54 protein-coding genes (2 of these 54 cut by a window edge) are annotated in these 56040 nt (G+C 71.7%); 24 read left to right on the forward strand and 30 right to left on the reverse strand.

Features of this window, described 5'->3' with window-relative positions; genetic code table 11:
- A protein-coding gene (gene afsK, locus AQJ67_RS29730; protein WP_062722379.1) for a protein serine/threonine kinase AfsK crosses the window boundary here: on the reverse strand, nt 1-399 show its start. The gene continues 1977 nt to the left of window position 1, outside the view; only the first 399 of its 2376 coding nucleotides appear in the window; the start codon lies at nt 397-399; its stop codon lies beyond the left edge, outside the window.
- 225 nt (nt 400-624) lie between these two features.
- Complete coding sequence (gene kbpA, locus AQJ67_RS29735) at nt 625-1362, reverse strand: AfsK-binding protein KbpA (RefSeq protein ID WP_062722380.1); 738 nt, start codon at nt 1360-1362, stop codon at nt 625-627.
- A gap of 122 nt (nt 1363-1484) precedes the next feature.
- On the opposite strand from kbpA, the gene AQJ67_RS29740 reads away from it, so the two are divergent.
- Nucleotides 1485-2132, forward strand: coding sequence for a TetR family transcriptional regulator (locus AQJ67_RS29740; protein ID WP_062722381.1), 648 nt, complete (start codon nt 1485-1487; stop codon nt 2130-2132).
- A 61-nt stretch (nt 2133-2193) separates the two neighbouring features.
- Here AQJ67_RS29740 and AQJ67_RS29745 read toward each other — a convergent pair whose 3' ends face one another.
- Nucleotides 2194-2646, reverse strand: coding sequence for an Lrp/AsnC family transcriptional regulator (locus tag AQJ67_RS29745; RefSeq protein ID WP_062722382.1), 453 nt, complete (start codon nt 2644-2646; stop codon nt 2194-2196).
- Between the two features lie 82 nt (nt 2647-2728).
- On the opposite strand from AQJ67_RS29745, the gene AQJ67_RS29750 reads away from it, so the two are divergent.
- Nucleotides 2729-3352: a LysE family translocator gene (locus AQJ67_RS29750; protein WP_062722383.1), complete on the forward strand. Its 624-nt coding sequence runs from the start codon at nt 2729-2731 to the stop codon at nt 3350-3352.
- Between the two features lie 34 nt (nt 3353-3386).
- Here the strand turns inward: AQJ67_RS29750 and AQJ67_RS29755 are convergent, their stop codons facing one another.
- Nucleotides 3387-3860, reverse strand: a complete 474-nt coding sequence (locus AQJ67_RS29755) for a nitroreductase family deazaflavin-dependent oxidoreductase (RefSeq protein WP_062722384.1) — start codon at nt 3858-3860, stop codon at nt 3387-3389.
- Nucleotides 3857-5140 carry an acyl-CoA dehydrogenase family protein gene (locus tag AQJ67_RS29760; protein WP_062722385.1) on the reverse strand — a complete coding sequence of 428 codons (1284 nt, stop codon included), beginning with the start codon at nt 5138-5140 and terminating at the stop codon, nt 3857-3859. The genes AQJ67_RS29755 and AQJ67_RS29760 overlap by 4 nt, the downstream gene beginning before the upstream one ends.
- 108 nt (nt 5141-5248) lie before the next feature.
- Between AQJ67_RS29760 and AQJ67_RS29765 the strand changes: the two genes are divergently transcribed.
- Both AQJ67_RS29765 and AQJ67_RS29770 read left to right on the forward strand, forming a co-directional pair.
- Nucleotides 5249-6424, forward strand: coding sequence for a thiolase C-terminal domain-containing protein (locus tag AQJ67_RS29765; RefSeq protein WP_062722386.1), 1176 nt, complete (start codon nt 5249-5251; stop codon nt 6422-6424).
- 37 nt (nt 6425-6461) lie between these two features.
- Nucleotides 6462-7157, forward strand: coding sequence for a pyridoxine/pyridoxamine 5'-phosphate oxidase (locus AQJ67_RS29770; protein ID WP_062722387.1), 696 nt, complete (start codon nt 6462-6464; stop codon nt 7155-7157).
- Here AQJ67_RS29770 and AQJ67_RS29775 read toward each other — a convergent pair.
- The 4 genes from AQJ67_RS29775 to AQJ67_RS29790 form a co-directional block, all read right to left on the reverse strand.
- Nucleotides 7154-8713, reverse strand: a complete 1560-nt coding sequence (locus AQJ67_RS29775; protein ID WP_062722388.1) for a serine/threonine-protein kinase — start codon at nt 8711-8713, stop codon at nt 7154-7156. The genes AQJ67_RS29770 and AQJ67_RS29775 overlap by 4 nt on opposite strands.
- A gap of 134 nt (nt 8714-8847) precedes the next feature.
- Complete coding sequence (locus tag AQJ67_RS29780) at nt 8848-9732, reverse strand: GNAT family N-acetyltransferase (RefSeq protein ID WP_062722389.1); 885 nt, start codon at nt 9730-9732, stop codon at nt 8848-8850.
- Nucleotides 9733-9912: 180 nt separating this feature from the next.
- Nucleotides 9913-10320 (reverse strand): Zn-ribbon domain-containing OB-fold protein, encoded by a 408-nt coding sequence (locus AQJ67_RS29785; RefSeq protein WP_062722390.1) that lies wholly within the window; start codon nt 10318-10320, stop codon nt 9913-9915.
- Nucleotides 10317-10766 (reverse strand): DoxX family membrane protein, encoded by a 450-nt coding sequence (locus tag AQJ67_RS29790; RefSeq protein WP_062722391.1) that lies wholly within the window; start codon nt 10764-10766, stop codon nt 10317-10319. The genes AQJ67_RS29785 and AQJ67_RS29790 overlap by 4 nt, the downstream gene beginning before the upstream one ends.
- Nucleotides 10767-11129: 363 nt before the next feature.
- On the opposite strand from AQJ67_RS29790, the gene AQJ67_RS49630 reads away from it, so the two are divergent.
- Nucleotides 11130-11441 (forward strand): hypothetical protein, encoded by a 312-nt coding sequence (locus tag AQJ67_RS49630; RefSeq protein ID WP_062722392.1) that lies wholly within the window; start codon nt 11130-11132, stop codon nt 11439-11441.
- 22 nt (nt 11442-11463) lie between these two features.
- Nucleotides 11464-11967 carry an alpha/beta hydrolase family protein gene (locus AQJ67_RS49635; RefSeq protein ID WP_244190629.1) on the forward strand — a complete coding sequence of 168 codons (504 nt, stop codon included), beginning with the start codon at nt 11464-11466 and terminating at the stop codon, nt 11965-11967.
- A 244-nt stretch (nt 11968-12211) separates the two neighbouring features.
- Here the strand turns inward: AQJ67_RS49635 and AQJ67_RS29800 are convergent, their stop codons facing one another.
- The gene (locus AQJ67_RS29800) at nt 12212-12625 is read right to left on the reverse strand and encodes a hypothetical protein (protein WP_062722393.1); all 414 of its coding nucleotides are present in this window, start codon (nt 12623-12625) and stop codon (nt 12212-12214) included.
- Nucleotides 12626-12829: 204 nt separating this feature from the next.
- Between AQJ67_RS29800 and AQJ67_RS29805 the strand changes: the two genes are divergently transcribed.
- Both AQJ67_RS29805 and AQJ67_RS29810 read left to right on the forward strand, forming a co-directional pair.
- Entirely contained in the window at nt 12830-13150 is a 321-nt protein-coding gene (locus AQJ67_RS29805) for a GYD domain-containing protein (RefSeq protein ID WP_062722394.1), read from the forward strand.
- Between the two features lie 291 nt (nt 13151-13441).
- Nucleotides 13442-14137, forward strand: a complete 696-nt coding sequence (locus AQJ67_RS29810; protein ID WP_062722395.1) for a DUF4232 domain-containing protein — start codon at nt 13442-13444, stop codon at nt 14135-14137.
- A gap of 48 nt (nt 14138-14185) precedes the next feature.
- Here AQJ67_RS29810 and AQJ67_RS47850 read toward each other — a convergent pair whose 3' ends face one another.
- Nucleotides 14186-14356: a hypothetical protein gene (locus tag AQJ67_RS47850; RefSeq protein WP_159058852.1), complete on the reverse strand. Its 171-nt coding sequence runs from the start codon at nt 14354-14356 to the stop codon at nt 14186-14188.
- Between the two features lie 396 nt (nt 14357-14752).
- On the opposite strand from AQJ67_RS47850, the gene AQJ67_RS29815 reads away from it, so the two are divergent.
- From AQJ67_RS29815 to AQJ67_RS29835, 5 genes are all read left to right on the forward strand, one after another.
- Nucleotides 14753-15940, forward strand: coding sequence for a flavin-containing monooxygenase (locus AQJ67_RS29815; RefSeq protein WP_062722396.1), 1188 nt, complete (start codon nt 14753-14755; stop codon nt 15938-15940).
- Nucleotides 15941-16141: 201 nt separating this feature from the next.
- Nucleotides 16142-17680 (forward strand): flavin monoamine oxidase family protein, encoded by a 1539-nt coding sequence (locus AQJ67_RS29820; RefSeq protein ID WP_062722397.1) that lies wholly within the window; start codon nt 16142-16144, stop codon nt 17678-17680.
- A gap of 123 nt (nt 17681-17803) precedes the next feature.
- Nucleotides 17804-20029: an acetate--CoA ligase family protein gene (locus tag AQJ67_RS29825; RefSeq protein ID WP_062722398.1), complete on the forward strand. Its 2226-nt coding sequence runs from the start codon at nt 17804-17806 to the stop codon at nt 20027-20029.
- 25 nt (nt 20030-20054) lie between these two features.
- Complete coding sequence (locus AQJ67_RS29830; protein ID WP_062722474.1) at nt 20055-21035, forward strand: enoyl-CoA hydratase/isomerase family protein; 981 nt, start codon at nt 20055-20057, stop codon at nt 21033-21035.
- Nucleotides 21036-21087: 52 nt separating this feature from the next.
- Nucleotides 21088-21738 carry a flavin reductase family protein gene (locus AQJ67_RS29835; protein ID WP_244190631.1) on the forward strand — a complete coding sequence of 217 codons (651 nt, stop codon included), beginning with the start codon at nt 21088-21090 and terminating at the stop codon, nt 21736-21738.
- A 48-nt stretch (nt 21739-21786) separates the two neighbouring features.
- Here AQJ67_RS29835 and AQJ67_RS29840 read toward each other — a convergent pair whose 3' ends face one another.
- A complete protein-coding gene (locus AQJ67_RS29840; protein WP_062722400.1) occupies nt 21787-23100 on the reverse strand; it encodes an MFS transporter in 1314 nt (437 codons plus the stop codon).
- Nucleotides 23101-23171: 71 nt separating this feature from the next.
- Between AQJ67_RS29840 and AQJ67_RS29845 the strand changes: the two genes are divergently transcribed.
- Complete coding sequence (locus tag AQJ67_RS29845; protein WP_062722401.1) at nt 23172-24212, forward strand: GlxA family transcriptional regulator; 1041 nt, start codon at nt 23172-23174, stop codon at nt 24210-24212.
- Here the strand turns inward: AQJ67_RS29845 and AQJ67_RS29850 are convergent.
- The 4 genes from AQJ67_RS29850 to AQJ67_RS29865 form a co-directional block, all read right to left on the reverse strand.
- The gene (locus AQJ67_RS29850) at nt 24120-25373 is read right to left on the reverse strand and encodes an MFS transporter (protein WP_062722402.1); all 1254 of its coding nucleotides are present in this window, start codon (nt 25371-25373) and stop codon (nt 24120-24122) included. The two genes, AQJ67_RS29845 and AQJ67_RS29850, sit on opposite strands and share 93 nt — an antisense overlap.
- 218 nt (nt 25374-25591) lie before the next feature.
- Nucleotides 25592-26641 (reverse strand): Zn-dependent alcohol dehydrogenase, encoded by a 1050-nt coding sequence (locus AQJ67_RS29855; protein ID WP_062722403.1) that lies wholly within the window; start codon nt 26639-26641, stop codon nt 25592-25594.
- Nucleotides 26641-27786 carry an acyl-CoA dehydrogenase family protein gene (locus tag AQJ67_RS29860; RefSeq protein ID WP_062722404.1) on the reverse strand — a complete coding sequence of 382 codons (1146 nt, stop codon included), beginning with the start codon at nt 27784-27786 and terminating at the stop codon, nt 26641-26643. Before AQJ67_RS29860 ends, AQJ67_RS29855 begins: the two co-directional genes overlap by 1 nt.
- 111 nt (nt 27787-27897) lie before the next feature.
- The gene (locus AQJ67_RS29865) at nt 27898-28809 is read right to left on the reverse strand and encodes an SDR family NAD(P)-dependent oxidoreductase (protein WP_062722405.1); all 912 of its coding nucleotides are present in this window, start codon (nt 28807-28809) and stop codon (nt 27898-27900) included.
- Between the two features lie 96 nt (nt 28810-28905).
- On the opposite strand from AQJ67_RS29865, the gene AQJ67_RS29870 reads away from it, so the two are divergent.
- Entirely contained in the window at nt 28906-29832 is a 927-nt protein-coding gene (locus AQJ67_RS29870; RefSeq protein WP_062722406.1) for a cyclase family protein, read from the forward strand.
- A 484-nt stretch (nt 29833-30316) separates the two neighbouring features.
- Here the strand turns inward: AQJ67_RS29870 and AQJ67_RS29875 are convergent, their stop codons facing one another.
- From AQJ67_RS29875 to AQJ67_RS29885, 3 genes are all read right to left on the reverse strand, one after another.
- Entirely contained in the window at nt 30317-30793 is a 477-nt protein-coding gene (locus AQJ67_RS29875; RefSeq protein ID WP_107123012.1) for an ATP-binding protein, read from the reverse strand.
- A 493-nt stretch (nt 30794-31286) separates the two neighbouring features.
- Nucleotides 31287-32168, reverse strand: coding sequence for an acyl-CoA dehydrogenase family protein (locus AQJ67_RS29880; protein WP_062722408.1), 882 nt, complete (start codon nt 32166-32168; stop codon nt 31287-31289).
- Nucleotides 32169-32171: 3 nt separating this feature from the next.
- The gene (locus tag AQJ67_RS29885) at nt 32172-33305 is read right to left on the reverse strand and encodes an acyl-CoA dehydrogenase family protein (RefSeq protein WP_062722409.1); all 1134 of its coding nucleotides are present in this window, start codon (nt 33303-33305) and stop codon (nt 32172-32174) included.
- Between the two features lie 124 nt (nt 33306-33429).
- On the opposite strand from AQJ67_RS29885, the gene AQJ67_RS29890 reads away from it, so the two are divergent.
- Nucleotides 33430-34971 (forward strand): class I adenylate-forming enzyme family protein, encoded by a 1542-nt coding sequence (locus AQJ67_RS29890; RefSeq protein ID WP_062722410.1) that lies wholly within the window; start codon nt 33430-33432, stop codon nt 34969-34971.
- A gap of 12 nt (nt 34972-34983) precedes the next feature.
- Here AQJ67_RS29890 and AQJ67_RS29895 read toward each other — a convergent pair whose 3' ends face one another.
- Both AQJ67_RS29895 and AQJ67_RS29900 read right to left on the reverse strand, forming a co-directional pair.
- A complete protein-coding gene (locus AQJ67_RS29895; RefSeq protein WP_062722411.1) occupies nt 34984-35496 on the reverse strand; it encodes an EF-hand domain-containing protein in 513 nt (170 codons plus the stop codon).
- Between the two features lie 162 nt (nt 35497-35658).
- A complete protein-coding gene (locus AQJ67_RS29900) occupies nt 35659-36039 on the reverse strand; it encodes an STAS domain-containing protein (protein ID WP_062722412.1) in 381 nt (126 codons plus the stop codon).
- Between the two features lie 368 nt (nt 36040-36407).
- Here AQJ67_RS29900 and AQJ67_RS29905 point away from each other — a divergent pair, with 368 nt between their 5' ends.
- Nucleotides 36408-36995 (forward strand): sigma-70 family RNA polymerase sigma factor, encoded by a 588-nt coding sequence (locus tag AQJ67_RS29905; RefSeq protein ID WP_062722413.1) that lies wholly within the window; start codon nt 36408-36410, stop codon nt 36993-36995.
- A gap of 149 nt (nt 36996-37144) precedes the next feature.
- A complete protein-coding gene (locus tag AQJ67_RS29910; RefSeq protein WP_062722475.1) occupies nt 37145-38452 on the forward strand; it encodes a zf-HC2 domain-containing protein in 1308 nt (435 codons plus the stop codon).
- Nucleotides 38453-38856: 404 nt separating this feature from the next.
- On the opposite strand, the gene purU is transcribed toward AQJ67_RS29910, so the two are convergent.
- Together purU and AQJ67_RS29920 are read right to left on the reverse strand one after the other, a co-directional pair.
- Nucleotides 38857-39738: a formyltetrahydrofolate deformylase gene (purU, locus tag AQJ67_RS29915; RefSeq protein WP_062722414.1), complete on the reverse strand. Its 882-nt coding sequence runs from the start codon at nt 39736-39738 to the stop codon at nt 38857-38859.
- Nucleotides 39739-39837: 99 nt separating this feature from the next.
- Entirely contained in the window at nt 39838-40338 is a 501-nt protein-coding gene (locus tag AQJ67_RS29920) for an SCO4402 family protein (RefSeq protein WP_079056255.1), read from the reverse strand.
- Between the two features lie 117 nt (nt 40339-40455).
- Here AQJ67_RS29920 and AQJ67_RS29925 point away from each other — a divergent pair, with 117 nt between their 5' ends.
- A complete protein-coding gene (locus AQJ67_RS29925; protein WP_062722416.1) occupies nt 40456-41766 on the forward strand; it encodes an ABC transporter substrate-binding protein in 1311 nt (436 codons plus the stop codon).
- A 38-nt stretch (nt 41767-41804) separates the two neighbouring features.
- Here AQJ67_RS29925 and AQJ67_RS29930 read toward each other — a convergent pair whose 3' ends face one another.
- Nucleotides 41805-43619 carry a hypothetical protein gene (locus tag AQJ67_RS29930; protein WP_062722417.1) on the reverse strand — a complete coding sequence of 605 codons (1815 nt, stop codon included), beginning with the start codon at nt 43617-43619 and terminating at the stop codon, nt 41805-41807.
- A 202-nt stretch (nt 43620-43821) separates the two neighbouring features.
- The gene (locus AQJ67_RS29935) at nt 43822-45207 is read right to left on the reverse strand and encodes an NsdA family TPR-like regulatory protein (RefSeq protein WP_062722418.1); all 1386 of its coding nucleotides are present in this window, start codon (nt 45205-45207) and stop codon (nt 43822-43824) included.
- Nucleotides 45208-45525: 318 nt separating this feature from the next.
- Here AQJ67_RS29935 and AQJ67_RS29940 point away from each other — a divergent pair, with 318 nt between their 5' ends.
- The 3 genes from AQJ67_RS29940 to AQJ67_RS29950 all read left to right on the forward strand — a co-directional run bounded on the left by AQJ67_RS29940 (nt 45526) and on the right by AQJ67_RS29950 (nt 48622).
- Nucleotides 45526-46188 carry a bifunctional DNA primase/polymerase gene (locus tag AQJ67_RS29940; protein ID WP_107123013.1) on the forward strand — a complete coding sequence of 221 codons (663 nt, stop codon included), beginning with the start codon at nt 45526-45528 and terminating at the stop codon, nt 46186-46188.
- A 65-nt stretch (nt 46189-46253) separates the two neighbouring features.
- Nucleotides 46254-47024, forward strand: coding sequence for an ABC transporter ATP-binding protein (locus AQJ67_RS29945; RefSeq protein ID WP_062722419.1), 771 nt, complete (start codon nt 46254-46256; stop codon nt 47022-47024).
- Entirely contained in the window at nt 47021-48622 is a 1602-nt protein-coding gene (locus AQJ67_RS29950; RefSeq protein ID WP_062722420.1) for a hypothetical protein, read from the forward strand. The genes AQJ67_RS29945 and AQJ67_RS29950 overlap by 4 nt, the downstream gene beginning before the upstream one ends.
- 105 nt (nt 48623-48727) lie before the next feature.
- Here AQJ67_RS29950 and AQJ67_RS29955 read toward each other — a convergent pair whose 3' ends face one another.
- Together AQJ67_RS29955 and AQJ67_RS29960 are read right to left on the reverse strand one after the other, a co-directional pair.
- Nucleotides 48728-49615: an alpha/beta fold hydrolase gene (locus AQJ67_RS29955; RefSeq protein WP_062722421.1), complete on the reverse strand. Its 888-nt coding sequence runs from the start codon at nt 49613-49615 to the stop codon at nt 48728-48730.
- Between the two features lie 608 nt (nt 49616-50223).
- Entirely contained in the window at nt 50224-50916 is a 693-nt protein-coding gene (locus AQJ67_RS29960; protein ID WP_004000347.1) for an iron-dependent transcriptional repressor DtxR, read from the reverse strand.
- 292 nt (nt 50917-51208) lie between these two features.
- On the opposite strand from AQJ67_RS29960, the gene AQJ67_RS29965 reads away from it, so the two are divergent.
- Complete coding sequence (locus AQJ67_RS29965; RefSeq protein ID WP_062722422.1) at nt 51209-51964, forward strand: SIS domain-containing protein; 756 nt, start codon at nt 51209-51211, stop codon at nt 51962-51964.
- Here the strand turns inward: AQJ67_RS29965 and AQJ67_RS29970 are convergent.
- The 3 genes from AQJ67_RS29970 to pdxH form a co-directional block, all read right to left on the reverse strand.
- Nucleotides 51952-53397 carry a PAS domain-containing protein gene (locus AQJ67_RS29970; RefSeq protein ID WP_062722423.1) on the reverse strand — a complete coding sequence of 482 codons (1446 nt, stop codon included), beginning with the start codon at nt 53395-53397 and terminating at the stop codon, nt 51952-51954. The genes AQJ67_RS29965 and AQJ67_RS29970 overlap by 13 nt on opposite strands.
- A 175-nt stretch (nt 53398-53572) precedes the next feature.
- On the reverse strand, nt 53573-54037 hold the full coding sequence (locus AQJ67_RS29975) for a GNAT family N-acetyltransferase (protein WP_062722424.1): 465 nt from the start codon (nt 54035-54037) through the stop codon (nt 53573-53575).
- 308 nt (nt 54038-54345) lie between these two features.
- Nucleotides 54346-55032 carry a pyridoxamine 5'-phosphate oxidase gene (gene pdxH, locus AQJ67_RS29980; protein WP_425264189.1) on the reverse strand — a complete coding sequence of 229 codons (687 nt, stop codon included), beginning with the start codon at nt 55030-55032 and terminating at the stop codon, nt 54346-54348.
- Between the two features lie 308 nt (nt 55033-55340).
- On the opposite strand from pdxH, the gene AQJ67_RS29985 reads away from it, so the two are divergent.
- Nucleotides 55341-56040: the 5' portion of a citrate synthase 2 gene (locus AQJ67_RS29985; protein ID WP_062722425.1), read on the forward strand. The gene runs 401 nt beyond the window's last position; the window shows 700 of its 1101 coding nt (coding positions 1-700); its start codon is at nt 55341-55343; the stop codon falls past the right edge of the window.

Here is a 56040-nt window from a genome sequence, read left to right on the forward strand (position 1 = left end):
ACCGGCGCCGTGGATCGACTGGAGGGCCTCGGCCACACCCGCCGCGAGCCAGCGCACCGCCTGGGCCGGGAGCGGCCCGCACTCGTTCACTATTTCCTCTAGCGAGGGCGCGGGGACGTACGCGGTGGCCAGCCACGGCACGGCGGCGCGCGGGTCGGCGTCGACGACCGCGGCCGTGTAGAAGCCGGAGACCGCCCGGGCCGCCTCCACCTCACGGGTGAAGCGGACGCGGAACAGCTGGTCCTCGGCGAGCTCCGTACGCACGGTCTTGATCGCCACGCGCCGGCCCGAAGCCGAGCGCGCGAGATAGACCAGCCCCATGCCGCCGGCACCCAGCCGTCCGAGCACCTCGAACGGCCCGATCCTGCGCGGATCGTGCTGCGTCAGCTGATCCACCACTCTGCCTGCCACCTCCCCGTACGGGCCCCGTCACCCAGATATGTACGCGACCCCGTGCAGCGTCTCACCACCGCACCGCCTCGGCGGCACGCACCCTGATTCTTCCTGTCTCGGGGCGTGGTTGCGAACCCGAGGGCGGAACGGGGTGTCTTGGGACAAAACCACAGCCACCCCCAGGGCGGAAGCGCCGGTTCGCATAGTGGGACGCCGAAGGTAAGAGTGCGGTCAGCGTTCCAGGACCGCGAACGACGCCCCCTGGTCGTCGGTGACCACGGCGACCGTGCCGTACGACGTTTCGAAGGGCGGCACCTGTACGCGCCCGCCGAGCCGGTTCACCGTGCCGAGGGTCTCCGCGCAGGACTCCACCCGGAAGTGGACGACGAAGTGCGGCGGCATCATCGCCGGGAAGACCTCGGAGACGGCCGCACGGCCGAAGTCGGGCCTGGCGTCCGGCCCGAACAGGGCGTCGGCGAAGAGCTCGCCGTAGAACGCGTTGGCCGCCTCGGTCTCCCGGGCGTACAGCTGCACCCAGGCGAAGGTGCCGGGCTCGTGCCGTCGGCCGAAGCCCTGGTGGCCGTCCGCCTGCCAGAGCGCGAAGACGGCGCCCTCGGAGTCGGTGACCAGCGCGGCGGCACCGAGTCCGTCCCCCATGCGCACGGGCGGGATGACCACCTGCCCGCCCGCCGCACGGATCCGCTCGCCCAGCGCCCGGGCGTCCGGTGTGGCGAAGTACACCGTCCACACGGTGGGCAGGCGCCCGTCCGGCTTGCGGGCGAGCGCGGCGACGCGGTCACCGTCGAGGAGCGCCCACACGGTGGAGTCGTACGCCTCCTCGAAGTCCCACCCGAAGAGCTCACCGTAGAACCGCTTGCCCGCCGCCACATCGGGGAGCTGTGCTTCGACCCAGCACGGAACACCCTCCGGGTATCCCGTTCCGTTCGTGGATGCCCTGTTTTCGGCCATGCGGCAAAAGTAACGGCGTCTTGTGCGGCGCGCAGACCAGGCACACCAGCCTCCGCATACTCAGGCACCCCATTTGCAGTCGGCCGAATCGCGCCCCGATCACGCCTCGGTAAGCTGACGACATGACAGGACAAGTGCGTACCGTCGACGGCCGCGTGGCCGGCCGGCGTGGGCAGGCGACCCGGCAGAAGCTGCTCGACTGCCTCAGCGAGATGCTCAGCTCCTCCCCCTACCGGGACGTCAAAGTCATCGATGTCGCCCGGAAGGCGGGGACTTCGCCCGCGACCTTCTACCAGTACTTCCCGGACGTCGAGGGCGCCGTCCTGGAGATCGCCGAGCAAATGGCCACCGAGGGAGCCGGGTTGACCGAGCTCGTCGAGGGCCGCAGCTGGGTCGGCAAGGCGGGCTGGCAGACCGCGCAGGAACTCGTGGACGGATTCCTGGAGTTCTGGCGCAAGAACGACGCGATCCTGCGGGTCGTCGACCTCGGCGCGTCCGAGGGCGACAAACGCTTCTACAAGATCCGTATGAAGATCCTGAACTCGGTGAACAACTCCCTGACCGAGGCGGTCACTCAGTTGCAGGCCAAGGGCAAGGTCGACAAGGACGTCAACCCGGCCGCGATGGCGGGTTCGATCGTCGCCATGCTCGCGGCGGTGGCCTCGCACCAGAAGGGCTTCCAGACCTGGGGCGTCAAACAGGCCGAACTGAAGCCGAACCTGGCCCTGTTGGTCCACCTGGGCGTGACCGGCAAGAAGCCGACGAAGTAGAGCAACCTGGGTCCTGTCTGGCAGGCGGTGGTTCACGCTGGGTGAGCCGCCGCCTGTTTCGCTACGCCGGCAGCGGCCGGTCCCGCACCACGTGCTTCATCACCAGCGTCGAGGTGAGGCGCTGCACCCCCGGCAGGGTCGCGAGCCGCTCGTCGTACAGCCCCTGGAAGGCGGCGAGGTCGGCGGTGGCCACCCGCAGCAGATAGTCGGGCTCGCCGAACAGCCGCTGTGCGTCCAGCACATGGGGGATGTCCGCGAGCGCCCGCTCGAACTCGGCGACCGTGTCCCGGTCCTCCTGGCGCATGGAGACGAAGACCAGCGCCTCGAAGTTCAGCCCGACGGCGGCCGGCTCCACGACGGCCCGGTAACCGCTGATGGCACCGGCCCGCTCCAGCTCCCGCAGCCGCCGGTGACACGGCGAGACGCTCAGCCGCACCCGCGCGGCCAGCTCGGTCACGGTCAGCCGCCCGTCCTGCTGGAGCTCGGCAAGAATCTTTCTGTCCACGTCGTCCATGAGGCAGATCTTCCCTCACAAGCGCCGGTCACGGGCAAACTTCGACAACACTTTCGGGCCATTCCCACCTAATGTCGCCACCATGGACTCCGGACTGCTCCTCTCCTTCCTCGCCATCGACCTGCTCCTCGTCTGCGTGCCGGGCGCCGACTGGGCGTACGCGATCTCCGCCGGGCTGCGCGACCGCTCCCCGGTGACGGCGGTGGCAGGCCTGGTCACCGGATACGCGCTGCACACGGTCCTCGCGGCGGCCGGGCTGGCCGTGCTGGTCGCGAGCGAGCCGGGACTGCTCACCGCACTGACGGCCGCGGGCGCCGCGTATCTGGTGTGGCTGGGGTGGGGCGTACTGCGCCGGCCGGGCACACCGGGGGCGGCCGAGGAGACCGTGGCAGCGAGCCCCGCCCGCGCCTTCCTGCGCGGTGCCACGATCAGCGGCCTGAACCCCAAGGGCCTGCTGCTCTACCTGTCCGTGCTGCCGCAGTTCCTGGTGACGAAGGGCGGCCATCTGCCGGTCCCCGCCCAGACCGCCGTGTTCGGCCTGCTCCACATGGCGTGCTGCGCCGCCGTCTATCTCACGGTGGGCCTCGCGGCCCGCGCGGTCCTAGGCGCCCGCCCGGCAGCCGCCCGCGCGGTCGCCCGCACGTCCGGGGCGGCGATGCTGGGAATCGGCGCGTTCCTCCTGGTCCAGCGCCTGGCGACGCTGTGACCTGCGGGGCGCCCTAGGGCTTGTCAGACAGGCCCTACGGCCGGCGGACGATCCTGAAGAGCCGTATCTCCCGCTCCACCCGTGCCTGGTACGTCGCGTACGGCGGCCAGAACGCCAGCGCCGCCTTCCACGCCGCCGCCCGCTCCTCCCCCTCCAGCAGCCGGGCCGTGACCGGGATGTCGTGGCCCTTCCAGCTGACCTCGGCGTCGGGATGGGCGAGGAGGTTGTGGGTCCAGGCGGGGTGGCCGGGGCGGCCGAAGTTGGAGCCGATGAGGATCCAGCTGCGGCCGTTCTCCTCGGGCATGCAGGCCAGCGGAGTACGACGGGGCTGTCCGCTGCGGGCGCCGGTGGAGGTCAGGATCACGCCGGGCAGCATCTGGGCGCTGAGCAGCGCCCTTCCGCGTGTGAGCCGGTGGACGGCACGGTCGAGCACCGGGATGACGTGCGGGGCGACCTTGGCGAAGGCCCGCGTCGAGGACACCTTCTGCACGACCCGTACGCCGATCACACCGTCACCTCCCGCTCCGCGGATGTCTCGAAGAGTCGGGCCGCGTCGGCGGCGTGTGCGCGCAGCCGGTGCACCGGGCCGAAGAGGAGTTCGTCGCCGGCGGCCCGCTTGAAGTACAGGTGAGCCTCGTGTTCCCAGGTGAAACCGATGCCGCCGTGGAACTGGATGCCTTCGGCGGAGGCGGTGCGGAGCGCTTCCAGCGACTGGGCCAGGGCGAGGGGCGCCTCTGGTAGTGCCGCTGTATGCCGTCTGGCGTCTGCGGGCTCGTTGTGGCTGGTCGCGCCCACGCGGCGGAGCCGCATATCGACACCGCCCGCGCCCCTTGGGGGCGTTGCGGACCAGGCTGCGTAATACGCTGCCGATCTTGCTGCCTGGACCTCCACGTATACGTCCGCCAGCCTGTGCTTCACCGCCTGGAAGGAACCGATCGGGCGCCCGAACTGCTCCCGCTGCTTCACGTACTGCACCGTGCGGTCCAGTGCGCGGTCGGCGGCGCCTACCGCCTCGCAGGCCAGTACGGCGGCGGTCAGTTGGCCCACGGCTGCCAGTGCGGGCAGTGCGTCCGCGCTTTCGTCTCCCAGCAACTCGGCCTCCACGTCGCGGAGTTGGATGCGCCCCTGCGGCCGGGTGGCGTCCAGGGTGGTCTGACGTGTGCGTACGACGCCCGCCGCGTCCCCCGGTACCAGGAACAGCAGCGTCCTAGACCGGGCGAAGCCTCCGGCGTGTGCGGCGACCAGGAGCAGGGCCGCGCTGTGGCCGTCCAGTACCTGGTCGACCTGCCCGTACAGCCGCCAGCCGCCATCCGCTCGCCGGGCCTGGACGCCGCCGGCGCGGCCGCCGCCGGCCCAGTCGCCGGTGTTGTCGCCGGTCAGGGCGAGGGCGGTGGCGAGGGACGGGCCGGGGACGGCGAGGGTGGCGGTGAGGGCGCCGGAGGCGAGGCGGGGCAGGAGGGCGGTGCGCTGGGGGTCGGCGCCGAGGGCGGTGATCAGGGGTGCGGTGAGGACGGCGGTGGCGAGGAGCGGGGAGGGGGCCAGGGAACGTCCCGTCTCCTCGCAGGCGAGGGCGAGTTCGGTCGCCGAGCAGCCGACGCCGCCGTAGGCCTCGGGGAGGGCGAGTCCGGGCAGGCCGAGCTGTTCGGCGAGGGCGGTCCACAGGGCCGGGTCGTGCCCGGCGGGGGTGTCGACGGCCGCGCGCAGCTCGCGGGGGCCGCAACGGCTGTGGAGCAGTTCGCGGAGGGTGCGGCGGATCTCGTCCTGCTCGGGGGTGAGGCTGGCGTCCATGGGCTCTTCCTCCGGCTCTTCCCTCCAGAGGCCCTTCCTCCAGATCTGACGGGCCGTCATATTAGGAGGGTCGCCACGAGATGCCCAGAGGTTGGAGGCCGCCCTCTCATGACTCCCGCGAGCCGGAAAGTCGCCGTGGTCGGCGTCGCCCTCGCCGACTGCGGCCGGGTGGACGACGCCACCCCGTACGCCCTGCACGCCCAGGCGGCCCGCCGCGCCCTCGCCGACGCCGGGCTCGGTCGGGGCGTGGTCGACGGATTCGCCTCCGCCGGACTCGGCACCCTCGCCCCCGTCGAGGTCGCCGAGTACCTGGGCCTGCGCCCCACCTGGGTCGACTCCACCTCCGTCGGCGGCGCCACCTGGGAGGTCATGGCGGCCCACGCGGCGGACGCGATAGCGCGGGGGCACGCGAACGCCGTACTCCTCGTCTACGGCTCCACCGCCCGCGCCGACATCAGGGCGGGCCGGCGGACGGGCAACCTGTCCTTCGGCGCCCGGGGACCCCTGCAGTTCGAGGTCCCCTACGGCCACACGCTCATCGCCAAGTACGCCATGGCCGCCCGCCGCCACACGATCGAACACGGCACGACCATCGAGCAGTTGGCGCAGGTCGCGGTGCAGGCCCGGGCCAACGCGGCCCTCAATCCCGAGGCGATGTTCCGCGACCCGATCACCGTCGACGACGTCCTCGCCGGGCCGATGATCGCCGACCCCTTCACCAAGCTGCACTGCTGCATCCGCTCCGACGGCGGCGCGGCGGTGCTGCTGGCCGCCGAGGAGGTCGTACAGGACTGCCGTACGGCCCCGGTGTGGGTGCTCGGCACCGGGGAGCACGTCTCGCACGCCGCGATGTCCGAGTGGCCGGACTTCACCACGGGCCCGGCGGCGGTCAGCGGACGGCTCGCCTTCGAGCGGGCCGGGGTGCGGCCCGAGGAGATCGACTTCGCCGAGATCTACGACGCCTTCACCTATATGACCCTGGTGACGCTGGAGGACCTCGGCTTCTGCGGGAAGGGCGAGGGCGGGGCGTTCGTGGAGAAGGGGCGGCTGCTGGTGCGGGGCGGGGAACTGCCGGTCAACACGGACGGGGGCGGGCTGTCGGCCCAGCATCCCGGGATGCGGGGGCTGTTCCTGCTCGTGGAGGCGGTGCGGCAGCTGCGGGGCGAGGGCGGGGAGCGGCAGGTGCGGGGGCGGCGGGACGGGGGGCTGCCCCGGTTGGGGGTGGCGTCGGCGACCGGGGGGTGGTTCTGCTCGTCGGGGACGGTGGTGCTGGCCAGGGACTGAGCGTGGGCCGGGCGCGTGCGCACGTGACAATCGAGGCATGGAAAGAGATCTCCACGAGCCGGATCATCAGGAAGCCGATCTTCATGAACTGCTGAGGTCACTGCGGGTGTGGGACCCGGCGGTCACCGAGCTGCCGGACTTCGACGCGGCCGCAGCGCCCGCCGGCCCGCTCGCCCTGTTCACCGCCTGGTTCGCGCAGGCGGTCGCGGCCGGGCAGGTGGAACCGCACACCATGTCCCTCGCCACGGCCGACGCCGAGGGGCTGCCGGACGTACGGACCGTGATGCTGCACGGCGCCGACGCGTCCGGCTGGTCCTTCGCGACGCACCTCGACAGCCGCAAGGGCCGCCAGCTCAAGGCCCGTCCGTACGCGGCCCTCGGCTTCTACTGGCCTGCCCAGGGCCGACAGGTGCGCGTGCGGGGCCCTGTGACGGCGGCCCCGGCCCGGGAGGGACAGGCCGATCTGCACGCCCGCTCGACCGGCGCGCTGGCGGCCGCGCTGACCGGGCGGCAGAGCCAGGTCCTCGGCTCCCTGGAGGAGTTGGCACGGACCTCCGAGTCGGCCTGGGAACGCGCCCAGCGCGAGCCCGACGCCCCCGTGCCGACCTGGACGCTGTACCACCTGCGCCCCGACGAAGTGGAGTTCTTCCAGGGGGACGCCCGGCGACGGCACGTACGGCTCACCTACCGGCGTACGGCGGAGGGTTGGGCGAAGGAGCTGCTCTGGCCCTAGTCGCGCAGGTGGATCCCGTTGACGGCGGTGTCGAAGATCGGCCGGTGCTCGTTCCAGGTCGCGTTCGGCGCGGACAGGTAGATGACGTACTGGGTGCTGTCGGCACCGCTGAAGGCCAGCTCGACCCCGCGGTACTCCCGCGCCCTGCCCTGGAAGGTGAACTCCCAGTACCCGGCGGGCCGGCCCCGGAACTCCGTACGGCTCATCCTGATCCGCTCGTAACCCGGGTTGTCGCGGCGCGTCTGCTCCTCCTCGGTGTCCCGCCAGTGCTGGAGCGGGTCGGACCCCGCGAACTCGACCACCTCGACCCGCAGGCCCACCAGGCCGGACGGGTCGATGTAGGCGACCTCGCCGCTGGGCATGTCCTTGGCCGTCCAGCCGTCCGGCACGGGCACGGAGAAGCCCTGGCCGGCCTTCACCAGGTGGTAGCCGGCCGGAACGGGCGACGGGGAGGCGTCCGGCGCCGGGGAGCCGCCGGAGGATCCGGAGGTACCGGAGGATCCGGAGGCACCGGACGCGGACGGGGACACGGACGGCGACCGGGGCGTACCGCCGCCCCGCGAGGCGTCGTCGCCCCCGGGCCGCAGCAGTACGCCGCCCGTCACGGCGCCGGCGACGACCAGCACCGCGGCGGTCCACATCGCGGCGCGGCGACCACGCCTTCGCCGCGGCGCCGCGGCCACGGCGGAACCCGACCGCTCCTGTCGTGTGGGCGGGTCGAGGGGCACGGTCGCCTCGTCGGCCGCACGGCTCAGGAGGTGCTCGGCCTGGTGCGCGCTCATGCGCCGCTCGGGGTCCTTCTCCAGCAGACCCTCGATCACCGGGGCCAGGTCCCCGGCACGGCTCGGGGCGTCGTGCGGGTCGGCGGCGATGGCGTACGCCGTCTCGATCGCCGTGTCCCGGCGGAACGCGGGCCGTCCCTCGACCGCCTCGTACAGCGTCGCCCCGAGCGACCACAGGTCGCAGGCGGGGCCGGGCTCGGCGATCCCGGGGCGCAGGCGTTCCGGGGCGAGGTACTGGATCGAGCCGACCAGTTCCCCGGTCCTGGTCAGGGACGGTGTGCCGGACTCCACCGCGATCCCGAAGTCGGTGAGGACGATCCGGCCGTCGTCCCCGAGCAGCACGTTGGCGGGCTTGACGTCCCGGTGCAGCACACCGGCGTCGTGCGCGGCGCGCAGCGCGGCGGCCATGGCCCGGCCGATCCGGGCCGCCTCACCCGGCGGCAGCGCACCCCGCCGCTGCACGAGGTCGCCGAGCGTGACGGAGGGGATGTACTCCATGACGATGCACGGCAGGCCCTCGTCGTCGACGACGTCGTGCACGACGATCACATGGGGGTGGGTGATCCGGGCCGCGCTGCGGGCCTCGCGACGAGTGCGCTCGTAAAGCCGCTGCACCTCGTCGTCGTGCAGATGGGGCGGTACGTGCAGCTTCTTGAGGGCGACGTGCCGGTTGAGCAGTTCGTCCTCGGCCCGCCACACGGTGCCCATACCGCCACGGCCCACGCGCTCCACCAGCCGGTACCGGTTGGCGATGGTCCTCCCCAGATCGGACACCCTGAGACCTACTTCTCCCCGTACCCGCGAGCACTCTTCGAACAGATTGCAGATGCACAATAGCGCGTACGGATCACACCGCCCCGGCGGCCGATTCCAGGTGCCGGCGGCCTAGGGCCTGTCCTAGCGCTTCGTCAGGTTCTGCCCGGGAAGCCGCGGGTCCCGCGGAAGTCGTACGCCGTGAAGTCGGCCACCGGCCGGTACCCGATGCGCTGGTAGAGGCTGTTGCTGGTCGGGTTGGCGAGGTCCGTGAAGAGCAGCACCTCGCGCACCCCGGAGCTGAGCACGGCCCGGCTGACCTGGGCGGTGGCGGCGCCCGCGTAACCGCGGCCACGCAGCGGGGCCGGGGTGTAGACGGGGGCCACCCGGACCTGGCCGGCGACCACCGGGGTCACGCCGGCCATGGCCAGCGGGGTGCCGTCCTCGCCCTCCCAGAAGGTGACGCCTCCGTAGGAGATCCGCGAGTCGGCCCACGCGGCGGCGTCACGGGCGGCGTGGTCGCCGACGGCCTCGATGAACTCGCCGTACCAGCGCGTCAGTTGCTCCCGGTCCTCCTTGCCCGCGACCCGCGCCCGACCTCGCGGGAGAGGCTGCGGCACGGTCAGGTTGCCGAGCCGGTACAGGCGCTGGCGCTGGCTGACCACGGCCCTGCCGCCCGCGAGTCGGCGCCAGGCGGCGGAGAAGGCCTCGGCGGTCTCCCGGGCCGCTATGACGCCGGGCACCGAGTGGCCGTGGGCGACCAGGTGGGCGGCGAGGGACTCGGCCTCGGCGGGGGTGAGCGGTGTGACGTTCAGCCGGTAGGGCGGGGTGCGGAAGTAGGCCGCGCGCACCTGCCCGCCCACCTCCAGCGCGCCGAAGACCGGCGCCTCGTCGCCGTACGCACGCAGCCCGCCGGTGCGCAGCGTCTCGGTCACCGTCAGGGCGACGGTGTGCAGATCGGGGCGTGAGCGCAGGAAGCCACCGGCGTGGGAGAGGAAGCCGCTGAGATCCTGGGTGCAGTACCAGTCGTCCGGGCGCATACCTCATGATCCCGCGCCCCGGGGGCGGCTGTGCACCCTTTTCCGCTGTGGACACCAAGCCGACACAAGACCCCACTCTCAGGCGGGTGTTGGGGGTATAGGAGTTCACGGCGGCGCGGGCCCACAGGTTGACGTCCGGGTCGGCGACCCGGGTCACCCGGTCACGGCAACCCGCCTCGGTCACCCACCCGGTCCGAGCACCCGGAACACCGGAATCCCGCCCCGGAAGACGACCTCCAGCTCCGCCCCGGCCCGCAACCACCCGGCATCCCCGCACTCCACCACCTCGGTCATCATCCGCGACCCCTCGGCGAGGTCGACGACCGCGGCGACGTAGGGCGTCCGCTCGCCGAAGGGCGGCAGGTCGTTGCGGTGCACGACGGACCAGGTGTAGAGGGTGGCCCGGCCGGTCGCGGGCTCCCAGTCGACGTCCTCGCTCCAGCAGTTCGGGCAGAACTCGCGGGGGTAGTGGTGGGCCCGCCCGCAGGTCCGGCAGCGGCGCACCAGCAGCCGCCCTTCGGCCGCCGCGTCCCAGTACGTACGCGTGAAGGCGTCGGCCTCCGGAAGGTCGAAGCGCGGGCCGCTCACCCGAACAACCCCAGCGCGCTGTCCACCGACCACGACTGCCAGGACATCCCGAACAGCGCGACCAGCGAGATCAGCGCCATCATCGAGTTCTGCCCCTGCTCGCCCCAGTCGTGGATCATGAGGGTGAAGTAAAGGACGTTGAGCAGCAGCCCGCCGACGAGGGCGATCGGCGTCAGGAACCCGAGGACGAGCCCGAGCCCGACGGCGAGTTCCGCGTACAGGACGACGTACGCCATCGTCCGCGGCCGCGGCGCCACGAGGGCCTCGAAGCCGGAGCGTACGGAGTTCCAGCGGTGCTTGGCCGCCACGTCCGCCGCCCACGAGATCCCCGCGCCCTCGAACCAGCTCTTCTTGTCCTTGTGCCGCCAGCTCTCAAGCCACCACAGCCCGAGGCCTGTCCGGAGCACGGCCAGCCATTCCGCACCTGTGAGCCAGATCGCGTCCATGGATCTGACGGTACGTCAGATATGAGGAGCCTGACAATCGTCTGTGCGTCCGTGATGAGTCTCGCTGGATTCAACAGAATTGTTGGCAATCTTGTCCGCACTCCCGTTAGGTTCACACCCGGAAGCCGAGACCACCGAGGAGCCGGTCGTGAAGCACAGGGCAATCAAGCGCAGGAGCGTTGTCATGGGGATCGGGGCCACCGCTGGGGTGGCCGCGGTCGGGGGTATCGCCTGACCGCGCAGGCGTCGAGCGACACGAGGAGCGGCACGCAGGGCTCGTCGTCGGATGCTCTCGTTTTCGACACGGACGCCTACTCGACCCTGACGACCACCATCACGGACACCGACGGCACCGAGCACGAGGTGGAATACCGCTTCTACAAGGCGATCACCTACGTCCGCAAGCCGGTCGACGAGACGTACCAGAGCCTCAACGTCAGCGTGCCGGTCAAGATCGACGGTACGGCCGTGGACGCCACGAACGCCCCGATCCTGTTCGCCAACGCGGTCGGCGGTTACATGCCGTCGTCCGTTGCGGAAGCGACGGGTGTGGGGGGGCGGGATGACCGGGATGCCGGGGGGTGGGGCCGGGGGCGGGGCGCCGAGCGGGTCCGCGTCGCCGAGTGCCTCGGCGTCCAGCGGGCCGGCTGGCGGTTCGGCGGGCGGCTCGGGTGAGGTCGCCTCCGGCAGCAACGGCATGGTGACCGCCCAGGGCGAGATGGTCAGCCTCCCGAAGCTGGCACTCGCGGCCGGTTACGTCGTCGTCGAGCCCGGCGCCCGCGGCCGTACCCTCAAGAACTCCGCCGGCGAGTACTACGGCGTCGCCCCCGCCGCGATCGTCGACCTCAAGGCCGCCGTCCGCTACGTACGGTCCAACAAGGGCCGCATACCGGGCGGCGTCGACCGCATCGTCTCCTCCGGCACCAGCGCGGGCGGCGCCCTGTCCTCCCTGCTCGGCGCGTCCGGCGACAGCCCGCTCTACGACAAGTACCTCAAGGAGATCGGCGCGGCCGCCCTTCCTCGTCGAGCAGGCCAACCCGCACCGCGCCAAGCACTGGTGGATCCGCCTCGGCACCAACGACTCCGACACGTCCCACACGGTGTCCGCGAACCTCGCCGCCGCGGCCGACGGGCTGGGCGACGACGTCAGCCACCTCTACTACTGGGACGAGGGCCACGGGGCCAACTCGGACCCGGGTGACTTCATCGCGTGGATCGCCAGGATCAGCGGTTACCAGGGCAAGGGGGCGGGCCGACGGGCGTCGCGGTAAGCCCGACAGCCGTCTTCCTCTCTCCCTCAGGGACACGGTGCCGGTTTCCCGTCATGACTCCGGCCGCCGCCCCTACGACGCCGGGCCCGGCGCACGTCAGGAGTCGGGGCCCGGCGTCGTGCTGTGTGTGCACGTCAGGAGTCCGGGCCCGGCGTCGTGCTGTGTGTGCCGGGCTCAGCCCGGTCGGCCGTTTCGCGGGGCGACGACGGCGCCGACCACGGCGGAGAGGCCGGCGGTCACGGCGAGGCTCCCCACCATGACCATCACCACCCCGACCATGAACAGACCGCTGGCGTCGTCCGACCAGTCGTAGAAGGCCGCGACGGTCAGCCCACCCGTGGTGCCGAGCACGGCCCCCGCGACATGCCGCCGGGCCGCCGCCCAGCACACCGGCACCAGCAGCGTCAGCACCAGCCCGATCACCTGCCACGCCTCGTACGGCCCGGTCGTCGAGCCGTCCGGATGCACGTCACGCTGCTGATCCCAGCCCAGCCAGACGGCCCACCCGGCGAGCGACAGTACGGTCGGCACGAGGATCGTCAGCAGGAGGGACACGGGGCTTCGCGGTTCTTGCGGTCGTCGGCGCATGGCCCAAGCGTCTTCGGTCCACCGGGTAGCCGCCCAGAGCGCAAGTACTCAGAGCGACCCGAGTACATGCGCCATGGGGGGCGCGGGGGCCGGCCCGGGGCCCGGCTTCCAACGGGTGAATCCTGCCGTTCCACACGCAGCGGACGACGCGTCGGCGGGAAGGCCATGCTCCGTACCGGAACGACGAGGTCAGGAAGCCCCGCCATGCCCAAGTTCCTCATCCAGGCCACCTACACGCCCGACGGCACCAAGGGTCTGCTCACGGAAGGCGCGAGCGGCCGTCGCGCCGCGGTCGACCAGGTCGTCACCGGCCTCGGCGGCAAGGTCGAGGCCATGTACTTCGCCTTCGGGGAGCACGACATCGTGCTCATCGTCGACTTCCCCGACCCCGTCTCCATGGCAGCCGTCAGCCTCACCGTCAAGGCCAGCGGCGCCCTCCACACCCGCGCGACCCCTCTGCTCACCCTCGACGAGATCGACGAGGCCGCCCGCAGACAGGTCGCCTTCCGGGCCCCTGGCGCCTGATGGTCAGTGCAGGGGAGACGAACGGCGATGAGACCCACATCTCCCGCATCGGCCTCTCCACTGAACTCCCCATGCACGCTGACTAGTTACGGCCGGCCGCCCCCTCCTGCCCCCCTCCCTCCCGCCAGCGGCCGTGATCATGTCACCAGCCGGTGACAACGCTGTCCTGGAACGAAGACGCCGGGATCCCCTCGGCCCTCAGCCCTCTCATAATGATCAAGCAAGCGGAGAAGCCGACCGCTTCGACCACGACCACGACCACGACCACTGATAACCGACCAGGGGGATCTCATGCCCGGCACCCGTCGCAAGGCCATACTCGTCTCCGCAGCCCTCGTGGGCGGCGCCATGCTGATGACGGCATGCCAAGGCACGGACAAGGCCACGGACGCCGACGCCGCATCGCAGTCTTCCCCGTCCGCCACGTCGTCCGGCACGTCGACCGGCTCGTCGAACGGCTCGTCGACCGCGGGCACCGGCAAGGACTCCGCCGGAACGGGCAAGGGAGCCGAGGACACGTCGGCTTCCGGCTCCGGCTCCGACTCCGGCTCCGGCGCGGACACCGGCAACGGCAAGCGCGAGCCCGTCGAGCAGGTCTGCGGCGCCAACGACATCTCCTGGAGCGCCAAGTCCGAGACCCAGGGGGGCGGCTACATCCTGATCTCCGCGAAGGCGAAGTCGGGCATCACCTGCTACCTGCCCGCCGCCCTGCCGACCGTCGCCTTCGGCTCCGACGGCACCGAGGCCGGTCCGGCCGAACAGTCCGTCGGCGAGCAGATCAAGCTCAGCGGAAACACCACCGCCTACGCCGGCGTCAACCCGAAGACCACCAACACCGACGGCGGCAAGGAACTCGACAGCATCATCGTCGCCGTCGGCGACGACGACCCCAACCCCGAGTCCCTCCCGGTCGACACCATCACCGTCGACAAGCCGATCGTCACCAACTGGCACACGGCCCCGGCCGAGGCGGTCCCCTTCAGCTGACACCGGCCTCGGCCCCCTCATCGGCAACGACGTCGAGGGGGCCGACGTTCAGCGGGTGGCCTTGGCGACCTCGACGATGACGGCGGCTACCGCGTCGGGCCGCGAGATGGACGCCGCGTGGGACGCCGCCACGCGTACGACGCTCGCCCCGGCGCGCTCGGCCATGAACTCCTGGGCCGGGCGGGGATGGCGTTGTCCTGGGTCGCGATCAGCGCCCACGAGGGCAGGGTGCGCCAGGCCAGCGGGCCGGGCAGCTCGCCTTCAGCGCCTGCCGGTGTTCCCTGACCAGGGAGCCTGAACCGGCAGGCACCTCCCCTGGCTACTTCAGAGCGACACAGCTGGCGGCTCTCAACATCCCGCCAGCACACGAAGGTTGGCTCGCCGACTTCCCCGGCACACCCCCCCGCCCGGCGTCACAACCACTGCCCCAACCCCAGCTCCGCGGCCGCCATCCCTGCCCCCCCCGCCACCACACCGCCCCCTCCACCCCACCCCCACAACCACGAGACCTACGCCACAGACCCCACCCACCTCTCCTACAGCCGTGATCGATCCGCAACCAATTCCGGGCTTGACCGAGACCCATCAACCGGCTGCGTGATTACGCTCCCGAACATGGCCGACTCCACAGCGTCCCCGACCCCCATCGACCGCCCCGTCTACGTCATCGGCGGCGGTCCGGGCGGGCTCTCCGTCGCGCACGCGCTGCGGGCCCAGGGGCTGCGGGCTGTCGTGCTGGAGAAGTCGGACGGGGTCGGGGCGTCCTGGCGGGGGCACTACGACCGGCTCCATCTGCACACCACTCGACGGCTGTCGGGGCTGCCGGGGCTGCCGATGCCGCGTCGGTTCGGGCGCTGGGTGTCGCGGGACGACGTGGTGCGCTATCTGGAGAAGTACGCCGAGTACCACGACCTGGAGATCGTCACCGGCGTCGAGGTCTCCCGCGTCGAGCCCGCGCCGGACGGCTCCGGCTGGCTGCTGCGCGCGACCGGCGGTCGTGAACTGACCGGCGCCGCGGTCGTCGTGGCCACCGGCCACAACCACACCCCGCGCATCCCGGACTGGCCCGGCCGCGCCGACTACACCGGCGAGCTCCTGCACGCGGGCGAGTACCGCAACCCGGCGCCCTACGCCGGCCGCGACGTCCTGGTCGTCGGCGTCGGCAACACCGGTGCCGAGATCGCCGTGGACCTCGTCGAGGGCGGAGCCTCGCGGGTACGGCTGGCCGTCCGCACCACCCCGCACATCGTCCGCCGCTCCACCGCCGGCTGGCCCGCCCAGCGCACCAGCATCCTCGTACGGCACCTCCCGGTCGGCCTGGTCGACCGGCTCGCCAAGCCCGTCGCCAAGCTCAGCGTGCCGGACCTGTCGGCCCACGGACTGCCGCGCCCCGACACCGGTCTCTACAGCCGGGTCAAGGAAGGCGCGATCCCGGTCCTCGACGTCGGCCTCGTCGACGCCGTACGCAAGGGCCGCGTCGAGGTCGTGGCGGCCGTCGACGGCTTCGAGGAGGACCAGGTGATCCTCGCCGACGGCAGCCGCGTCTCCCCGGACGCCGTCATCGCGGCGACCGGGTACGCCCGCGGACTCGATGACCTCATCGGCCACCTCGGCGTACTCGACGCACACGGCAGGCCCGTCACCCAGGGCGCCCGGACCCCCGCCGACGCACCCGGCCTCTACTTCACCGGCTACACCAACCCCATCAGCGGCAACCTCCGCGAAATGGCGATCGACGCCCAGAAGATCGCGAAGGCCATCGCCCGCGACGGCAGCCGACCGGTCTCCCGACTGCCGATCTGACGCGAGCGACCAGCCCACCCACACACAGACACATCCCACATCGGCGTCTTCAACTCCCCTTCCCTGAACTCCTGTTACTCGCGAGTCAGAAGTTGCGCGCAACAGCTGTACTGCGCCACCGCACGGAGCCAGAATGTGAGCCCTGTTCATCTTTTCGGCTCCACTCCCTCTCCGCCCCTCTCGCTACGACGGAGGACGCACGTGGCACGCGAAAGACAGCACCCCCAGCACTCCCAGCACCCCCAGCACCCCCGCCTCTCCCGCCGCTCCCTCCTCGGTGGCGCCGCCTCAGTCGCCGCCGCCTCAGTCGGCGCCGCCACCCTCACCGCCACCAACGCCGGCCCCGCCGCGGCCGCCTCCACCGGCCAGGTCGACGTCGCGATCGTCGGCGCCGGTCTGGCCGGCCTCACCGCGGCCCGCGACCTGGTCGCCGCCGGCAAGTCGGTCGTCGTCCTGGAGGCCCGCGACCGCGTGGGCGGCCGGGTCGTCGGGCTGGACCTGGCGAACGGCGGCGTCACCGAAGGCGGCGGCGAGTTCATCGGCCCCACCCAGGACCGCATCAAGGCGCTCGCCGACTCCCTCGGCGTGCAGACCTTCGCCACCTACAACACCGGCGACAACCTCCTCTACAAGGACGGCAAGAAGACCCCCTACGCCACCGACGGCATCCTCGGCGCGGTCCCGCCCATCGACGCGGCCGGACTCGCCAACGCCGGGATCGTGCAGGCCACGCTCGACGACCTGGCCAAACAGATTCCGGTCGACGCGCCCTGGACCGCCGCCAAGGCCGACGAATGGGACCGGCAGACCTTCGAGACCTGGCTGCGCGCCAACGCCGTCATCCCGTCGGCCAAGTTCCTCTTCGACGTGGCCTGCACCTCGATCTTCTCGGCCGAACCCCGCGAACTCTCCTTCCTGTTCGTCCTCTTCTACATCGCCGCCGCCGGCAACTCCGCCAACCCCGGCACCCTGGAACGCCTCACCGAAACCGCGAACGGCGCCCAGGAACTGCGCTTCGTCGGCGGCTCCCAGCTGGTGCCGGCCAAACTCGCCGCCACCCTCGGCGACCGGGTGGTGCTCAGCGCCCCGGTGCGCACGATCGCCCGGTCCGGCGGCGGCTACGTCGTCACGGCCGACGGCGTCACCGTCACCGCCAAGAAGGTCGTCGTCGCCGTACCGCCGCCGATCGCCGCCCGTATCACCTACGACCCCGTGCTCCCGGCCGCCCGCGACCAGCTCACCCAGCGACTGCCGATGGCCTCGGTCGGCAAGGCCATCGCGATCTACGACACCCCTTTCTGGCGCGCCGACGGACTCAACGGCCAGGTCGTCAGCGACACCGGTGTGGTCAGCTCCACCTTCGACAACTCCCCGCCCGACGCCTCCTACGGCGCCCTGATGGGCTTCATCGAGGCCGACGAGGCCCGGAAGCTGGACGCGGCGAGCGAGGCGGAGGTCCGGGCGGCCGTACTGAAGGACTACGCGACCTACTTCGGCGCGAAAGCGGCCTCCCCCACCTCCTTCGTCCTGCAACGCTGGAACAACGAGACCTACACCCGCGGCGGCCCCGTCTCCATCGCCGCACCCGGCGTCCTCACCCAGTACGGCCCTGCCCTGCGCACCCCCGTCGACGGCATCCACTGGGCCGGGACAGAGACCTCCACGTACTGGATGGGCTTCATGGACGGTGCGGTCCGCTCGGGCGAGCGGGTGGCGAAGGAGGTACTGGCAGTGCTGTGAGCGAGGCCGGCCAAGGCCACCGCTCCGCCAACTTTGCCTGCACAGCCGTTCCTGACACGACGTCAGTTCCTTTAATCTGACACTGCGTCAGTTAATCGCTGTCACACAGGAGCGGGCGGACCGATGCTTGGATCAACCCACGGCACCCTCACCACCGACTCCCGCCGGGCCCGGGTCATCGCCTGTGGCGAGCAACCCGGGCCCGCCGTCCATGGCCGGCCGGCCGATGTCGACGATCTCGATGTCAGCGGCCGTCCGCTGTACTGCGACGTACCCGATCTGGACCGCCTCTTTAGGCCGGAGTCGGTCGCCGTGATCGGCGCCTCCGACGCCGAGGGGCGACCGAACACCGGTGTCACCCGCCAGCTGATCGCCTGGTCGGAGCGGGTCGGCGCCCGGCTCCACCCGGTGCATCCGAGCCGCCCGTCCGTCTTCGGCATCCCCTGCACTCCTTCCGTCGCCGATCTGCCCGAGCAGGTCGATCTCGCCGTGCTGCTGGTCGCCGACCCCCTTCCGGTGATCGAGGAACTGGCCGAGACCAAGGTGAAGTTCGCCGTCGTCTTCGCCTCCGGTTTCGCGGAGACCGGTGAGGAGGGCGCGGCCGCGCAGGACCGGCTCGCCGCCGCCGTCGCACGGTCCGGGATGCGGCTGCTGGGGCCGAACACCAACCTCAACGCCTTCGAGCGGTTCCGGGAGGACCTGGACGGGCCCGCCATCGCGCTCATCACCCAGTCCGGGCACCAGGGCCGCCCCGTCTTCGCCCTCCAGGAGCTCGGCATCCGCCTCTCCCACTGGGCACCGACCGGCAACGAAGCCGACCTGGAGACCGCCGACTTCATCTCCTACTTCGCCGAACGGCCCGAGGTGGGTGCCATCGCCTGCTACGTGGAGGGCCTCAAGGACGGCCGCTCCTTCCTCCTCGCCGCCGACCGCGCCGCCCGTCGCAAGGTGCCCGTCGTCGCCGTCAAGGTGGGCCGCACCGAGACCGGCGCCCGCACGGCCGCCTCACACACCGGCAAGCTGACCGGCGCGGACACGGTGGTGGACGCGGCGATGCGGCAGTACGGCGTGATCCGGGTCGACGGCCTGGACGAACTCCAGGACACCGCGGCCCTGTTGGCCCGCGCACGGCCGCCCCGTGCCGACGGTGTCGTCGTCTATTCGATCTCGGGCGGCACGGGGGCGCACTTCGCGGACCTGGCGACGGAGGCGGGGCTGACGCTGCCCGTACTGTCCCAGGCCAAGCAGGCCGTGCTGCACCAGTGGATACCCGAGTACCTGAGCGTGGCCAACCCGGTCGACAACGGCGGGCACCCGGTCGGCGACCACCGCGGCCGGAAGATCATCGACGCCATCCTCGACGATCCCGAGGTCGGGGTGCTGATCTGCCCGGTCACCGGCCCCTTCCCGCCGCTCAGCGACCGGCTCGTCCAGGACCTGGTGGACGCCGCCGAGCGGACGGACAAGCTGGTCTGCGTGGTGTGGGGGTCGCCGGTCGGCACCGAGCCGGCGTACCGCGAGGTCCTGCTCGGCTCCTCGCGCGTGGCCACCTTCCGCACGGTGGCCAACTGCATCACCGCGGTCCGCGCCTACCTCGACCACCACCGCTTCGTCACCGGATACCGCTCTCCCTTCGACGAGGCCCCGCGCACCCCTTCGCCGTCCTTCCGCAAGGCGCAGGCACTGATACGCCCGGGCGAGCAGTTGAGCGAGCACGCGGCTAAGCAGCTGCTGCGGGCGTACGGAATCCGCGTGCCACGCGAGCAGTTGGTGACCAGCGCGGCGGCGGCCGTGCGGGCGGCGGGGCTGGTCGGATACCCCGTGGTGATGAAGGCGTCCGGCGCCCGGATCGCCCACAAGACCGAGCTCGGCCTGGTCAAGATCGGGCTGACGTCCGCCAGCCAGGTCCGCGACGCCTACCGCGAGCTGACGGACATCGCCCGCTACGAGGGCGTCTCGCTGGACGGCGTCCTGGTCTGCCAGATGGTCGAGCGGGGCGTCGAGATGGTCGTGGGCGCCGCGCACGACGACCTGTTCGGACCGACCGTGACGGTCGGGCTCGGCGGGGTGCTCGTGGAGGTCCTGCACGACACCGCCGTACGTGTGCCGCCCTTCGGTGAGGAGCAGGCCCGGGACATGTGCGCCGAACTGCGCGGGCGGGCCCTCCTCGGCGGGGTCAGGGGGCGGCCCCCCGCGGATCTGGACGCGCTCGTGGAAGTCGTCCTGCGTGTGCAGCGCATGGCGCTGGAGCTCGGGGACGACCTCGCGGAGCTCGACATCAATCCGCTGATGGTGCTGGAGCGGGGGCAGGGCGCGGTGGCGCTGGACGCGTTGGTGGTGTGCCGCTGAGATGCGTACCGACGATGAAGTGAACATGCCTGGTTCCCCCCGTGTGTCCGGAAATTCCGTCGATTCATTGGTACTGCACGCCACTGACAATCAGGTCCGCCGCATCACCCTCAACCGCCCCGAAGCCCTCAACGCCATCACCCCTGACCAGCGCGAACGCATCATCCAACTTCTCACCGACGCCTCCGCCGACCCGGCCGTCCGAGCCGTCGTCCTGACCGGCACGGGCCGCGGATTCTGTACGGGGGCAGATCTGCGGGGCGGCGGCGGGGCGCCGGCGTCCGGTGGGCGGAGGGCCGGTGAGCGGAGGGCCGGTGAGCGGAGGGCCGGTGAGCGGGCGGCCGGCGAGCGGGCGGCCGGTGAGCGGGCGGCCGGTGAGCGGGCGGCCGGCGCGCAAATGACCGGCGCGCAGATGGCCGGCGAACGCGGCGCCGGTGACCGGGTCCCCGGCGACGTGGCCCGCACGATCCGGCTAGGTGCCCAGCGCCTCATCACCGCCGTCCTGGACTGCGAGAAGCCGGTGATCGCGGCGGTGAACGGCACCGCGGCCGGCCTCGGCGCGCATCTCGCGTTCGCCTGCGACCTCGTACTGGCCGCCGAATCGGCCAGGTTCATCGAGGTGTTCGTACGCCGCGGCCTCGTCCCCGACGGCGGCGGCGTCTATCTCCTGCCCCGCCTGATCGGCCCCCAGCGGGCTAAGGAACTGATGTTCTTCGGCGATGCGCTCACCGCCGCGGACGCGGAGCGGCTCGGGCTGGTCAACCGCGTCGTCGCGGACGCGGAGCTGGACAAGACGGCCCGCGCCTGGGCCGAGCGCCTCGCCACCGGCCCGACCCGCGCTCTCGCCCTCACCAAGCAGCTCGTCAACGCCTCCCTCGACACCGACCGGGCCACCGCCTTCGCGGCGGAGGCGGCCGCGCAGGAGATCAACATGACGACGGAGGACGCACGGGAAGGCGTGGCGAGCTTCGTGGAGCGCAGGAGCGCCGAGTACAAGGGGCGATGAGCGCGCACACCCCTTCCTATCTGACGGGCCGTCAGCTTAAATGGTCCGTGTGATGGGACACGCAGGGATGGCGGCAGCCGCCGTCCGCTACCTCAGGTCGGCCGACGCACCGCCCGTGGAGGCGCTGCCGCGCCCGGCGTTGCGCTGTGTCGGCGAGGACGAGCGGGCGCCGGTCGGGCAGGCGGAGTTCCGGAGGGTGCTCGGGAACTTCGCGACGGGCGTGGCCGTTGTCACGGCACCAGGCACCACCGACGACCCTCAGGCCCCTGTCCCGACAGCGCCCCCAGCCGCAGCCCCAGCACCGGGCTCCGCCCCTGCCCCCGCCGGTTTCGCCTGCCAGTCCTTCTCCGCCCTCTCCCTCGACCCGCCCCTGGTCGCCTTCATGGTCGGGCGTACGTCGACGACGTGGCCGCGCATCGCCCGCGCGGGCGTGTTCTGCGTGAACGTCCTGAGCGCCGGCCAGGGCGAGTTGTGCCGTGCCTTCGCGGTGAGCGGCGCGGACAAGTTCACGGGGGTCACCTACGACGCGGCCCCCGTGTCCGGCTCGCCCCGCCTCGCGGGCGCGCTCGCGTGGATCGACTGCACGATCCACGCGGTGCACACGGGCGGCGACCACCTCATCGTCGTAGGACGGGTGGACGCCCTCGGGGCGAGCGGCGGGGACGAGGCGCCGCTGCTGTTCCACAAGGGGCGGTTCCTCTAGACGCTTTCCAGGCATCCGGGCGTCCCCGATCTCCGGGCTCCCGACCCCCTAGACCGCCACCGCCGCCACCGGAGCCGTCCGTCGCCGGATCACCAGCGCCATCAGCGCCGCCGCCGCGCACAGGGCGCCCGACGCGTACCAGACCACGTCGTACGTGCCGAAGACATCGCGCGCGATCCCGCCGAGGACGGCCACAAGGGCGGCTCCGACCTGGTGGGAGGCGAGGACCCAGCCGAAGACGATCGCGCTGTCCTCGCCGTACTGCTCCCGGCACAGGGCGACGGTGGGCGGGACGGTGGCGACCCAGTCGAGGCCGTAGAAGACGATGAAGAAGAGCATCGGCGGGTGGACGCTCGGCGCGAGCAGCATCGGCAGGAACAGGAGCGAGACGCCGCGCAGGGCGTAGTAGACCGCGAGCAGCCGACGGGCGTCGAAGCGGTCGGTGAGCCAGCCGGAGGCGATCGTGCCGATCACGTCGAACACGCCGATGACCGCGAGCAGCGAGGCGGCGGCCGGGACGGGCATGCCGTGGTCGTGGGCAGCGGGCACGAAGTGGGTCTGGACGAGGCCGTTGGTGGAGGCACCGCAGATCGCGAAGGTGCCGGCGAGCAGCCAGAAGGGTCCGGTGCGGGCGGCCTTGAGCAGCACCGTGACGGCGCGACGGGCGGCGCCCGGCACCGGGGGCGGCTTGGGCACGAACTCCTTCGCGCCATACGGCTTCAGGGCGACGTCGGCCGGGTGGTCGCGCAGCAGCAGCAGGACGAAGGGGACGACGGCGAGGGCCGCGAGGGAGACCGTGACGGCGGCCGGGCGCCAGTTGCCGTCGTCGACCATCAGGGCCATGAGGGGCAGGAAGATCAGCTGGCCGGAGGCCGAGGCGGCGGTGAGGATGCCGGTGACCAGGCCGCGCCGCTCGGTGAACCAGCGGTTGGTGACGGTCGCGGCGAAGGCCAGCGCCATCGATCCGGTGCCGAGGCCCACCAGCAGGCCCCAGCACAGCAGCAGCTGCCAGGCCGCCGTCATCCACACCGTCAGGCCCGAGCCGAGCGCGATCAGGACGAGCGCGCAGGCGACCACCCGCCGGATGCCGAAGCGGTCCATCAGCGCGGCGGCGAACGGGGCGGTGAGGCCGTAGAGGGCCAGGTTGATGGAGACGGCGGCCCCGATCGTGCCGCGCGACCAGCCGAACTCCTCGTGCAGCGGGTCGATGAGCAGCCCCGGCAGGGAGCGGAAGGCGGCGGCGCCGAGGATGGTCACGAAGGCGACGGCGGCGACGAACCAGGCGCGATGGACGCGGGGACGGCCCGGCGTCGGCGGGGACTGGTCGCCGGTGGCGGCGGAGGCTTGGGTTGTCTGCGTCACGACAACGAGCTTCGGGCCTGCGTCGCCGTGAAGCCATTGGCCCGAAGGACAGCATTCGTTAGGATCGGGCCATGAGCAGTGAGCCGGAGCATGAAGTGCGCGAACCGGAGTTCCGCCAGCACCGCGTCGTCGTCCTGGCCCTGGACGGCCTGCTCCCCTTCGAGCTGGGCATCCCGCACCGCATCTTCGGCCGCCCCAAGGACGCGCTGGGGCGGCTCCTGTACGAGGTCGTCACCTGCTCGATCCGGCCGCCCGGCCCGGTGCAGACGGACGCCGACTTCGCCATCCAGGTGGAACACGGGCCGCAGACCCTGGCCACCGCCGACACCGTGATCATCCCGGCGTCGTACGAGCTCGGCCCGGTCTTCGAGGAGGGCGTGCTGACCGACGAGCTGGCCGCCGCGCTCGCCCACATCCGCCCCGGCACCCGGCTCGCCTCCATCTGCACCGGCGTCTACGTCCTGGCCGCCGCCGGTCTGCTCGACAGCCGCCCGGCCACCACGCACTGGGCCGACGCCGAGCGCTTCCAGCGGCTGTTCCCGAAGGTCGAGGTCGACGCGGACGTCCTGTTCATCGACGACGGCGACGTGCTGACCTCGGCCGGCGTCGCCGCCGGGATCGACCTGTGCCTGCACATGGTCCGCCGCGACCACGGCACGGCCGTCGCCAACGAGGTGGCCCGCCGCACTGTCGTACCGCCCCACCGGGACGGCGGCCAGGCCCAGTACATCCACCGTCCGGTCCCCGACCCGCAGCAGGCGTCCACGACCACGGCCCGCGCCTGGGCCCTGGGCCGCCTCCACGAGCCGATCCAACTGCGGGACATGGCGGACCAGGAGGCCATGTCGGTGCGCACCTTCACCCGCCGCTTCCGCGAGGAGGTCGGCATCAGCCCCGGCCAGTGGCTCACCCAGCAGCGCGTCGAACGCGCCCGCCACCTCCTGGAGTCCACGGGCCTCTCCGTCGACCAGGTGGCCAGGGACGCCGGTTTCGGTACGGCCCAGTCGATGCGCCAGCACCTACAGGCTGCGCTCGGCGTCACACCCACCAGCTACCGGCGCACCTTCCGCGCCGCGAACAACGCCGACGTCCAGGTCGCCAGCGGCACTTGAGCGGTCCCGGCGGGCCTCTCCCCACCAGCCGAGCGCCGTCAGCAGCAGGGTTACCACCACCCCGGCCAGGATCGCCGTGGACGGCGCCACCACCTGGAGCAGACCGCCGGCGAGGGAACCCGTCGCCGCGTAGCCCGCGCCGGCGGCCGCGTACATCATGGCGTAGCCCGCGGCCAGGACGCCCGGCGGCAGGGCCTCGCGCAGCGACAGGTTGCGGGTGATCAGCGCGCCGGACTGCACGGTCCCCGCGAGGACGAGGGCCACCGCGATCCCGGCCGCGCCCGGTATCAGCGCGGCGAGCGTCACGAACACCGACATGACACACATCAGCACCACGCTGCGGGTGCGCAGCCGCCCCGGCCACGACCGCATGCCGTACAGGAACGCCCCGAGCCCCGCTCCCACCGCCATGCCCGCCAGCATCGGCCCGGACCAGCCGACGCCGATGCCGCGCTGTTCCAGGAGGGCGGGCAGGGTGAGTTCGGCGAGGCCGAGGAGGGTGAGGCTGGCCGCGCCCGTGACGTACACCGGCCAGGCGCGTATCAGCACGCGGGTCTTCGTCCGGCCCGCCTCCTCGTCCTGTTCCCCCTTGGCCCAGCCCGCGGGCAGCAGCCAGTGACCCGGGATCGACACCGCCATGAGGACGGCCGCGAGGAGCAGCGGCACCCGGGGCGCCACCCCGAGGGCGAGCCCGGCGACCGCGACGGGGGACACGGCCCACACGCCGGACATCAGCATCGACTCGACGGACAGCGCCTGCGCCACCGCCCGCTCCGAGACCAGTGAGGTCAGCAGCGCCCGCTGGCCACCGGCGACCGCGGCCGGGGCCGCACCGGCCAGGAACGCGAACGCTCCCAGCACGACCGGATGCGCCCCGGCCAGCGCCCCGAGCCCCACGAACCCCACCGTCCCGCCCGCGAGCCCGAGCGCCAGGTGCCGTCGGCCGCGAGCCGGGTCCAGCCGCATCCCGAGGACCGGGGCGCCGAGGATCTCACCGAGCACATAGGCCGCCGCGAGAGCCGCGCCCAGCGTGTAGCCGCCAGGCCGCTCCCGCACCAGGAACACCAGGGCCAACGGCGCCATGGCGACCGGCATGCGGGAGGCGACGGCGGTGCAGGCCCAGATCAGGACCTGCTTGGAGGCGACGTCTCGATAGGTCATGGGATGACGGTAGGCGCCGCCACCGACAACACGGCAGCCGATTTCCGGGCCTGTGGAAAACCTGGAAGTACGTCGCCCGGAGGCCTCGTGAGGCCAGGAAGCCCGCAGCATCAGAACATCCGCAGAAGCCCCCCAGACGCAGGCCCCCCCCCAGACGCAGGACGCCCTAAGAATCAGCAAGTCCTCAGAATCCGCAAGTCCTCAGAATCAGCAAGTCCTCAGAAAGTGAGCACTCCGCGAGCCACCTTCCCCGCCTCCGCGTCCGCCGCGGCCCGTTCGAACTCCTCCACCGGATACGTCCGCGTCACCAGTTCGTCCAGCAACAGCCGCCCGTCCCGGTACAGGTCGGCGTACAGCGCGATGTCCCGCTGCGGCCTCGACGACCCGTACCGGCAGCCCAGGATCGACTTGTCCAGGTACATGGAGGACACGACGAAGGACGCCTCGGCCCCGGCCGGCGGAACTCCCAGCAGCACCGCCTGTCCGTGCCGGTCCAGCAGATCGACGGCCTGCCGGATGAGCTCGACCCGCCCCACGCACTCGAAGGCATGGTCGACCCCCGTGGGCAGCAGCTCCCGTACGCCCTCCGTCGAGGTCAGGAAGTCGGTCGCCCCGAACTGCCGGGCCACCGCCTCCTTCGCCGGATTCGCGTCGACGGCGACGATGCGCAGGGCACCCGCGATCCGCGCACCCTGAAGGACGTTGAGCCCGATGCCACCGGTACCGATCACGACCACGCTGTCCCCGCGGTCCACCTTCGCCCGGTTGAGGACGGCCCCCACCCCCGTCAGCACCCCGCACCCGATCAACGCGGCGGACGGCAAAGGGATGTCCTTCGGGATACGCACCACCTGCACGGCCTTGACCACGGTCCGTTCCGCGAACGCGGAGTTGGACGCGAACTGGAACACCGCCTGTTCACCCCGCCGGAACGGCCGCCCCGGCCGCCCTATGGCGTGCCGGCACATGGTCGGCCGCCCCCGGTCGCAGTCGGCGCACACACCGCAGTTGGCCAGCGTGGACAGCGCCACATGATCCCCGGGTCCCACATGGGTGACCCCCACACCCACCGCTTCCACCACCCCCGCACCCTCATGGCCGAGCACCACAGGAACAGGGAAAGGTATGGTCCCGTCCACCACCGACAGATCGCTGTGGCACAGCCCGGCCGCCGAGATGGCGACCAGCACCTCGCCCGGTCCCGGGTCCCGCACCTCCAGATCGTCCACGACCTCGACCCGCTTGCCGTCGTACATCACCGCGCGCATCAGACGACCCCCTTGGGCTCCCTGGGCAGACCGAGCACCCGCTCGGCGATGATCGTGCGCTGAACCTGATCGGATCCGCCGTAGATGGTGTCGGCCCGCGAGAACAGGAACAGCTGCTGAGCCTCGTCGAGTTCGTACGGCGCCGCGGCCGACCACTCCCCCGGCCCGACCCCGCCGGCCGCACCTCGCACCAGCACCGCCAGCTCCCCGAGCCGCTGATGCCAGCCGCCCCACAGCAGCTTCGCCACACTCGGCGCCCCCGGGCCTCCCGAACCACCCAGCGTCCGCAGCGCGTTCCACCGCATCACCCGCAACTCGGCCCACTGCCGCACCAGCCGGTCCCGCAGCACCGGATCCTTCACCGCACCGGACCGCACCGCCGCGCCCACGACCCGCGCCAGCTCCCCCGCGAACCCGATCTGCTGGGCGAGCGTGGACACCCCCCGCTCGAACCCGAGCAGGCTCATGGCGACCTCCCACCCCGCGCCCTCACCCCCGACGACATGCTCCGCGTGCGCGCCGTCGAAGAAGACCTCGTTGAAGTCACTGGTCCCGGTCATCTGCCGGATGGGCCGCACCTCGACGCGTCCCGGCTGGTCCATCGGGACCAGCAGAAAGCTCAGGCCGTGATGCCGGCGCGACTCCGGCTCGGTGCGCGCCAGCACGAAGCACCAGTCCGCCTCATGGGCGAGGGAGGTCCAGATCTTCTGCCCGGTGACGCGGAACGTCCCGTCCGAGGCCCGCTCGGCCCTGGTCCGCACCCAGGCGAGGTCCGACCCCGCCCCGGGTTCGCTGTACCCCTGGCACCACAGCTCCTCCCCGAGCGCGATCGGCGGCAGAAAGCGCGCCTTCTGTTCCGCACTCCCGTGCGCGAGCAGCGTCGGCGCCAGCAACTTCTCCCCGATATGCCCGGACCGCCCCGGCGCCCCCGACCGCGCGTACTCCTCGGCCCACACCACTTGCTGGGTGAGCGTGGCAACCCGGTTCCCGAACCCACCCTCCCCCCACCCGAGCCCGATCCACCCGGCTTTCCCGAGGGCCCGTTCCCAGGTACGACGGTCCTGCGCGCCTTCGACATGCTCTGAAAGCCACGCCCGAACCTCCAGACGGAACACCTCATCCTCGGCGCCGAACGCAAAGTCCACTGCCCTCTCCTCTCAACGCCGGACAACTGCACCCCCCTCAGGGGCGCGGGGAACTGCGCGATCAGCCCCCACCGACCCGCACCCGCCCCACAACCGCCGCCCCCCGAGCTCTTAGGCGTTCGGCCGAGAACCCTCCCGCGCAGCCCTCTCCATCCCCTCCACCCGCTCCAACATCGGCATCGGATCCACCCCCACAGACCCCGGCAGCACCTCAGCGATCCGCTCCGGCGTCCAAGAACCGTCGGCATAAGCCGAGCGCAGCTCCCGCGGCTGCGCCCACACCGCGATCTTCGGCCCGGCCACGGTGTACACCTGCCCCGTCACCCCGTACTCCCGGGCCGAGTCCGACAGCAGATACACCACCAGTGCCGCCACGTCCTCCGGCTCCCCGATCTCGGCGAGCTCCATGGGCACGTTGGCCGACATCCGCGTACGAGCGACCGGCGCCACCGCGTTCGCGGTCACCCCGTACTTGTGCAGCCCCAGCGCGGCGCTCCGCACGAGCGAGATGATCCCGCCCTTCGCCGCGCTGTAGTTGGCCTGCGAGACCGACCCCTGGTGATTCCCGCTGGTGAACCCGATCAGGGTCCCCGCCCGCTGCCGCCGCATCACCGCCGACGCGGCCCGGAACACGGTGAACGTCCCCTTCAGATGAGTGGCGACCACCGGGTCCCACTCCTCCTCGGTCATGTTGAACAGCATCCGCTCGCGCAGGATCCCGGCGACGCACACGACCCCGTCGAGCCGCCCGTACGACGACAGCGCGACGTCCACGACCCGCTGCCCGCCGGCCATCGTGGACACGTCGTCGGCGACGGCGACCGCTTCGCCGCCCGCCGCCTCGATCTCCTTGACGACGGCCTCGGCGACTTCGCTGGTGGGCGAGGCGCCGTCCACCGACACCCCGTAGTCGTTGACGACGACCCGCGCCCCCTCGGCGGCGGCCGCGAGCGCGACGGCCCGTCCGATCCCCCGCCCCGCGCCCGTCACGGCGACGACCTTGCCTGCCAAGAAGTTCCCCATGCCCCGGCCCCTTCCCGCAGTTTCTGACGGTTCGTTAGATTCGAATTGATTCTACGACCCGTCAGATACGCGGAGACAAGCCCCGGGGAGGGACTCATGTCACTGCCGGACGTGTTCCACGAGATCGCCAAGCGCGTGAACAACTGGGGCCGTTGGGGCGCCGACGACGAGATCGGCACCCTGAACCTGATCACCGACGAGGTGGTCCGCGAGGCCGCCGCCTGCGTCCGCAGCGGCCGCCGCGTCCCGCTCGCGCTACCCCTCCAGCAGGACGGCGTGCAGACCGGGATGATCCCCGGGCGCGTGAACCCGCTGCACACCATGGTGCAGATCAACCAGGAGCTGTTCGGCCCCGGAACCGTCGCGTGCAGCGACGACGCCGTGACCATGGGCCTGCAGGCCGCCACCCACTGGGACGCCCTCACCCATGTCTCGCACTCGGGCCGGATCTACAACGGCCGCCCCGCCGGCACCATCACCCCGCACGGCGGCGCCGAGTTCAGCGGCATCGACAAGGCACGGCACATCGTCTCGCGCGGGGTGCTGCTGGACGTGGCACGCGCGCGTGGCGTCCCGCGGCTCGACGGCGGGCACGCGGTCACCCCGGAGGACCTGGAGGCGGCCGAGGAACTGGCGGGCACGCGCGTGCGTGCCGGCGACATCGTGCTCGTACGGACGGGGCAGGTCCAGGTGTATCTCGCGGGCGACAAGCACGCGTACGGCTATCCCTCACCCGGCCTGTCGATCCGCACGCCGGAGTGGTTCCACGCGCGCGATGTGGCGGCCGTGGCCAATGACACGCTCACGTTTGAGATATTTCCGCCGGAGACAGAGGATTTGTGGCTGCCGGTGCACGCGCTCGACCTGGTGGAAATGGGGATGCTCCAGGGCCAGAACTGGAATCTCGAAGAGTTGTCCACAGCCTGTGGACAAGAGGGCCGATACGCGTTCTTGCTGTCCGCGATGCCCGAGCCGTTCGTCGGCGGCACAGGGACTCCCGTCGCACCCGTGGCCCTGCTCTGAACTCCTCCGCGAGGTCGGCTGGCGGCGCGGCTTCCCCACTCCCGGCTACGGCCCGAGCTGGGGGGTGCCCCCATCCGCCCCGAGCACGGCACCGCGCGCCGCCATCCGACTCCGGCGTACCCGCCCCGGCCCTCCTGGCCCTCGGAGAACCGACGCCGAATCACGACCCACACTCGGCAAGGACTTCCGTCACCGAAGCCCTCGTCGTCCCCTCGCGGCGAATCGCTGACCACAAGCGTGATCAACCGGACACGCGGCGTCAACACCACGCCGGGGATTTGTCACTTACGCCCTATTTACAGAAGGACGCGCACGGAAGCATGCCCGGGCGCACCGACGCTCCTCAGAAGTGGGCGTGCAGCGCCCCCTGCAACCGTGCACCGGATCCGGCGGAATGGTCACGCCGCGCGCCTGTCACACCGCTTCACACGTGCCAGCGCATCCGTGCGCCCGTCACACCGCCGTACAGACGCCCGCGCGGACGTCACACCGCCTCGTACGCGAGCCCTTCGTACGCCGACACTCCGCTCCCATAGGCGGGAGCGGGCGTCGCCGACTCGGCGCCGCGGTCCAGTTCGCACCAGATCCGCTTGCCGGCACCCTCGGCGCTCCAGCCCCACCGGTCCGCGAGACCGTCGACGAGGGCGAGTCCACGGCCGCCGGTCGCGTCACCGTCGGCGCAACGGGGCACCGGTGCCTGGCCGCTGCGGTCGGCCACCTCAAGTCGTACGGTGGTGTGGTCCTGGGCCCCGCCCGGCAGGGACAGCCGCAGCACGGCCGGACAGCCGGTGTGCACCACGGCGTTGGTGACCAGTTCGGAGACGAGCAGGATCAGCGTCTCGGCGAGCGGCTCGTCGGCCTCTATCCCGGACCCGGCGAGCCGCGAGCGTGCCCACCGCCGGGCTCGCCCCACCTCAGCGGGGTCGGGCCGGATCTCCAGCTGCACTTGAAGCACCTGCACCGCTCACACCATCCGAACCGGCGGACACATAGCCCCGCGCCTCACGAGGGCCACGATCCTAGCCATTCTTTTCATGGCCAGAACAATGGCCAAAGCCAGGGTCACGGAACGTGAATCCCTTAGCTGACAGCATGGTTGACGTACAGTCACCCCAACAAGCGCTTCGGGCATATTCCAGCGCGAAGGAGTACCCCTGCGGCATACTGTGCGACGCTTGTCGTGGGGAGTCGAACAGGCGGGGACAGAACGCCTTCCCGCCCTGCGAACAGCGGCGCGCACCGCCGGATCCGGAGCCGCCTCAAGGGCACCTCCGGGATGGCTCGTGCTCGGAACCACTCGCATCTCACACAAGGTACCGGAGCGGACGCCCGACTCCAGGCCGTGACGAGTCACGCGTAGGACACAACCCGATATCAACGCTCCGTAATTCCGGTATGCCACAATCCGCGACACCCGCGCCCGGACTGTCGGGGACACCGCAGACCAGAGGCTTTCAGACCGGATCGGCGAGAAGTTCGGCGGCGAGATTCTCCTCACTCTCCGTAGCGGGCCCCGCACGATGGGTTCGCACCCATGCGCGCTTCAGATGCAGGTGGACCTCGAACTCCCAGGTGAACCCCATGCCGCCGTGCACCTGGAGGCAGTCGCGGGCGCCGCGCACGGCGGCCTCGTCGGCGAGCAGGCGTGCGGTGCCGATGTCGGCCGGGTCGGCCGTGACGGCCGCCGCGTAGACGGCGGCACGGGCTGTCTCCGTTCGCACCAGCATCTCCGCGCACAGATGCTGCACGGCCTGGAAGGCCCCGATCGGCCGCCCGAACTGCTCACGCGTCCGGGCGTGTTGCACGGCCAGCTCGCACGCGCGTGTGGCACTGCCCAACTGTTCGGCCGCGGTGAGCAGTACGGCGACGGGGGGCACGCCCATGCCGGTGGGGACCCGGTGCAGCGGCGTCAGCGGGTCGACCGACCGCAGCGGTACGGCACCCACCGCGCCTCCGTCCCCCCGTACGACGTCGGCCCCCGCGAGCCACTCCACAAGGCCGTTGCCGACGGCCGTCACAACCGTCTCCCCGGTGGCCGCGCCGGGTACCTCGCCCGCCGCGAGGTGCGTGGCCACCAGCGGCCCCGGCAGCAGTGCCCGCCCCGCCTCCTCGAAGGCCAACACCGCCTCGGGCAGCCCGAGTCCGACGCCGCCCGCCGCCTCCGGCAGCCGTAGCGCGAAGAACCCGGCCGCACCGAGCTCCCGCCACAGCGTCCGGTCCAGGCGGCCGGGCTCCTCGACGGCGGCCCTGAGCGCCTCCGGGCCGAAGCGCCGGGCCAGCATCTCCCGTACGCCGCCGCGCAACGCCACCTGGTCGTCGGTCAGTTGGAAACGCATCCGTCACCGCCCCTTCGGCAGCCCGAGGATCCGCTCGGCCACGATGTTCCGCTGGATCTGCGAGGTGCCGGCGGCGATGGTGTACGACAGCGAGGACAGCCGGTCGAGCACCCACGGCCGGTCGAGGTCGAGGGACTCGGGCCCCAGGACGTCGGCGGCGGCGTCGTAGAGCTCCTGACGGGCGTGCGAATACCTCAGTTTGAAAACCGAACCCCCGACGCCGGGCACCCCTCCGCCCAGTTCCGCCTCGCTCACGTTCCACTGCGTCAGTCGCCACAGCGCCCGGAACTCGGCGTTCAGCCGTCCGAGCCGGCGCCGGAGCACGGGGTCGTCCCAGCGTCCGTTCTTGCGAGCCTCGACGGCTAGTTCGCGCAGTGCGCGCCGGCACGCGACGACCTCGCCCACGAAGGCCGTGCCGCGCTCGAAGGACAGGGTCACCATGGTCACGCGCCAGCCGTCGTTCTCGTCCCCGACCCGGTTGGCGACCGGCACCCGCACCTCGTCGAGGAACACCTCGGCGAACTCGGCCGACCCGGCGAGGGTCCGCAGCGGCCGTACGGTGATGCCCGGCGCGTCCATGGGCATGGCCAGCCAGCTGATCCCGCGGTGTCTGGGCGCGTCCGGGTCGGTGCGGACCAACAGTTCGCACCAGTCGGCCACTTCGGCATGGGAGGTCCAGATCTTGGACCCGGTCACCACATAGTCGTCGCCGTCCCTACGCGCGCGCGTGCGCAGCGCCGCGAGGTCGGATCCGGCGTCCGGTTCGCTGAAGCCCTGGCACCAGACCTCGTCCCCGCGCAGGATCGGCGGCAGCCAGCGCTCCCGCTGTTCGGGTGTGCCCTCGGCCGCGATGGTCGGCCCCGCGTGCAGCAGCCCGACGAAGTTGGCCCCCACATAGGGGGCGCCCGCCTTCTCGGTCTCCTCCAGGAAGATCAGGCGCATGGTCGGGGTGGAGCCCCAGTGGACCTCGCCGTACCCCGCGTCGTACAGGCTGCTCTGCCAGCCGAGGTCGTAGGCGCGGCGTCCCGGCCAGTCGTCGGGGGACGGCTTCGGCGGGAGCGCCGGAAGAGCCCGGCCCAGCCACTGCCGCAACCGCGCCCGGAACTCCTCCTCCTCGGGCGTGTCCGTGAGGTTCATCCACCACCTGCCTGACGATCCGTCAGATTCATCCGCAGGCTAGTCCCGCGCCCCTGGACCGACAAGGCACCGAGCCTTACGCTCTCCGCACGATCTGACATACCGTCAGCAGTAGGGGGTCGTCGTGAACGCCACCGCACACGCCCTGAGTTCCTCGCGCACCCTCTGGGACCTGGTCGCCGGCCGCGCCGACCGCACCCCCGACCGTCCCGCTCTCCTCCAGGACGACCGCACCCCCGACCGTCCCGCTCTCCTCCAGGACGACCGCACCCTGTCCTTCGGTGACCTGCGCGCGCGTGCCGAGCGCGTGGCGGCCGGCCTGTACGACATGGGCGTACGCCCCGGCACGGTCGTCGCCTGGCAGCTGCCCACCCGCTTCGAGACGGCCCTGCTGTCCTTCGCGCTGGCCCGCCTCGGCGCCGTGCAGTCGCCGGTCATCCCGTTCTACCGGGACCGCGAAGTCGGCTTCGCGCTGCGGGAGTCGAAGGCGGAGTTCTTCGCGGTGCCGGGCGTGTGGCGGGGCTTCGACCACACCGCGATGGCGCGGCGGCTGGGCGCGAAGGGGATCTTCGAGGCGTACGCCACCCTGCCCGACGGCGATCCCTCGGTCCTGCCGCCGCCGCCCGCCGAGGGCACCTCGGTGCGCTGGATCTACTGGACCTCGGGGACGACCTCCGACCCCAAGGGCGTACTGCACACGGACCGCTCGCTGATCGCGGGCGGCTCCTGCCTGGCGCACGCGCTGCGTCCGACGGCCGACGACATCGGGTCGATCGCCTTCCCGTACGCCCACATAGGCGGCCCGGACTACATGGTGATGGTCCTGTTGTACGGCTTCCCCGCGGTGATGTTCGAGCAGTTCGCGCTGCCCGAGGCGCTGGAGGGCTATCGCCGGCACGGCGTGACGATCGCCGGCGGGTCGACGGCGTTCTACTCGATGTTCCTGAACGAGCAGCGCGGGCAACCGGACGGCACGAAGGCGGTTCCCTCGCTGCGGCTGCTGGCGGGCGGCGGGGCGCCGAAACCGCCGGAGCTGTACCACTGCGTGGTGCGCGAGATGGGGGTGCAGCTCACCCATGGGTACGGCATGACCGAGGTGCCGATGATCACGATGGGGGCGCCGGACGACACGGCGGAGAACCTGGCGACCACGGAGGGACGGCCGCCGCGGGAGATGGAGATACGGATCGTCGAGGGGGAGGTGCGGCTGCGCGGGGAGGCGGTGTGCCAGGGCTATCTGGACCCGGCGCAGACGGCGGCGGCCTTCGACGAGGAGGGGTTTCTGCGGACCGGTGACCTCGGGTACCTCACCGACAGCGGGCATCTGGTGCTGACCGGGCGCCTCAAGGACGTGATCATCCGCAAGGGCGAGAACATCTCGGCGAAGGAGATCGAGGACCTGCTGCACCGGCATCCCGCGGTGGGGGACGTCGCCGTGATCGGCCTGCCGGACCCGGTGCGCGGGGAACGGGTCTGCGCGGTCGTGGAACAACCGGCGGGCGCCGGGCCGCTGACGCTTCAGGCACTGACGTCGTATCTGCGCGGGGAAGGGCTGTCCACGCACAAGCTGCCGGAGCAGTTGGAGGTGGTGGACGCCCTTCCGCGCAACGACACCCTGCGGAAAGTGCTCAAGTACAAGCTCAGGGAGCGCTTCTCGGGGGCGTAGAGATCGTGGGGATCACTCGGGGACGGTGAAGTAGCGGGCGAACGCGGTGATGATCTCGCCCTCCGCCACCTTGCCGTCGCCGTCGGTGTCGAGCGAGGCGGCGGCCGCCTGGGCGACCTCCGGCTGGACGCCGAGACAGCCGAGCACGCGCATAGTGTCGGCCACCGTGGCGGCTCCGTCACCGTCGGAGTCGGCCAGGTCGAGGGCGGCGTGCAGGAAGGGGCGGGCGATCTCGGCGAACCGGTCCGGGTTGTCCCGCAGCCGCTTGACCGCGCCGTTCACGAACTCCTCGCGGGTGATGCGCTGGTCACCGTCCCGGTCCGCGATTCCGGCCATGCCCTGCCAGAACGCCTCCGCGCCGCCGTACAGCGCCTGGCCCTTGTCGGACCGGGCGGCGATGCCGAACTCCGCGAGCAGCGCCTTGGCCGCCGCGCTGAAGTCCTCCCGGTCGATATAGCCGTTGCCGTCCTGGTCGAAGGTGGCGAACCGGGCGGCGCTCCTGCGCTCGTACTCGCTGCTGACCATGTCTTATCGGGCCGCCTTACGTCACGTGGAATGCGAGGCTCTCGGCCTCCCTCGGAGCGTACGACGCCGGGAGGCGTCCGGGCGCGGGAAAGCGGCGGTTGTGCCAGGACCGGGGGAATTCCGGGACACGTGTGTGGCACTACCGACGGTGATCGCGCCTGTTCAGGCCGACAGCGGCCGGGCGTCGTCCGCGACCGCCGCCGTGACGTCGGGGTAGACCTCGAAGAGCCGGCGTACTCCCAGCGCCCCGAGGACGCGGTTGACGTGCGACCCGTCCGCCGCGCCCTGCGCCGGGAGTATCAGCCGCAGGCTGCCCTGGCAGGAGCGGATGAGACGGCGGGCGGCGATGAGGACGCCGACGCCGCTGGAGTCGCAGAACAGGACCTCGGACAGGTCGAGGACGAGGCTGTGGCGCCCCTCGGCCACCACGTCATGGATGTGCTGACGCATCACCGGCGAGGTCACCAGATCCAGCTCGCCCGACACCTGGAGCACAGCCCAGTCGCCTCGTTCGCCACCGGTCACTTTCAACGTCACCACCACGCCCCTCGCTCGCCGAACCGGAAGCGACACCTACGCTTCCTTGCAGCGCGGCTGCCCAGCGGCTGTTCCCTGAAACACCCGCCAGAAAACGGTCACCGATCAGAAAAGGCTTGTTTCAATCGCATTCGATCCTGTTCGATCGAGTCTGATCAGAGGGTGGCCGGGTAACCGCCCGGTGCGGCTCCAACCGAGGCCCGTCGCCGATCCGAGCGCGAGGCCCTCTATCACGTGAGCGAGGTGTGTCACCAGCCATGGCTCTACAAGGGGCGCACATTGCGACAAAGGGGCGTGCGCTGTCAGACGTGCCGACTACATTCGGGGAGACGGAGGACGCACGCTGGACAGGACGGACCGGTGAGGGGGGCCGTATGGCGAAGAAGGACGCACCGCCCCGCTGGGACCGCAAGATGCAGCAGCGGCTCGCCCGCGGCGAGGCGGCCGCCCTGGGCGAGCTCTACGACCGCTTCGCCTCGCTCGTCCACGGCCTCGCCCACACCGTGCTGGGCGACGAGCGCGCCGCCGACCACGTCACCCGCGATGTCTTCGCGCACGTCTGGGAGCACCCGGACGGCTACGACCCCAAGCAGGGCCCGCTGCGCTCCTGGGTCGCCACACTGACCCACCGTCTCGCCGTGCAGCGGCTGCGCGCCACCGAGACCGCCGCCCTCGCCCGGGACGGCGGCCAGGGCTCCTCCGAGGAACTGGAGCGCAAGGTACGGCACGCCTCGGTCGCCGCCCGCGCCGACTACATCGTGCAGTCCATGCCCGTCCCCCTGCGCGCCGCCCTGGAGCTCGCCTACTTCCAGCGCCGCGACTACCGCCAGACCGCCGCCGACCTCGGCGTCACCGAGGACGAGGCCCGCCGCCGCCTCCGCCTGGGCCTGCAACTCCTCTCCACCGCCCATGACGCCGGAGCCGCCCCGGGGGCGCCGCCGGGATACGGGGGCGCGGCGTGAACGAGGCACAGCGCTTCCCGGACAAGGACCCTGACGACGACCTTGGAGAGAGCAAGCAGCGCAAGCAGGCCAGCGGGCCCGAGGAAGCCGGGGAGCCCGAGGGGACCTGGGAGGACGGCTTCGGGGACACCGCCGCCGGAGCCGACGCCATGAGCGGCGGCAACGACGACGGCCGGCATCCCACTTCGGGGCCGCCCCCGGACCAGCCGCCCCGCATACCGCTCCCGCGCGCCTCCGTCGAGGACACCGGACGCCCGCTGCCCGCCCTGGCGGACCTCGGCGACCCGGCACCGCGCGACCCGGCACCGCGCGCGGCGGCACCTCTCGTCCTCGAACACCGCGTCCTGAAGGCGCTTCTCGGCGCGTGGGCGCTGGCCGCCTGCTCGCCGGAGGAGACGGCGGCCGTCGAGGAGCACCTCGGCGACTGCGGTGCCTGCGCGGACGAGGCACGGCGGCTGCGCGAGGCCGTCGGCCTGCTGCACCCCGCCGAGAGCCTCGACCTGGACCCCGCCCTGCGCGCCCGCGTGCTTCAGGGCTGCCTGGAGCGGCGCCCACCGCGCATCCCGGTGCCCGAGTGGGCTTCGCCGTACGACGCGGAGACGGCCCGCCTCGACGCCCTGCTCCAGGACTTCGGGGACGCCGAGTGGCACGCGCCCGTGCGGCTGCGGTGGTTCGAGAAGGACGAGCCGACCAGCCGCCGTACGACCGTCGCCGGGGTCATCGCGCATCTGCTGACGGTCGACGGGCTGGTGGCCGTCGCGCTGGGCCTGGAGGACCCGATGGGCGAGGTGGCCGCGGACCGGCCGACCCCGGCCGCGCGCACCGACGCCTACTGGCGCGCCTCACACTTCCCGCCGACCCGGGCCGTCCGCGCGCCCTGGCGGGAGCAGACCCACGCGCTGGTCCGCACGGTTGCCTTCACGGGCGGCGCAGGGGACGCAGGCGGTGGCGCCGCGGGCAAACTGGCTGTCCCGTACGGCGACTTCGAGCTGCCGCTGCACGACGCGATGCTGGACCGCGCCTTCGAGTGCTGGGTGCACGCCGAGGACATCGCCGATGCGGTGGACTACCCGTACGAGCCGCCGTCCGGCAGCGACCTGCACCAGATGGTCGGCCTGGCGGCCCGCCTGCTGCCCACGGTGCTGTCGGCCCGCCGCCGCGCGGGGCTGGCCGCGCCGCCACCCGGCCGGCATCTCGTCCCTGCGGGAGAGCCCGGCCGCAGTCTGCGCCTGGAGATCGAGGGCTCGGGCGGCGGGGAGTGGCTGATCCCGCTGGACTCCCCTGCGGCGGTGGGCTCCGCCGAGCATGAGGTGGCTCATGTCGCCCTGGACGGCGCGGAGTTCTGCCGACTGGCCGCGGGCCACGTGTCTCCTGCGGAGGCTGCGGCGGGGCAGGTCGGTGACCGGGCCGCAATCAGGGATGTGCTGTTGGCTGCGGCGAGCTTGAGCCGGATGTAGGGGCGGGCTGGGGTTCTTGGGCGGCCGCGGGTGAGTGGGGGCTGGTCGCGCAGTTCCCCGCGCCCCTGAGAGGTACGTGCACCTGAACGCCCCTCTAGGGGCGCGGGGAACTCCGCGAGCAACCACAAACCACCCGCAGCCGCCCCGCACACCTCGCCGAAGACGCACCCTCAGGGGCGCGGGGAACTGCGCGACCAGCCACGAACCACCCGCAGCCGCCCACGAACCCCCGCCCCCAGCCGAAGACGCGCTTTCAGGGGCGCGGGGAACTGCGCGACCAGCCACGAACCACCCGCAGCCGCCCCGCACACCTCGCCGAAGACGCGCCCCCTTAGGGGCGCGGGGAACTGCGCGACCAGCCACAAGCCACCCGCAGCCGCCCCGAAACAGCTGAACCCGAGCTCCTAGGCGAAAACGACCGTCCGTCGCCCGTTCAGCAGGATCCTCCGCTCGGCGTGCCACTTGACGGCCCGAGCCAACGCCTGGCATTCCACATCGCGCCCGATCGCGACCAGCTGGTCCGGCGTGACGTCGTGCCCGACCCGCTCGACCTCCTGCTCGATGATCGGCCCCTCGTCGAGGTCGGCCGTCACATAGTGCGCCGTCGCGCCGATCAGCTTCACACCGCGCGTGTGCGCCTGGTGATACGGCTTCGCACCCTTGAAGCTCGGCAGGAAGGAGTGGTGGATGTTGATGATCCGCCCGCTGAGCGCCTTGCACAGATCGTCGGAGAGCACCTGCATGTACCGGGCGAGCACGACCAGCTCCACGCCCTGCTCCCGCACGAGCTCCAGCAGCCGCGCCTCCGCCTCCGCCTTGTTGTCCTTGGTCACCGGGATGTGGTGGAAGGGGATGTCGTACGACCCCACGAGTTCGGCGAAGTCGGTGTGGTTGGAGACCACAGCGGCGATCTCCACAGGAAGCGCGCCGATCCTGGCGCGGAACAACAGGTCGTTCAGACAGTGCCCGAACTTGCTGACCATCAGCACGACCCGCATCTTCTCCTCGGCCCGATGGATCTGCCAGTCCATCTGGAAGGAGTCCCCGATCGCCGCGAAGCTCGCCCGCAGCTTGTCCACCGTCACCGGCGCGTCAGCCGAGAAGTGGACGCGCATGAAGAACAGTCCCGTGTCGTGGTCACCGAACTGCTGGCTGTCCTCGATGTTGCAGCCGGTCATGAAGAGGTAGCTCGACACGGCGTGCACGATGCCCTGCTTGTCGGGGCAGGACAGGGTGAGGACGTACTGGTCGGCGGGGACCGCGGATCGGGTGGACTGCTGGTTCATGCAGGACAGGGTCCCATATCCGACCCGCCCGGCGGACAGTCGTCCCGGCACGCGGTCCGCGTGAACGAACCGCCCGCGCGGACCGCCTACTCGGACTGCCTACGCGGACCGCGTCATGATCGCCAGCACTTCGAGCGTGCGCGGCGGAGCGTCCGGGTCCTCGCCGTCGGCCATGGACATCCGGACATGCGCGTCCCGCGCCGCCCGCACCGCCTCCGGCCAGCCCTGGTTCGCCAGGTACGCGGAGACCTGCGCGTCCGGGCCGACCTGGTGCATGATCCGCAGCACCCGCAGCACGGCGGTGTCGACGAGCGCTGCCTCCTGCGAGTCACGGAAGATCGTCCCGACGTATTTCTCGGCGGACCAGTTGTCCAGCCAGGTGTCCTCGACGAGGCGGTAGACGGCGTCGGTGACGTCGCCGTACCCCTCGACGCCGGCCAGCCAGACGTCCCGCTGGAACACCGGGTCGGAGAGCATGTGCAGCGCGGAGCGCACATTGCTGCGCCAGCGCCACCACGGCATGTCGTTGAGTGGCATGCCGCCCATGGTGGAGGAGCGACGGCCGCGACGGGAAGAGCTATCCGAACCTTGCACGGTCATCGATCGTACGTTCCCCCTCACAGGTGTCTCACCGACCCCCGTAATTCACCTTCCCGTCACTGAAGGATAACCAAGGGTCACGCTCGGGTTAGCGGTGTGGCGGAATCGTGCGTATCCATGACCGGCAGGCGACGCACCCGCAGCACCGTCCTCCCCACGATCACCAACCGGCCCGTCCGAGCCTCCGCACGCGGTGCGGCGGCACTGGTGGCGTGTGCGTCGCTGGTCGCCGGATGCGGTGTCATCCCCGGTACCACGGGGGGTTCCGGGGATGACACGATCACCGTGATGACCTGGGCCCCGGAGAACACCAAGTCGACCAACAAACCCGGAATGCCCGCCCTCGCGCAGGCCTACGCGCGTTGGATCAACGCCCACGGCGGCCTCGGCGGCCGCAAGCTCAAGGTCCTCACCTGCAACGACCACAACGACAGCGTGGCCGCCGCCGCCTGCGCCGACCGCGCGATCGAGGAGAACGTCGTCGCGGTCGTCGGCTCCTACAGCCAGTACGGCGACTCCTTCCTGCCCTCGCTGGAGGGCGCCGGCATCCCGTACATAGGCGGCTACGGCATCACCAACGCCGAGTTCACCAGCCCGCTCTCCTACCCCGTCAACGGCGGCCAGCCCACCCTCCTGGCCGGCCTCGGCCGCGAACTGGCCCGCACCTGCGGCCCCGTCGCGCTGGTACGCCCCGACAGCATCGCGGGCGACGAGCTGCCGCCGCTGCTCAACTCCGGCCTCCGCGCGGGAAAACACCCGTCCGCGGGCGACCAGCTGGCCGACGAGGACGCCACCGAGTACGGCAGCCAGTCGGAGCGGGCGCTCCGGTACTCCACCACCGGCCTCACCGAACGGGGCTGTGTGGTGCCCGCCCTCGGCGACCGCACCACCACCTTCATGGACTCCTTCCGGCGCTCCCGCGAGGACTACACCGACGTCCGCACCGCCACCGTTTTCGGCAGCGTCGACCAGACCGTGATCAACGCCAACGGCGGGGCGTCCAGCCCGTACGAGGGCTCGTACATCACCGGCTGGTACCCCGTCGCGAGCGACGCGCGCTGGGACCCGATGAAGAAGGTGATCAGCGAGCAGGCCTTCGGCGACAACCGCATCGACCCCGCGGACGCCGGCGTACAGACCACGTGGATCGCTTACACGGTCTTCAAGAAGGTCGTCGAGTCGCTGGGCGACAACGCCGTGACCGCCGACTCCGTGCGCGGCGCCCTGAACAAGGGCCTGAAGGTCTCCACCGGCGGGCTCACCCCGACGCTCCAGTGGAAGTTCCAGGACGTCCTCGCCTCCGTCGGCTACCCCCGGCTGGTCAACCGCAAGGTGAGCCTCCAGGTCGTACGCGAGGGCAGGCTGGTGGCGGCCCGCAAGAACTTCATCGACGTGACGAGGACGCTGCAGAGCGCCGAGCTGAACTGACCGCCCGGCGCCTGGCCCCCGCCGTCCGGGGCGGCGCCCTACAGCTGGGTCGGCTGCCGCTCGGTCAGCCCGTACTTCTTGGCGATGCCGTTCCACAGCTGAGCGGCCGATTTCTTCTGCTCGCTGGCCGTGCCGCTGGCCCGGTTGCCGGCCTGGGTCTGGCTGGTGGAGCGGGCCTGGCCCTTCTTGCAGAGCTGTTTCTTCTTGGCCGCCACCTGCTCCGCCCACGCCGCGTAGTGGTTGTCGGCGGACGCCGACGCCTGCCACGCCTTGGTCAGCGCGGTGGTCAGCTCGGTGTGGCTCGGGAGCTGGTCGACGGAGAGCTTGGACAGGTCGGTGACCAGCTGGTTGCGCTGCTTGGCCGCACCCCGCAGATCGGTGGCGGCCTGCGCGAGGTTGCCGCAGGACTTCACGGCGGCCACCGCGTTGATCACGGCGGTACGACTGTCACCGCTGTCCGCCAGCAGCTTGTCCAGGGCGACCGCCTGCTGCTCGGCCGGGTCCTCGGACGGCGACGGGGAACCCTCGGTCGCCGGAGCCGTCGCGGAGACCGGCCGGTTGTCGTCGCCGCCCTTCGGGTCCTCCCCGCCCCCACCGGCGAGCATCGCGCCCGCGCCGATACCGAGGACGGCGATGCCCACGCCGACGGCGGCCATGAGCGGCACCCGGGATCCCGTACGACGGCCCCCGCGGCCTCCCTCGCCGATGGCGTCGTCGTTCGCCCCGTGGGGACCGGGCTGTCCGTGCGGGCCGGGCGGGAAGTAGCCCGTCTCGCGCGCACCCTGCGGCTGCGGCTGCTGGAAGCGCGGCAGCTGCTGGGTGGCGGCGGCCGGGGCCTGACCGCCCGGCTCACTGCGGAAGAGGTTGTCGAAGTCGGAGAGCGGCTGCCGCCCCGGCCCCGGCTGGGGCGCCCCGCCCGGCTGCCCGGTCACGGGCGGGAGGTACTGAGTGGCGTCGGCGTCGGATCCGGCCGGCATCCCGCCGGTGGGGCCCGGGGCACCGCCGCCCTGCCGTGCCCGCCCCAGGATCTGCGTGCTCTCACCGGGCGCCTCGGGCGGCAGCGCCCCGGGCCCCACCGGCGGGATGTACTGCGTCGCCCCTTCGTCCGCGGGGGTCGCGGCGACGGGCGGTATGTACTGGGTGGCGCCCTCGTCGGCCGGAGGCAACGGCGCCCCGAAGCCACCGGCACCGGCCTGTGGCAGCGGCGCGGCGGGCGGCAGCGGCGCGCTCGGGCCGGCCGGCTGGGCAGGCGGCAGCGCACCGTCGAAGCCGGGAGCACCGTACGCCTGGCCGCCACCCTGACCGTACGGCGGCTGCTGCTGGGGCTGGGGCTGGGGCGGGTACTGCTGCTGCGCCGGCAGCGGCGATCCGCCGGCCGGCGCCCCATGGCCGTACGCAGGCGTGCCCTGCGGCCCGCCCTGCACTCCCCCGCCGTACGACACGCCCTCCGGCGGCAACGGCTGCGAGGGCGCACCCCCGGCGTCCGGCGCCGCACCCCACGGGTCCGGCGACGGCGAGGCTCCGGCGTGTCCGCCCTGGTACGGCTGCTGCGGTTCCTGTCCGCTCCAGGACTGGCCGGGTGGCGTGCCCCAGGACTGGACCGGCGCGGCCTGCGGTTGCGGCGAGGTCTCCTGCGGGGTCTGCTCGGGTCCCCAGGGGTTGCCCCAGGACTGGCCGCCCGGCGGTGCCGAGGGCTGGGGCGTGGTCGGCGGGGTGGGCGGCACCGGCGTCGGCCCGCCGCCCTGCCCGCCGGTCATGCCCGGCAGCAACGGCTCACCGCCGTCGGAGGGCAGCACGATGCCTTCGCGCGCGGGTCGCGCCGAGGGCTCCTCGCCCCGTCCACTCTGCGTCACCGGGACTCCTACTAATGGGGGACCTTGTGAATCGTCGGCTCACGCTACCGGGTCCGCCGATCCGCGTGCTACGCAGCTCAGGACGTGACCTGCATCGCTGTGACCGCCGTAACAATCACGGCCCCCCATCCGCTACATACGCCTCCCTTTCCCCACCGGCGCCTTCATTTCCCTGCCGTTCACGCCCTCGTGCCCCTTGGTTTCACGCCGCTGCCTGAAGATCCAGTCGCGCCCCGAACTCCCTTACCACGGGCTCCTCCCTAAACGGCTCCAGTCGCTGCTGGAAGTCGTCCAGGTACTCGGCGCCCCGGTTGGACCGCAGGGTCTCCAGCAGTTCCACGGCCTTCAGCCCGGTGTGGCAGGCCTGTTCGATCTCGCGCTGCTGCACCTGTGCCGTGGCGAGCAGCACATAGCCGATCGCCCGGCGCCGCGCCTTGGTCTGCGGGAGCCCGGCCAGCGACTCCTCCGCGGCCCGCGCCGCCGCCTCGGCCTGGCCGAGGTCACGGTGGCAGTGCGCCAACTCGTCGGCGAGATAGGCCTCGTCGAAGTGCGCGATCCAGGCCGGGTCGTCCCCGGACTCGGCGTCCGCGCTCTCCAGCGCGGTCACGGCCCGCCCGGACGCCGTCTGGGCGGCCCGCGCGTCACCCATCAGCGCATGCCCTCGCGCCTCGGCCGCATGGAACATGGCCTCCGCGCGCGGGGTCACACGCCCCCGCGCCCCCTCCTGCGCCGCCCGCGCCAACTGCGAGATCTCACGCGGGTTTCCGAGCTGCGCGGCGAGGTGGCTCATGGAGGCGGCCAGCACGTACCCGCCGTACCCCCGGTCTCCGGCCGCCTGCGCGAGGCGCAGCGCCTGGATGTAGTACCGCTGGGCGAGGCCCGGTTGGCCGGTGTCGACGGCCATGTACCCGGCGAGCTCGGTCAACCGCGCGACGGCGGCGAAGAGTTCCCGCCCGACCGCCTCCCGGTACGAGCCGGCCAGCAGCCCGGAGACGACGCTGTTCAGGTAGTGCACGACGACCGGGCGCACATGCCCGCTGCCGTACTGGTGATCAAGGTCTACGAGCGCCTGCGTCATCGCCCGCACGGCCTGCACGTCGGACTGCCCCACGCGCGGCCCCGCCGAGCGCGACACCTGTGAGTCCGGCGACGAGATCAGCCAGTCGCGGCTGGGCTCGACCAGCGCGGACGCGGCGACGGAGGAGCCGGACAGGAAGTCCCGGCGCCCCACGTCGCTGCGCCACAGCTCGCAGACCTGCTCGATGGCCCCCAGTACCGTCGGCGAGAACTGGAGACCGACGCCGGACGCGAGGTTCTTGCCGTTGGCCATGCCGATCTCGTCGATCGTGACCGTACGGCCCAGCTTGCGGCCGAGTGCCTCCGCGATGATCGCCGGCGCCCGCCCCCTCGGCTGCTGTCCGCGCAGCCAACGTGCCACCGACGTCTTGTCGTAGCGCAGATCGAGGCCGTGCTCGGCGCCGCACATGTTGACCCGGCGGGCCAGCCCGGCGTTCGAGCAGCCCGCTTCCTGGATGAGCGCCTGCAGCCGTTCGTTCGGCTGTCGCGCGACGAGAGGCCTTGCGGCCATGGCGTACCCCCTGTGGCTGCGGTGCCTGCCCACGCACCGAGTTGACGTGTCGTTCACGGCGGGAATCCGGCGCGGGGCACTGGCTGCGCACCACAGGTTTCCGGCCGTGAAGATCAATGCCCCGTCGACATACCGAAAATGCGAGGCTTGCGAGGATTGCCGGGGTAAAGGCGTCAGCCGACCCCACAGTGGGCTACCCAGCTCCGACCACGGATCCTCCCGCGCGCCCCCACACATGCACCCATGCGCCCCAGATGAGGAATCAATGCTCCTCCCCCGCGCGCGCTACCCCCGTAACTACAGGTGGGTGCGGGAGTTGTGTTGGGCGTGGAAGAGACGATCCCGGCCACCGAAGCCGCACAGATTCCGAAGCAGCGCGGGGAAACGCTGCTGGAGACCGCCGTTCGCTATGCCGAGGAGCGTCACTGGGACGTGTTTCCAGGGACCTGGCTGGAAGCCGTCGACGGCGTGCAGCTCTGCTCCTGCGAAGACGCCGCGTGCCCCGCGCCCGGCGCGCACCCCGCGCGCCCCGACTGGGAGACGCAGGCGACCGGGAGCGCGACGGTCGCACGCCGGATGTGGCAGAAGCAGCCGAACGCGTCGATCCTGCTGCCGACGGGGCGCACCTTCGACGCGATTTCCGTCCCGGAGACCGCGGGGTTTCTCGCGCTGGCCCGGATGGAGCGGATGGAGCTGACGCTCGGGCCGGTGACGTTGACGCCGGATCGCCGGATGCACTTCTTCGTGTTGCCGGGTGCGTCGGTGAAGGTTCCCGATCTGGTGCGCAAGCTGGGGTGGTCGGTCGGGTCGCTGGATCTGGTCGCGCTCGGCGAGGGGGCGTGGGTGGCCGGGCCGCCGACGCGGTTCGGGTCGCGGGGGGCTGTGCAGTGGGCCTGCCGGCCGACGCCGGCGAATCGGTGGTTGCCAGATGCGGAGGAGTTGATCTCGCCGCTCGCCTATGCGTGTGGGCGCGACAGGTAGTACGGCGACCGCGGGTTGCCTGTGGCTTGTCGCGCAGTTCCCCGCGCCCCTTTAGGTTGGCAATCATGACGTCGGCCGTGAGTGTGCGTGGGCTCTGGAAGCGGTTCGGGCAGCAAGTCGCCGTTGCCGGGATCGATCTGGAGTTGCCCGCGGGGAAGTTCATCGGGCTCGTGGGGCCCAACGGAGCCGGGAAGACCACCACCCTCTCCATGGTGACCGGGCTGCTCAGGCCCGATGGCGGGTCCGTCTCGGTCGTCGGGCACGACGTCTGGCGGGACCCCGTCGAGGTGAAGGCACGCATCGGAGTGCTGCCCGAAGGGCTTCGGCTCTTCGAGCGGCTCTCCGGGCGGGAGTTGCTCGCGTACTCGGGGCGGTTGCGCGGGCTTCCCGGTGCCGAGGTCGACAAGCGGGCCACGCAGTTGCTGGACGTCCTCGATCTGGCGGGGGCGCAGCACAAGCTGGTCGTCGACTACTCGACCGGCATGCGCAAGAAGATCGGGCTCGCGGCCGCGCTTCTGCACAACCCCGAAGTGCTGTTCCTGGACGAGCCGTTCGAGGGCGTCGACCCCGTCTCCGCCCAGACCATCCGGGGCGTCCTGGAGCGCTACACCGCCTCCGGTGCGACGGTTGTCTTCTCCTCCCATGTCATGGAGCTCGTCGAGTCGCTGTGCGACTGGGTCGCCGTCATGGCCGCCGGACGCATCCGCGCCCACGGAACCCTCGCCGAGGTGCGCGGAGACGCGGCCTCGCTGCAGCAGGCGTTCCTCGAACTCGTCGGCGCGCACGGCCGCGACGCGGGCACGGACCTGGACTGGCTGGGCGGCGGGGCGCGATGAGCACCGATGTCGCGGGAGTGACCGGAGTCGTCGTACGGCTGAAGCTGTCGCTGCTCCGGAACGGACTGCGGCAGTCCGGTGGCCGGCGGGCCGCCTACATCGCGTCGGCGATCGTGGTGCTCCTCTTCGCCGCGCTGCAACTCCTCGGCCTGATCATGCTGCGCGACAACGCGCACGCCGACACCGTGGTCGTCATTCTGGTCGCGGTACTCGCGCTGGGCTGGGCGGTGATGCCGCTGTTCTTCCCCGGCGGGGACGAGACCCTCGACCCGACCCGGCTGGTGATGCTGCCGCTGCGCCCCCGGCCCCTGGTCCGGGCCCTGCTCGCGGCCTCGCTGGTCGGCATCGGCCCCCTGTTCACGCTGTGCCTGTTCATCGGTTCGGTGATCGCGGTCGCGCACGGCGGGCTGGCGTACGCCGTCGGTGTCCTCGCCGTCGTCCTGGCACTGCTGGTGTGCGTGGCGCTCGCGCGGGCCGTCGCGGCGGCCAACATCCGCCTGTTGACCAGCCGTAAGGGCCGCGATCTCGCGGTGCTGAGCGGACTGGTCATCGCGATCGGCGCGCAGGTCGTGAACTTCGGGGCGCAGCGCCTGGGTTCATCGGGTCTGACCCAGCTCGATCCGGCGGCGGACGTGCTGCGCTGGGTACCGCCGGCGTCCGCGATCGGGGCGGTGCGGTCGGTGAGCGAGGGGGCGTACGGGATCGCTGTCCTCCAACTCGCCCTGACCACAGCCGCTTTGGTCGCGCTGATCGCCGTATGGTCCCGCCATCTCACCCGGCTGATGACCTCGCCCGACGGCTCCACGCTCCAGGCGGTCGCCGAGGCCGCCGTACGCGAACGCAACTCCACAGGTCTGGCCCGCCTCCTGCCGGCCGGCCGCACCGGCACCGTCATGGAACGCAGCCTGCGCTACGTCTGGCGCGACCCGAAGACCAAGGCGGCCTGGGTGACCTCGCTCGCCATCGGCCTGATCGTGCCGCTGTTCAACGCCCTCCAGGGCACCGGCTCGATCTACTTCGCCTGCTTCGCGGCCGGGATGCTCGGCATCCAGATGTACAACCAGTTCGGGCAGGACACCTCCGCCTTCTGGATGGTCGCGATGACGATCTCGTCCCCCCGGGACGCCTACGTCGAACTACGCGGCCGCGCCCTGGCCCTGCTGCTGATCACTCTCCCCTACGCCACCCTCGTCACCGCCCTGACCACGGCCCTCCTCGGCGACTGGCCCAAGCTCCCCGAGGCACTCGGCCTCTCCTTCGCCCTCCTCGGCGCCATGCTGGCGACGGGCGCCTGGACGTCGGCCCGCTTCCCCTACTCCATCCCGCAGGAGGGCTACAAGAACGTGGCCCCCGGCCAGACGGGCCTGGCCTGGATCTCCATCTTCGGCGGCATGATCGCCGCAGCCCTTCTCTGCGCCCCCGTCATCGCCCTGACGATCTGGCTGCACGTGAGCGAGGACGGGGATGCCTGGACCTGGCTGCTGCTCCCGGCGGGCGCGGCCTACGGCGCGGCGACCACCTGGCTGGGCCTGCGTCTGGCGGCCCCACGCACGGCGGTCCGCCTGCCGGAGATCCTGACGGCGGTGAGCAAGGGCTGACGACCCCGTCCTCAAGGGGCGCGGGGCTGTATCGATATGCGGCTCCGCCGCGTGGGCGCGAGCAACCCCACACCACCCGCAGCCGCCCTCAAACAGAACCCGACCTCATAGGCGCCCCGCCTCCCCAGCGGAGCGCACCGCATCCAGGAACGGCTCGATCGCCGCCCGCCACCCCTCCGGCTGGTCGTAATGCACCAGGTGCCCCGCGTCGGCCACCTCCGCGTACTCCCCGCGCGGCAGCACCCGCACCATCTCCTGCGCCTCGGCCCGCCCCAGCTCCCCGTCGAGTCCCCGCACGACGAGCGCGGGGCACTGCACCTGCGCCAGTTCCTCCCAGTGCGCGTCGAACACCCATGTCTCCCGTGACCGCAGCATCTGCTCCGGCTCGAAGACGGGCCGCCACCCGTCCTCGCGCTCGTGCATCACCTCGGCGTAGAACTCCCCGCGCGCGGCGTTGGGCCGCTCCACCCAGGGGTCGTCCTCACCGAACCACTTGCGCACATCGGCGAGCGTGGCGAAGGGGAGGGGCCAGGACTTGAACCAGTCCGACCACTCCCGCTGCGAGGCCGAGCCGAGCGCGGACGCCCGCATGTCGCAGATGATCACGCCCCGCACCAGGTCGGGCCGTCTGGCGGCGAGCTGCCAGGCGGTCAGCGCGCCCATGGCGTGGCCGATGAGGACGGCGGGGGCGAGACCGAGCTGTTCGAGGGCGGCTTCGGCATCGTCGACGTAGGCATCGCGCGTGAAGTCCGTCTGCGAGGACTTGTCACTACGGCCGTGGCCGCGCTGGTCCAGTGCTACGGCGCGGTGCCGTTCGGAGAGCCAGCGGGCGGTGGAGGCCCAGTGGGAGGCGCGGCCCATGAGGCCGTGCAGTAAGAGGACGCCGAGGGTGCCGTCGTGCTCGGTTGCGTGGTCGTTCTTGGGAGGGTCGCCGAACTCCCAGGCGGCCAGACGTACGCCGTCCGCCCCGGTCACGTCGATGCGCCGCGCCATAGGTCCTGGCACCCCCCTAGCTCCGCTCGGACCGCTCGAGCCGGCCGGTCCTGTGAACCGTGTTCCGCCTGCCGTGCCTCGCACACGATGTGCATGTCCTGTGTGTCTGACGTGATCTTATGCGCACACTCTTGAAGCGCACGTTCCGCATGACCCGTCACCCGCAGACTATCGAACCCCTATTCGAAAACACCGTCTCTGCGGCCAACACCCCTCATTCGAGTGACCCCCCTCAGGGATTGATCGCTGCCACCGAGGGGAGATCTTCACCGGGAGGCGGACCGATCGGGGAAACCGGTCCGAGGGGAATGACCCTGAGAGCTCGGGGCTCCGGGTCAGCACAGGGGAGGACAGGCCCCGGCGCCATGTGGCGCCGGGGCCCTCTCCATGTCCACGGCACATCCGCCCGCCCCTTCCCCGGCCGGACGCATCACTGTCGATCACGGCCCAGAGCTCTCAGGTCATATGCCTCACGCGACAGACTGGCACGCGAATCGGCGGAGCGCTGCGATTCGGCGTACTGGATCTCGGAATCGACGAGATCGACGGATCGCCACAACTCCCGCTCAGCTACCGGGAGTTACTCACCAAACGAAGTGGCCGCAGGCTCAGCGCTTCGCGACGAACACATGCGAGGCGACGTCCGCCTCCAGCTCGGCCGCCTCACCACCACTACCCACCAGCACACCGCCGGCGGACTCGGTCACGCTCACCACCGAACCGGGCTGCACCCCTGCCCGACGCAGCGTGTACATCAGCTGGGCGTCGGTCTGGATCGGCTCCCCGATCCGCCGCACCACGACTGTCTTGCCCTCGACACCCGGGTCCAGATCGGCCAGCGACACCATGCCCTCGTCGAGGAACGGATCGGCGCCGTCCTTCTCGCCCAGCTCCTCCAACCCCGGGATGGGATTGCCGTACGGCGACTCGGTCGGATGCCGCAGCAGCTCCAGCACGCGCCGCTCCACGGCCTCACTCATGACGTGCTCCCAGCGACACGCCTCGGCGTGCACCTGCTCCCACTCCAGCCCGATCACGTCGACGAGCAGACACTCGGCCAGCCGATGCTTGCGCATGACGCGCGTGGCCAGCCGCCGCCCCTCGTCCGTGAGCTCCAGATGCCGGTCGGAGGCCACGGACACCAGCCCGTCCCGCTCCATCCGCGCCACCGTCTGGCTGACGGTCGGCCCACTCTGGTCCAGCCGCTCGGCGATCCGGGCGCGCATGGGGACCACACCTTCCTCCTCCAGCTCGAGGATGGTGCGGAGATACATCTCCGTGGTGTCGATCAGTCCGGACATACGTGCCCCTCGATTAGCTCTGCGTTTGGCTCAGCCGGAAGCGAGACAGCTCCACGGCGCGTGCGCTGGCCCTGCCCTCAATTCTGCCGGATACCACTGACAACCGTGCCGCGCCGCCGAAACCAGCGATTTCCCAGCCGCTCCCCCTGCCGGGCGAGCCCCCACGACGCGTCAGCCGCGTACGGCGGCAGGAGGACGTCGCAGGCCGTATTGACACCGCACTGGTCCAGACCGCACGGTGATCCGCAACACACCGACCCCCAGCACCCCCGCCACCCCCGGAGGGCCCCGCATGAGCGACAGCAAGCCGGCCGACCAGTTCTTCGACGCCGCGATCACCCTCCTCCAGCGGGCCCGCGACGAGGAAGCGGAGAACATCGAGGCAGCCGGCACCCTGCTCGCCGACACCGTCGCAGCCGACGGCCGCCTGTTCGCCTTCGGCGCGGGCCACTCCTCCCTCGCCGCCCAGGACATCGTCTACCGCGCGGGCGGCCTCGCCCTGATGAACCTGCTCGCCGTCCCCGGCGCGGTAGGCGTGGACGTCATGCCCGCCACCCTCGGCTCCGCCCTCGAACGCGTCGACGGCCTGGCGAGCGCCGTCCTCGACAGCTCCCCCCTCCGCGCCGGCGACGCCCTGGTGATCATCTCCCTCTCCGGCCGCAACGCCCTGCCCGTCGAGATGGCCATGCACGCGCGCACCCGAGGCGCGAAGGTCATCGGCGTGACCTCAGTGGCGTACGCCTCGGAGACGAGGCCCCGGCATGTCTCCGGCACCTACCTCAAGGACCACTGCGACATCGTCCTCGACTCGAAGATCGCGGTCGGCGACGCGGAACTCACCCTCGACACGATCCCGGCCCCCTTCGCCCCCGCGTCCACGGTCGTCACGGCAGCGCTCCTCCAGGCCGTCATGGCCACCGCGGCCACTTCCCTCGCCGCCCGCGGCATCGAGCCCCCGCTCCTGCGCTCCGGCAACGTCGACGGCGGCCTCGACTGGAACAGCCGGGTGTTCGAGCAGTACGGCGACCGGATCTTCTACCGCCGCTGACCCAGCACTGCGGCCAGATCCAGCGCGGCAGCGATCCGCACCGCCACATCCTCCGCGTACACCGCGTCACTCCGCTCGAACGCGCTCCGCCCCGCGCCCCGCAGAAACGTCACGACGCCCAGTGTCCGCCCCCGGCTGCGCAACACCGCGCACAGCGCGTGCACCGCGTCCGCGGGCCACTGCCGCCCCACCGCCCACGCGCGCGCCTGCTCCGCCGCCATGCTGCCCGCGTCGGCCCGCACCGACCCGGCCCGGGCCACGCACTGCAACGCCGGATGCCCCTCGGCGTACCGCACCGGCAGCCCGGCCTCCCCGCCGAGCAGGCTCGGCCCGGGCGCGCCGGAGGGCGTCACGGCGACCCGTACGAGCCGTACCGGACCCGAGTCCTCCGCGTCCGCGTCCGTATCCGCCACCGCCCCGCCCGCGACCCGGTCGATCAGCGCGTGATCGGCGAACCCGGCGAGCGCGAAGTCGAGATGCACGGTCGCCGCGTCGGCGGGGTCGTCGCACTCCGCGGCGGCGCGGGCGGCCCGATGCAGCTGGTTGGTCCGGAACCGCAGCAGCGCCGCCTCCTGCTCGGCCTGCTTGGCCTCGGTCATGTCCTGGAAGAGCCAGCCCACGCCCAACGGCACGGGCTCCTCCGCGAGCGGCGAGGCCAGCCGTACGAAGCCACAGCGCCAGCACCGCCGCCGCTCGCCCTCCGGCGTCCGTACGCTCACCCAGATCTCGGCGGGCGCGGGCGGCGCGCCCTCCGCGAGCACATGCGTGAGCGCGCTCTCCAGTTCCTCGACGCCCTGGGCGAGCAGATCCCCGAGCGGCCGCCCGAGCACGGACGTACGGCCGATACCGAGCGCGCGCGCCGCGTGGGCGTTCACCACGGCCGGCCGCAGATCGGCGTCCACCAGCACGACACCCCACGACGCGTCCTCGAACAGCGCCTCGCTCAGCGCGATCGACCGCTCCAGATCGATCTGCGCGTGCACCTCGCTGAAGGCGCAGTAGACCCCGGCGGGCTTCCCGTCCGGACCGCGCACGGCCGCCGACTGGGTGCGCACGAGCACTCGCCCGCCGTCCTTGGTCAGCAGCGCGAACTCGTGCACCTGCCGCCCTGGGGCGTCCATGGCGGACATCAGCCGCGCCTCGACCTCCTCGGCGTCGGCCTTGCGCACCGCCCACCCCGCGAAACCGTGCCGGCCGACCGCCTCGGTCGCGCTCCAGCCGAGGATGCGTTCGGCCTCGCGGTTCCAATGGGTGACGACCCCGTCCGCGTCGAACGCGCACAGGGCGGCGTCCATCCCGTCCAGCAGTGCGGCCAGCAGATCGGAGCCGCCTGCAGAACCCTCCGAGCCACCCGACGAACCCTCCGGACCGTCCCGCTCGGGTTCGTCCGGCCCCAGCTCGTCGGTGGTCCCACTACGCCGGGAAGCACTCACCTGGACCCCCTGCCAAGCCTGCCAAGCTGCGTCCGCACGTACGACGCGTCCGTTCGCTCACTCGCCATCATCTAACTGGAACGTGACGCAGCACACACCGAGTTCCCACAAGATTGAAGGAATCGTTGTACGGCGGAAATCCCGGGAAACCGGCCGCAGGCGCCACGCCCCACCCTCACGCCCCGCTGACCTCGAAGCCTGCCCATCGCAACGTCAGCCACACCTCGTTCTCGTCCTCCGGCGCCACATACCGGTCGACCTCCACAAACCCGCGCTTCTCGGCGAACCGGAGCCCGTCCTCATTGGCGGTGAGGATCACGGTCCGGATCTCCCGCGCACCGAGCACGCGCGCGTGCGCGAGTCCGTCCTCGTACAGCGTGGCACCGAAGCCCCGCCCCCGGTACTCGGGCAGCACGCGCGCGATGACGGTCGCCGCGCCCTCGTCGCCCTGCGGCGGCCGTACGGTCGAGCAGCCCACGAGCGCGTCCCCGAGATAGGCGTTGCGCAGCTGATGCCGGCCACCGCGCTCGCGCACCTCGTCCAGGCTCAGCTCGTCCGGCGGCACGATCACGTTGTGGACGTGGCGCCAGTCCCGGAGCATGGCGTCGCCGTCCGCCGGCACAATCCGCAGTTCTGTCATGTACGGAACGCTAGGTGACCAGCGCGGATCCCGTCCAAGGAAAAAAGCACTTGATCGGGCGGCGAGCCGCTTCTTAGTGTGAGGGCACACGAGAAGGGAGGTGGTTCGGCAGATGTATGAATACCGGACGCGTGAGGTGGCTGCGGGCTAGCGGCCCGTCACCCCACCCAGTGCGGTGCCGGACCAGCACGTGACAGACGCGTGCAGCCGGCCCAATCCCAGCAGTCACCCGACCCGCGAGCTCGCCGGTACGTCCGGCCGGCTCCTCCGCCCCGGCGGAGGAACCCGAGCTCGCGGGTCGTCTGCTGTCAGGGACTCAGCCGCTCCACTCGCCAGCTGCCGTCCTGCTCCGCCGCGTACCGCAGCCGGTCGTGCAGCCGGTTCTCCCGCCCCTGCCAGAACTCCACCGTCCGCGGCGCCACCCGGAAGCCGCCCCAGTGCGGCGGCACCGGCACCTGCTCGCCCTCGGGATAGCGCGCGGCCAGCTCGGCGTACGAGGCGTCGAGGTCGGCACGGGTGGCGACGACCGCGGACTGGGCGCTGGCCCAGGCGCCGAGCTGGGAGCCGTGCGGGCGGGTGCGGAAGTACGCGGCCGTCTCGTCCCGTCCGGTCCGCCGCGCCACGCCCGTGACGATGACCTGGCGTGCCATCGCGTGCCAGGGGAAGAGCAGGGAGACGTACGGGTTCTCGGCGAGGTCGCGGGCCTTGCGGGAGTCGTAGTTGGTGAAGAAGACGAAGCCCTGCTCGTCGAACTGCTTCAGCAGGACCGTACGGGAGCTGGGCCGGCCGTCGGCGTCCGCGGTGGAGACGATCATCGCGTTCGGCTCGAAGAGGTGGGCCTCCGCCGCGGCCTGCTTGAACCAGCGCGCGAACTGTTCGACGGGGGTGGCGGCCAGGTCGTTCTCGGCGAGGCCCTCGGCCCGGTACTGCTTGCGCATCGCGGCGGGGTCGAGGGGGACGGCGTCTCGGTCGGTCACGCCGTCATCTTGCCGCATGCGGCCGACGCCGTCCCGGAGTGTGCCCACCGCAGCACCGCATGGCACTGAGTGCCGCATGGCCTCCCCAACCGTGGCACTCGGGGTTATCGTGCTGTTGCCGATCCGGTTGGATGACTGTCAGCCGTACGGGGCATCACACGGGTACGCCCCGGACCGCGAGTCCGCCGAGGCCCGGAGAACCGGCAAGGCCCGGAATCCGAGTCCGTGACCGTGGAACCACCGGCGTACGCCCCGTCTCCGCAGACCCACATGTGGTCGTTCCACCCACAACCCCATCCGTCGCACACCTCACGAGGAGCCGCCTGATGTCCGACTTCGTACCCGGACTCGAGGGAGTCGTCGCGTTCGAGACGGAGATCGCCGAACCGGATAAGGAGGGCGGCGCACTCCGGTACCGGGGCGTCGACATCGAGGATCTGGTCGGACACGTCTCGTTCGGCAACGTCTGGGGGCTGCTCGTCGACGGTGCCTTCCGGCCCGGTCTGCCGCCCGCCGAGCCCTTCCCGATCCCCGTGCACTCCGGCGACATCCGCGTCGACGTCCAGTCCGCGCTCGCCATGCTGGCCCCCGTGTGGGGCCTGAAACCCCTCCTGGACATCGGCGCGGAGCAGGCCCGCGACGACCTGGCCCGGGCCGCCGTCATGGCCCTGTCCTACGTCGCCCAGTCCGCGCGCGGCCAGGGTCTGCCCATGGTGCCGCAGCGCGAGATCGACAAGGCGCAGTCCGTCGTCGAGCGCTTCATGATCCGCTGGCGCGGCGAGCCCGACCCCAAGCACGTGGCCGCCGTCGACGCGTACTGGACGTCCGCCGCCGAGCACGGCATGAACGCGTCCACCTTCACGGCCCGCGTCATCGCCTCCACCGGCGCCGACGTGGCCGCCGCGCTCTCCGGCGCCGTGGGAGCCATGTCCGGTCCGCTGCACGGCGGCGCCCCCTCCCGTGTCCTGCACATGATCGAGGAGATCGAGCGCACCGGCGACGCCGAGGCGTATGTGAAGCAGACCC

The sequence above is a fragment of the Streptomyces caeruleatus genome (assembly GCF_001514235.1).
GTDB classification, from domain to species: domain Bacteria; phylum Actinomycetota; class Actinomycetes; order Streptomycetales; family Streptomycetaceae; genus Streptomyces; species Streptomyces caeruleatus.

Coding starts and splice junctions, on each gene's coding strand:
- AQJ67_RS29825 (WP_062722398.1), top strand. CDS start 17,804: ATGCTTGGATCAACCCACGGCACCCTCACCACCGACTCCCGCCGGGCC.
- AQJ67_RS29880 (WP_062722408.1), bottom strand. CDS start 32,168: ATGCGTTTCCAACTGACCGACGACCAGGTGGCGTTGCGCGGCGGCGTA.
- pdxH (WP_425264189.1), bottom strand. CDS start 55,032: ATGCGGCAAGATGACGGCGTGACCGACCGAGACGCCGTCCCCCTCGAC.
- AQJ67_RS29885 (WP_062722409.1), bottom strand. CDS start 33,305: ATGAACCTCACGGACACGCCCGAGGAGGAGGAGTTCCGGGCGCGGTTG.
- AQJ67_RS29855 (WP_062722403.1), bottom strand. CDS start 26,641: ATGCGCGCGGTGATGTACGACGGCAAGCGGGTCGAGGTCGTGGACGAT.
- AQJ67_RS29760 (WP_062722385.1), bottom strand. CDS start 5,140: ATGGACGCCAGCCTCACCCCCGAGCAGGACGAGATCCGCCGCACCCTC.
- AQJ67_RS29805 (WP_062722394.1), top strand. CDS start 12,830: ATGCCCAAGTTCCTCATCCAGGCCACCTACACGCCCGACGGCACCAAG.
- AQJ67_RS29935 (WP_062722418.1), bottom strand. CDS start 45,207: ATGGCCGCAAGGCCTCTCGTCGCGCGACAGCCGAACGAACGGCTGCAG.
- AQJ67_RS29870 (WP_062722406.1), top strand. CDS start 28,906: ATGTCACTGCCGGACGTGTTCCACGAGATCGCCAAGCGCGTGAACAAC.
- AQJ67_RS29865 (WP_062722405.1), bottom strand. CDS start 28,809: ATGGGGAACTTCTTGGCAGGCAAGGTCGTCGCCGTGACGGGCGCGGGG.
- AQJ67_RS29835 (WP_244190631.1), top strand. CDS start 21,088: ATGGGACACGCAGGGATGGCGGCAGCCGCCGTCCGCTACCTCAGGTCG.
- AQJ67_RS29955 (WP_062722421.1), bottom strand. CDS start 49,615: ATGGCGCGGCGCATCGACGTGACCGGGGCGGACGGCGTACGTCTGGCC.
- AQJ67_RS29810 (WP_062722395.1), top strand. CDS start 13,442: ATGCCCGGCACCCGTCGCAAGGCCATACTCGTCTCCGCAGCCCTCGTG.
- AQJ67_RS29965 (WP_062722422.1), top strand. CDS start 51,209: ATGAGCGACAGCAAGCCGGCCGACCAGTTCTTCGACGCCGCGATCACC.
- AQJ67_RS29925 (WP_062722416.1), top strand. CDS start 40,456: ATGACCGGCAGGCGACGCACCCGCAGCACCGTCCTCCCCACGATCACC.
- AQJ67_RS29740 (WP_062722381.1), top strand. CDS start 1,485: ATGACAGGACAAGTGCGTACCGTCGACGGCCGCGTGGCCGGCCGGCGT.
- kbpA (WP_062722380.1), bottom strand. CDS start 1,362: ATGGCCGAAAACAGGGCATCCACGAACGGAACGGGATACCCGGAGGGT.
- AQJ67_RS29905 (WP_062722413.1), top strand. CDS start 36,408: ATGGCGAAGAAGGACGCACCGCCCCGCTGGGACCGCAAGATGCAGCAG.
- AQJ67_RS29975 (WP_062722424.1), bottom strand. CDS start 54,037: ATGACAGAACTGCGGATTGTGCCGGCGGACGGCGACGCCATGCTCCGG.
- AQJ67_RS29910 (WP_062722475.1), top strand. CDS start 37,145: ATGAGCGGCGGCAACGACGACGGCCGGCATCCCACTTCGGGGCCGCCC.
- AQJ67_RS29945 (WP_062722419.1), top strand. CDS start 46,254: ATGACGTCGGCCGTGAGTGTGCGTGGGCTCTGGAAGCGGTTCGGGCAG.
- purU (WP_062722414.1), bottom strand. CDS start 39,738: ATGAACCAGCAGTCCACCCGATCCGCGGTCCCCGCCGACCAGTACGTC.
- AQJ67_RS29895 (WP_062722411.1), bottom strand. CDS start 35,496: ATGGTCAGCAGCGAGTACGAGCGCAGGAGCGCCGCCCGGTTCGCCACC.
- AQJ67_RS29750 (WP_062722383.1), top strand. CDS start 2,729: ATGGACTCCGGACTGCTCCTCTCCTTCCTCGCCATCGACCTGCTCCTC.
- AQJ67_RS29815 (WP_062722396.1), top strand. CDS start 14,753: ATGGCCGACTCCACAGCGTCCCCGACCCCCATCGACCGCCCCGTCTAC.
- AQJ67_RS29830 (WP_062722474.1), top strand. CDS start 20,055: ATGCCTGGTTCCCCCCGTGTGTCCGGAAATTCCGTCGATTCATTGGTA.
- AQJ67_RS29960 (WP_004000347.1), bottom strand. CDS start 50,916: ATGTCCGGACTGATCGACACCACGGAGATGTATCTCCGCACCATCCTC.
- AQJ67_RS29770 (WP_062722387.1), top strand. CDS start 6,462: ATGGAAAGAGATCTCCACGAGCCGGATCATCAGGAAGCCGATCTTCAT.
- AQJ67_RS49635 (WP_244190629.1), top strand. CDS start 11,464: ATGGTGACCGCCCAGGGCGAGATGGTCAGCCTCCCGAAGCTGGCACTC.
- AQJ67_RS29745 (WP_062722382.1), bottom strand. CDS start 2,646: ATGGACGACGTGGACAGAAAGATTCTTGCCGAGCTCCAGCAGGACGGG.
- AQJ67_RS29800 (WP_062722393.1), bottom strand. CDS start 12,625: ATGCGCCGACGACCGCAAGAACCGCGAAGCCCCGTGTCCCTCCTGCTG.
- AQJ67_RS29765 (WP_062722386.1), top strand. CDS start 5,249: ATGACTCCCGCGAGCCGGAAAGTCGCCGTGGTCGGCGTCGCCCTCGCC.
- AQJ67_RS29780 (WP_062722389.1), bottom strand. CDS start 9,732: ATGCGCCCGGACGACTGGTACTGCACCCAGGATCTCAGCGGCTTCCTC.
- AQJ67_RS29920 (WP_079056255.1), bottom strand. CDS start 40,338: ATGACCGTGCAAGGTTCGGATAGCTCTTCCCGTCGCGGCCGTCGCTCC.
- AQJ67_RS29850 (WP_062722402.1), bottom strand. CDS start 25,373: ATGACCTATCGAGACGTCGCCTCCAAGCAGGTCCTGATCTGGGCCTGC.
- AQJ67_RS29790 (WP_062722391.1), bottom strand. CDS start 10,766: ATGGACGCGATCTGGCTCACAGGTGCGGAATGGCTGGCCGTGCTCCGG.
- AQJ67_RS29845 (WP_062722401.1), top strand. CDS start 23,172: ATGAGCAGTGAGCCGGAGCATGAAGTGCGCGAACCGGAGTTCCGCCAG.
- AQJ67_RS29950 (WP_062722420.1), top strand. CDS start 47,021: ATGAGCACCGATGTCGCGGGAGTGACCGGAGTCGTCGTACGGCTGAAG.